Raw genomic sequence first — 55,837 nt, 5'->3', positions numbered from 1 at the left:
CAGCCGCAGGGCCTCGGTGGGGTTGAGCCGTTCCACGGCGCGGCCGTAACCGCCGTCGCCCTCGCCCGAGGCCGCGGCGGGCACCGGAGCCGGCAGCGGTCCCGTCCCCGGCACCGCGGGGAGCGTACGGGCCCCGGCCGGCGGGGCCGCCCGGTTCCAGAACTCGCGGGCCGCAGCCGGGTCCCGGGCGGCCAGCCAGCGCAGGTGGTCGGGCAGTGCCGGGCGGCGCTCGCCGCCCGCCGGACGGCCTTCGGCCGCGTAGGCCCGCAGGAAGGACCGCAGCAGCAGCTGCGCGCTCGGGGCGTCGAGCAGGGCCTGGTGGTACGTCAGGACGATCCGGGCGTCGGGGCCGTGGGCTCCGGACTCCCCGTCGACGCGGCGGACCCGCAACGGGCCGGGCCGGCCGAGGTCGAAGGGCTGCTCGCGCTCGCTGCGGAGCACGGCGGCCCAGGCGGCCGCACCCGCGCTCGCGCCGCCGGCCGCGCCGGCGCCCGCGCCCTCCGGCTCGTACGGATCGTGGCGCACCCCGATCTCCGCCCGCTCGGCCACGGTGACGACGGGCCCGCTGCCGCCCCGGCCGGGACCGGGGGCGAACGCGGCGCGCAGCACGGCCTCGCGGTCGCAGACCGCCTGCCAGGCCGCGTCGAACCGGGTCCGGTCCAGCGGTCCGTACCAGCGGAGGTGCAGCTGGCCGAGGTGGAGCTGTGCTCCGGGCGGGGCGGTCATGGCGTCGAGCAGCACCTCGCGCTGGCGGGCGGAGGCGGGCAGCCCGGCGGCGGCCCCGGCCGGGTGCTCCGCCCGGCCGGGGGGCGGCTGCTGCGGCAGGGCGGCGAGCACGCCGGACCACCAGCCGGGGTGACCGTCGGCTGCCGCCGGGTCGGTGAGCAGGTCGGCGAGGCGGCCGGCCAGGCCGGGGCGGCCGGCGGGGCGTTCACCGGGGCGGCAGGTCAGCTGGAGCGTGTGGTGGGTGGCGGTGTGCCGGCGCAGGGTCGGGCCGCATGGGGCGGCCATGGCGAGGGCATTGGCCAGGAGCGGGGCGTCGAGGGGGCCGAGCAGGTCGAGCGCGAGCGGCGAGCCGGGCGCGATCACCACCGTCATGGCGCCGTCCATCCGCTCCCTCCCCCGTCGCATGCCGCAGAAACGCCTCCGATAAAGACGAGTCAAGTCGCAGTCAATTCTAAGGTAAAAGCTGGTCAAACAACATGCCTAAGGCATCGGACTGTCTGATTCCACATGGAAGTTGGCAAGTTCCATGTGGAACTTGCCCAGTTTTCGGGGTGATTCAGGCCAGCCGACCCGTTCAAGCCGCACTGATCAAGCCGCCCGCCCAAGCAGCCCCGCCCAAGCCGGGCCGATCAAGCCGGGCCGATCAAGCCGCCCCGATCAAGCCGGGCCGAGGAGCGAGGACACCATCCCGACGAAACCCTCGTCGAGCATCGTGGCCACGGCGCTGTCGCGGGACGTGCCCAGCCCGGCGTCGTGACAGGCGACGCTGAGCAGGTAGCGCCCGGCCACCGGGTAGGTCCCGAAGGCCCACTCCCCGTGGGTGGCGGGCGAGCCGTCGGGGGTGAGCAGCCCGGTCTCGCCGCCGGTCGCCGTCGCGAAGCCGAACTCGGCGAAGCCCATCCGCAGCCCCAGTCCGAGCGCCTTCGTGTACGCCTCCTTCAGCGTCCACAGCCGCAGCATGCCGGCGCTCCGCCCGCGCTCCCCGAGCGCCGCGAGCTCGGCGCGCTCGGCCGGCGTGCAGACCTGGTCCTGGAGCAGGTCGAAGGACAGCCTGCGGTCGGCGGGTTCGGTGTCGACGCCGATGCGCCCGTTGCGGCTGATGCCGACCGCGATCAGGTCGTCGGTGTGCGTCAGGCTGAGGTCGATCTGGTCGAAGCCGCGCAGGTACGGGCGGCCCCCCGGCTTGTACGAGAGGTCCAGCTCGGCCGGCCCGCAGCCGAGCGCGGCGGCGGCCGTGTACCGGATCGCCAGCCGGGAAGCGACGAAGCGGTGCCGGGCGGTGGCGTCGGCCGTGTCCCGGTAGCGGGCCCAGTCGCGGCCCAGCAGGCCGCGCAGCACCGCCGGGGAACCCGGCTCGGCCGGCCACTCGTTCCAGGTGGTGTGGACGCAGGCGTTGCCGCGGCGGGTCATGTCCGCGGCCACCTGCGACCAGGGCGCTTCGGGCCCCGGGGCGTGCACGGGCACGCTGAGCAGCGGCGAGTTGTGCCAGGCGGTCATCGCGTCTCCCCCGCGGTCACTGGGCCAGTTCGGTGGCGTCGAGGTCGCAGCTGCGGCCCGCCCGGTAGCGGCGTACGAGCTCTTCCAGCACCTGCCCGAGGCAGTCGTCCGGCAGCTCGGGCACCGGAATGCCGAGGCGGCCGCCGATCCGGGTCAGCGCGAGCACGGCCCAGGCGGGCGAGGCGAGGAAGGGCTCGCTGCCGTCCTGGCCCTCCCATGTGCCCAGGACCGCGGCGGCCGCGAGCACCAGCGCGTAGCGGTCGCTGAGCACGCACCAAGCGGGTCGGCCAGGGCTGCCGCGCCCTGCGGGATCGCCCGGCACTGCTCGCGCAGCGCCCGCAGTTCGGTGACGAACGCCTCGGCCAGGTCGGCGAGGACGGCCAGTTGACCGCCGACCCCCCGGACCTCGGCGAGGCGGGCGGCCGATCCGACGAGGGAGGCGGCGAGGAAGTCCCCGCCGTCGGCTATGCCCAGGAGCCGGTAGTCGAGGTGCGGCAGGCTCGCGCCGGAGCGGAACAGCTCGGACGGCGGCTCCTCCTCCTTGAACCAGGCCCGCTCGGCCAGCGCCCGCAGCTGCGGCACGATCACCGCCTGGCAGGCGGCGGTCCCGGCGTGCCCGAGCCCGGCGACCGGCAGATCGCGCGAGAGCTTGTCCAGCGCCCCGTACTCGGGCGTGCCGTGCTGGTAGCCGCGCGAGCCGAGTACGGCCGCCAGCTCCTCCAGGCTCTCGCGCAGCAGGTCGGGGACCACGTACTTGACGGCCGCCGCGAGCACATGGGTGCGGTCGGGCAGCAGGCTCAGGGAGCGCAGCGCGACGCCGGCCATGGAGTCGCAGGCCAGCAGATCGGCGAAGACCCCGGCCAGCGGCTTGTGGAAGCGGCGGGCGACGGGCCGGCTGCGACCGGTGGTGGCGGCCCGTACGGCGGAGTGCAGGACGGTGCCGGCCGCGGCGACGGCGGTCGCGGCGATCACGCAGCGGTTGACCTGGTACGTGCGCAGCGCCAGCGCCACGCCCTCGCCGACGCGGCCGACGAGCGCGGAGCCGGGGACCTCGCAGTCGGTGAACCGGAGCCCGGAGAAGAGGGATCCGCGCATGCCGGCGGTGGGAACGCGGGGCAGCCGGGCCAGGCCCCCGGCGGCGGTGAGCTCCTCCGGGTCGAGGAGGAGGACGGAGTGGCTGAGCGGACTGCGGGCGCGGTCGGTCCGGGCGTAGACCACGTACGCCTGCGCCCGGGCGGCGTTGATGATGACGTCCTTGCGGCCGCTGAGCGAGAAGCCGCCGCCGGCCAGCGGGGCGGCGGTGAACTCGTCGCGCAGGATGGCGTTCGCGTGGGCCAGCTCGTGGTGGACGATCGAGGCGCGCCCGCCCGCGAGCAGGACGTCGGCGGTGGCCCGGCGCTGGGCCGTGCTGCCGGCCGCCCAGACGGCGGAGGTCGCGAACAGGGAGGTGATCCCGGAGCCGAAGCCGAGGGCGAGATCACGGCGGAAGACCGGGCGCAGCACCTTGACGAGCAGGTCGGCGCGGGTGAGCCGGCCGCCGAACTCGGCGGGCACGAACTCCGCGCCCAGGCCCGCGCCGACGAGCAGCCGCTCGGTGGCGGCCGGCGGCTCGCGCCGCTCGTCGGCGGCGAACAGGGCGCCGAGCCCGTGCGGGTTGGCGCCGTCGTACGGGTCGCCGAGCAGGGCTTCCAGGCGCGCGGCCCGGCGCAGCGCGTCGGTCTCCTCGGCGGCGCGGGCGGCGCTCCGGCCCGCGGCCCCGCTCTCGGTACGCGTGGGGGTCTCGGTGGTGGTGGCCATGGCGGCGGAGATCAGCTCCTTCGTCCGGGACTCCCGGCCTGCTGCGCGCAGTCCGCGGGGCTGGTCCGTCTTCTGTTGCGGGTATCGCGGTGGCGCGGGTCCTGCGGTGTGGCGGATGGCGGATGGCGCGGGTCCTGCGGTGTCACGACGGGTCCTGCGAGGTGACGGGTGGCGCGGTTCCTGCGGTGGCCCGGGTGGCGCGGGTCCGGCGCCGTGTGTGCGGCGGGTCCCGCGCGTCCTGCCGCTCTTCAGCGTGCGGGGATCCGCTCGACAGCCGCTCGAGGCTTCGTGCAGCGGCGGCCGGAGCCGGCCGGAGACCGGCCACCGGGATCACCGGTGGTGGCCTGCGGCCCGCCCCTCGGTTCGTTCGGGCCCCTCGATGTGCGGCAGCACGGCCCGGGCGGCGCGCAGTTCACAGCCGGGCAGGGTGTCCTCGGGGTCGGGCCCGCAGGGGTGGGGGCGGGTGAACCCGGCCGCCTCGAGGGTGCGGACGGCGTCCGCGGTACGGATGACCTGGTGTGTCTGGAGCAGCAGCCGTTCGGGCCGCAGCGGGCGTTCGTCGCGGCCGGAGCCGATGGGCCGGCCGGTCGCGGTGCAGACGAGGTGGACGGAGCGCGGCGCGGTGGCGCTCTCGCGGGCCGCCTTCAGGAACTCGGCCTCGGCGGCCCGCGCGGCGCCGGGTGCGGGCCGGGGCGGGACGAGGCGGCCGAGCGCGGCGACGAGCCGGGCCGCGTCGGCGAGCGTGAGCACCCCCGCCACGTGCGCGGCGGAGAGTTCGCCGGCGCCCTGGCCGGCGACGGCGTCGGCGCACAGCCCCCAGCTCTGCCAGAGCCGGTACACGGCGACCTGGAAGGCGAACAGCGCCGGCTGGGCGAACTCGGCCCGGCGGATCAGCCCCGAGTCCACCCCGCCTTCGGGGGCGAAGACCACGGCGGCCAGCGGCATCCGCAGCCACGGGTCGAGTGCCTCGCGTACCGCGTCGTACGCGGACCGGAACGCGGGGACGGCGCAGTACAGCTCCCGGCCGAGGCCGAGGCGGCGGCCCGCGTGACCGGTGAACAGGACGGTCAGGGGCGGGGCCGGCGGACGGCGGGGCGGGCGCCGGCGGCCGGGTCGGCGGGCGAGGAGCGCGGCCGCGTCATCGGACACCGGGCGCCGCCTCCACGGTCTCGTACAGACCGGGTTCGGGGGTGGCCAGCGGGCCGAGGTCCTTGACGAGGGCCTGGAACTCCTCGCTGCGGACGGCGTCGGCATGGGCCTGGGCGTCCTCCCACACGGCGAGTTCGAGGAAGACCCGCTCGTCGCCGAGGTGGCGCAGGGCCTCGTGCCCGATGTAGCCGGGCCGGCTGCTCATATAGGCGGTCAGCCGGTCCTTCACGGCCAGGAACCGGTCGATGTCACCGTGGACGGTCAGCTTGTTGACGAAGGTCACCATGGGGGCTCCTCGGGTGTGCGGGTCTGGGGGGTGCCCGGGTGTGGGTCCGGTAGCCACGCTCGACGGCGCGGCTCGAAGAGCCCTGGAAGACGGCTCGACCACTCCTCCAGCCCGCTTTGACGGATCCTTCCCCGGGCCCGGCCGCCCACCCCCCTAACTCCGTGAATCAGCCGTACAGGGGGTGTGCGCGGGGGAACCCCAGAAACCGCGAACCCCCATGGATCCTGCCGGATTTCCGTAATAGCTTGAGGGTTCCTCGACCGCCGGCCCTGGAGGTGCCCGTGCGCATCCGACCGATGCCGGGGGTGCGCGTCGCCTCCGTGGACGGCGACGGCCGCCTGGTGCTGATGGCCGCATCGACCGCCGGCCCGGAGAGCTACCGCTGCGGCCCCGTGGGCACGGCGATGTGGATCGCCCTGCGCCAGCACGACGGCGACACGGCGGCCGCCGCCGATCTCCTCGCCCGCCTCTGGGACACGGTCCCCGAGAACGCCCGCGCCGACCTGGACCTCTGGGTGGAGGAGATGCGCGACGCGGGCCTCCTCCACGCCGTCGCCTGACCCCGTGGGCCCGTAGCACCCGCAGGTCCCGTACGCCCCGTCGGCCGACGCCGGCCGGCGCCCCCGGGCGCGGCTCAGCGCAGCGCGGCCGCCAGCGCGCGGGAGAGGGACCCGGAGTCCGCGGCCACGGCCACCACGGGCTCGGGCCATCCGAAGGCCGCCACCCGGCGGGCGATCCGGAGGGCGAGCTCGGCGCCGGGCTCGTGGCAGCCCAGCACCAGCGGCTCGCCCGCCGCCAGCACCGGCCGCAGCGCCGCCACGCACCCCTCGGCGTCCGAGGGGCCGTCGAGTGCGGCCAGTTGACCGTCCCACCCGTGGACGCGGGCCGGCGCGGCGATGCGGCCGGCGGCCCCGCCGGGCGGCGGGACGAGCACGACGGTCCCGGCTCCGGGCCGGGCGGCCCGCCACAGGACGACGAGGCCCGCGGGCACGGCTGCCGTCCCGGGCGGTGGCTGCCGGGGCGGCGGCCAGGGGCCCAGGAGGCGCAGGGTCTCGGCCACCGTCGTCAACCGGCGGTCGGTGGTGGGGAACCGGCGGAGCAGACCCGCCGTACGGTGGACGGCCCCGCGCGCGTCCGCCCGCATGGTCCGGTCCTGCACCCCGGTCAGCACCAGGCCGCCGTCGAGGTCGTGGTGCGCGGTCAGCGAGAGAGCGTGGCCGCCGGACGTGTTCACCGTCTCGGGTCCGGTCAGGCGTACGCCCTGGGCAGCCAGGTCCTCGTCCAGGGGGTCCGTGTCGGCGGGGGGCGGGGGGTCGAAGGACAGGAGCGTCTCGGCCGCGGGCCCTGCCGGGGTGCGGCCGCTCCACGCCCGGACCTGGCCCGTAGAGACCCATTCGTACGCCGAGAGGTCGAAGGCCCGGTCGGCGAGATCGGCCAGCAGCCCCGCGAACAGCCCCTCGGGGTCGACCTCCACCGACATCGGCAGCGTGGTGCGCAGCGGGCCCGGCAGGCGGGAGGCCCCGTCCAGGGGGATGCCGCGGCCGGAGACGGCCGTCTCGAACGCAACCGGGACGGGGCCGCCCTCCGGCACGGCCCGGCGCAGCTGGAGGGCCCAGGCCGCCTGGAGGGCGGTGCTCTCGGTGATGCCCTGCGCGGCCGTCCAGTCCCGCAGGAGGCAGGCCTCGTGGGGGGCCAGCCGGGCCGTCGTACGGAGCCCGGCCACGCCGCCCCCCTGCGGCAGCGTGGCCGAGCCCGCCGGCGGCGCGGCCCGCGACCAGAACGCGCGGGCCGGACCGCAGTCCTGAGCCGCCAGCCAGCGCAGGTGGTCCCGCACATCGGGACGCCGTTCGCCGCCGAGGGACGCCCCCTCGGCGAGGTAGGCCCGGACGAACGCGCGCATCAGCAGCCGTACGCTGCGCCCGTCGAGCATCGCGTGGTGGTACGTCAGGATCACGCGTTTCGGGCCGGCCGGGCCGGGCTGCTCGTCCAGCAGCGCGATCCGCAGCAACCCCGGACGCGTGGGGTCGAAGCCGCGCCGCCGCTCCCCCGCCAGCAGGGTCTGCCGGTCGGCGGATCCGTACGGATGGCGCACCAGCTGCGGTACGACCCGCCGGTGCACGACGACCCGGGGCCCGCCGCGGGCCCCGTACGGGGCGAACGCGGCCCGCAGCACCGCCTCCCGGTCGTACACGGACTGCCACGCGGCCAGGAACCGCCGGGTGTCCAGCGGCCCGTACCAGCGCCAGTGCAGCTGCTCGACGTGCGGTGCGGAGCCGGGCCGGGCGGCCATGGCGTCGAGCAGCACCTCGCGCTGGCGGGCGGACGCGGGCAGTCCGGGCCCGGAACGTGCGGGTCCGGGGTGTGCGGGCCGGCCTGCCTGCTCGGAACCGACGCTCATCCTCTCCCCCTCGTCTCGGCCTCGGACTTCAAAGGGGTCGAGTATGCGCGGGGAACCCACATATCGCTGACGCGTGCCTGACATGCCGACGGAGCCCCGGCGGAGCCGGCCTCACAGGGTCCGGATGGCCGTCTCCGCGTGCCGTTTCGCGAGGGCCAGCGTCGCCGCGCTGCTCAGTCCCAGTGCCTCGCGCACGTACGTCCTGGCCTCGGCCAGGCCGGCGCCCGGGCCCAGGACCCGCTCGATCGCCTCCTCGCGCAGCAGCACGCTGTGCTGCGAGACGGCGGTCACGCCGCTCTCGTCGGGGATCAGCGACCATTCGCCGGTGTGCGCCGCCATCAGCGCCGGGGTCTCGGTCTGCTTGTAGACGATCCGGCCGGCCGCAGGGAAGCACACCCGCACCGACTCCGTCGTGTGCGCGGAGCCGTCCGCGGTCACGGTGTCCATGCTCAGCAGCTGCACGCCCGGCGCCTCCTCCGTCACGGCGACGCGCGAGACGTGCGGGACGCGGTCGGGCCAGTCGGCGGCCTCGTAGAGGAACTGGTAGGCCAGATCGGCCGGCCCGGTGATCCGTACGGAGTCCTCGAAGGACAGCAGCAGGCCGTCGAGCCGGGTCCAGTTCTCCGCGGCCTCCTTCAGCGTGGCCAGCTGGGCCCGGCTGTTGGTGTCGGTGGCCTCCTTCGTCCACTCGACGTCGGCGGGCCGGTCCCCGGCGACCGCGAAGTCGTGGAGCAGGACCAGCCGCGAGCGCCCGGTGCCCCGGGGCTCAACGATCCAGCTGCCGCCCATCGAGACCACCGGGGCGGCGGGCACCTCCTGGCGGAAGTCGATCCGCAGCCGGGTCGCGTCCAGCGTCCGGCGCGAGAGCCAGGACCGGACGCTCCCGTTCGCGGTCACCCACATGTGGAACCGGTCGCGCGAGCCGTCGAAGTCGAGCCGCTCGACGTGGATGGCCGACGGGAAGTACAGCGGCCACTGGGTCGTGTCCGCGATCAGTCCGTAGACCACGCCCGCGGGAGCGTCGACGTCCACGGAATAGGACGTGCGGTGCACCTGCTGGACCGACATCGCCACACCTTTCCGTCACCGTTGATCCAGAGTCTGTGCGTACCGGCCGGAGCTCCGGTCGAGACGGCCTGGAGCCCGGGCAGGAGCCGGACCGGGCCGCGCCCGGGCTCGCGGCCCCGGCCGCCGCGCCTCAGCGGGCGAGCGCCGACTCCGCGTACCGCTTCGCGTACGTCATCGTCGCGGTGCTGTTGCGGCCGAGCGCCTCGCGCACGTACCGGCGGGCCGCGGCGAGGTCGGCCGAGGCGCCCAGCACCCCGGCGACCGCCTCCTCCCGGAGCACCACCCCGTGCCGCGAGGTGACCGTCGAGCCGTACGCGCCGCCCGTGACCGTCCACACACCGGTGTGCGCGGACATCAGGGCGGGGGTGCGGGTCTGCTTGTAGACGATGCGGCCGGCCGCCGGGAAGCACACCCGCACGGACTCCGTCGTGTGCGCCGATCCGTCGGCCGTCAGCGTGTCCATGGCCATCACCTGTACGCCGGGCAGCTCCTCGGGCTCGGTGAGATCCAGCCGCGATACGTGCGGCAACAGCTCCGGCCACCGCTCGGCCCGCTCCAGGAACGCGTAGACCAGCTCCGGCGGGGCGTCCACGCGCACCGTGTCCTCGAAGGACATCACGAGCTCGTCGAGGCCGCCCCAGCGCTCACCCAGGCGGGCCAGGTTCCCCAGCTCCGCCCGGCTGTTGGTGTCGGTGGCGCGCTCGACCCACTCCACGTCCTCGGCCCGGTCGCCCGCGACCGAGAAGTCGTGCAGCAGGACCAGCCGCGAACGCTCGGCTCCCAGCGGCTCCACGATCCACGTGCCGGTCATCGCCGACAGCGGGGCCGCGGGGACCTCCTGGCGGAACCCGATGCGGCGCGCGGCCGCGTCGAGCACCCGGCGCGAGGTCCAGGACGTGACCCGGCCGTTCGCCGTCGCCCACATCCGCAGCCGCTCGTTGACGCCGTCGAACTCCAGCCGCTCCACGTACACGTTGGGCGGGAAGTACAGCGGCCACCGCTCGGGGTCCGCGATCAGTCCGTAGACCACGCCGGCGGGGGCGGCCACCTCGGTCTCGTGCACGGTGCGGTGCACCCGCTCGGCCGCCATCAGAAGTTCCCCAGCCCGCCGCAGACGTTCAGCGCCTGTGCGGTGACGGACGCGGCGAGGTCCGTGGTGAGGTAGCCGACCATGGCCGCCACCTCCTGCGGGGTCGCGTACCGGCCCAGCGGGATCTTCGCCTCGAACTGCTCCTGCACGTCCTCGGCCGTGGTGTCCCAGGCCGCCGCGTAGCCCGCCCGCACGCGCTGCGCCATCGGGGTCTCCACGTAGCCCGGGCACACCGCGTTGACGGTGATCCCGGCCGGGGCCAGCTCCTTGCCGAGGGCCTTGGTGAAGCCGACGACGGCGTGCTTGGACGCCGAGTAGGGGGCGCCCAGCAGGACGCCCTGCTTGCCCGCCGTGGAGGCGATGTTGATGATCCGGCCCCACGGGGCGCCGCCGAGGCCGCCCCGCACCAGGACCTCCCGGGTCAGCAGGAAGACGCTGTTCAGGTTGGTGTCGATGACGTCGTACCAGAGCTCGTCGCTGATGCCGGCGGTCGGACCGCCGCCGCTGCGCCCGGCGTTGTTGACCAGGACGGACACCGGGGCGTCCCACTCCGCGACGGTGGCGGCGACCAGCTCGGCGACCGCCTCGCGGGAGCGGACGTCGGCGGCGGCGCCGGCCACGTCCAGGCCCTCGGCGCGCAGTTCCTCGACGGTCCGCTTGACGTCCTGCGCGGTCCGCGCGCACAGGAACACCCGGTGCCCGCGCGCTGCCAGGTCCCGTACGACCGCCAGGCCGATGCCGCTCGTGCCGCCGGTGACGAGGGCGACCGGCCGGTGCGGCGCCGCCGGCGCCGGCCGTGCTGTCGTCGTGGACGTCGTGGTCGTCGTGGTCATCCCTGAGCCTCCAGTACCCGTGGCGGAACTCCGACCGTGTCGTGGAGTTCTGGAGGTGCGGTGGAAGCCGGATCGAGGCCGGGTGCCGGTGCTGCCGCGGCCGGCGCCCCGCCGGGCCCGGCCGGAGGCAGGGCGGCGCGCGGCCCCAGCGGTGCCAGGGCACGGGCGAGGGCGTTGCGGGTCAGGGCGGCGCCGCCCGCGGCGACGTATCCGTCGGGCCGGATCAGCAGCCAGCCACCGGGCCGCAGCCCGAGCGCCCCCCGCAGCACCCCGCCGGGATCGGCCAGCGGCCGGGGCCCGCCGGGGCCGCCGACACCGGGACCGGCACCGGCCCCGGCACCGGCGGAACCGGCGGGGCCGCCGACCGCCGCCCCGTCCCCCACCGTCCGGACCGACAGCCAGTCGCCGTGCGCGCGCGCCGCCGCCTCCGCCACGGCCCGCAGGGTCGCGCCCGGACCGCCCGCCTCCCACACCAGGGTCCAGCGGGTGTCGCGCAGTTCGGTCCGCAGCGCCTCGGAGCCCGGGTCCCCGCGCCGCGCCGCCGCCGCGGCGGCACGCGAGCCCGCGGGCAGCCCCATCAGCGGGTCGGCGGTGGTGAGCGGGCTCTGCCCGTACGAGAGGCGCAGCCCGGACATGCCGCCGAGGACCTTGCGCTGGATGGCCCGGCGCAGGGGCCCGAGGGTGCGTACGAGGGTGAAGACGACGGGCAGCGCCACCCCGGCCAGGGCGTTCTTGAACTGGACGAGGAAAGTGGCCCTGCGGGTCGATCCGATCAGCGCCTCGCCGACCGGCACCCGCTCCTGTCCGTACGTGGCCAGCAGTTCGGGCCCCGCCTGTCCGCGGGCGGCCATCGCCAGTTTCCACGCCAGGTTGTACGCCTCCTGGACGCCGGTGTTCATGCCCTGCCCGGAGGCCGGGCTGTGCACGTGGGCCGCGTCGCCCGCCACGAAGCAGCGGCCGTCGTGCATGCGCGGCACCATGCGCTGCTGGAAGGTGAAGACGGAGGTCCACTCGGGTTCGCCGACCCGCACCGTGCGGCCGAGCCCGGCGCTGAGCTTCCGCGAGAAGCGCCGTGCCGGATCGTCCCCCGGCCGGGCCCCGGGGGCGGTGTCGAGCAGCCGCCAGTACCCCTCCCGCTGGTACGGGACCATCATCAGGGCCTGGCTGCCGGTGTGGACCCAGTAGATGGTGTCGGGCGGCAGGTCGGTGGAGACGGGGGCGTCGGCCAGTGCCCAGGTCTCGCTGGACTCGCCGAGCAGCGGCAGCCCGAGCTGTTTGCGTACGGTGCTGTGGCCGCCGTCGCACCCCACCAGCCAGGGCACCTCGTACTCCTCCGCGCTGCCGTCCGGATGCTCCAGCCGGGCCCGTACGCCGTCCCCGTCCTGTTCGAGCGAGGTCAGCCGCACCCCCCATTCGACGGTGACGCCGAGCCGGGCGACGGCCTCGCGCAGCACGGCCTCCGTCTCGGTCTGGGCGATGATCAGGCTGTACGGGAAGCGGGTGGGCATCGTCGCGTAGTCCGCGTCGAGGCGGACGAGCCGGCTGCCCCGCGCGTACATCGTGAAGGCCCGGTTCTTGCGGCCCCGGGCGAGGACCGCGTCCACGAGGCCCATCTGGTCGAAGGTCTCCAGGGTGCGCGGGTGGACGGCCACGGCGCGGCTCTCGCGGGCCGGTCCCGGGGCCCCGTCGACGAGGCGTACGCGCAGCCCCCGCCGGGCCAGTTCATGGGCCGCGGTCAGGCCCACCGGGCCCGCCCCCACCACGAGGACCCGGGCGGACCCGGCCGCCCCGGACGGTGTGCCGGTACTGCTCGCCACGTGGTTGCTCCTCTGCTGTTCGTACGTACGGGAAGGGCGGGCCCGGGCCGGGCGCGGACCCGGGGTCACACGGCCGCGGCCGCGGCCTCGGCGGCGGCCCGGCTGCGCAGGCCCAGCCGCAGCGGGCGCCGGTCGGGCTTGCCGACGGGGCTGCGCGGCACGGCGTCGAGCACCTCGACGCGGCGGATCTGCTCGAAGTCGTTCAGGCGGGCGTTGGCGCGCTCCACGATCGAGTCGAGGACGTCGAGCAGACCGGGGGCGGTGGGATCGCGCAGCACGATGCCGGTCCACACGAGCGCGCCGTGCACCGGATCGGGCCAGCCCGCCACGATGCATTCGGCGACGCGCGGGTCGGCGCCGATGACGTCCTCGACCGCGCTGGGCGAGACGATTTCGTTGTCGTACTTGAAGACGTCGTCGAGCCGGTCCACCAGGAACAGCACGCCGTCCTCGTTGCGGTATCCGACGTCCCCGGTGGAGAACCAGCCGTCGGCGTCGACCGGAGAGGGCGCGTCGTCGTCGAGGTAGCCGGCCATCACCTGCGGCCCGCGGACCTGGACCTCGCCCGTGGCGTAGACGTCGAGCGGGGTGCTCGTCTCCAAGGCGACGATGCGGCATTCGGTGCCGGGCACGGCGGGTCCCACCGAGCCGCTCTTGGGGGTGCGCGGGTCCTGGCAGTGGGAGAGCGGGGAGAGTTCGGCCAGCCCGTACCCCTGGATGACGGGGACGCCGAGGCGGGCGCGGAGGGTGCGGGCGGCGGTGGGGGACAGGGCGGTGCCGCCGGAGAGGACGGCGGTCAGGCGGCGCCCGCCCGGGAAGTCGTGGGTGAGCCGTTCGTCCTGGGCGAGGCGGTGCAGGCGGGCGGGGAGCCCGTAGTAGTGGGTGGCCCCGGCACGGGCGGATGCGGCGAGCGAGGCGAGGGGCTCGGGGTCGGTGCACAGCACCTGGCAGGCGCCCGCGTACACGCCCGAGTTGAGGTGCATGGTGTGGTAGAGCGGCAGGTGGTTGAGGGTGACCGAGTCGCTGCCCAGGTCGTGGGCGGCGGCGGTCTGGGCGGCGTTCGCCACCAGGTTGCGGTGGGTGAGCCGGACGCCCTTGGGGCGGCCCGTGGTACCGGAGGTGAACTGGATGCAGGCGTCGGCGTCCAGGTCGACGGTCCCGGGCAGGTCCGTGCGCTCGGGCGCGCGGGCCAGGGCCTCGGCCAGCGGGAGGGCGTCGCCCGGGACCACGCCGTCGGACGCGTCGGTCACGACGACGCAGCCCAGGTCCGGCAGCCGGTCGGCAGCCTTGACCAGCAGTTCGGCGGTGGCGGTCGGTACGAAGGCCACCTCGGCCCGGGCCGTCCGCAGGACGTGGACCAGGCCCGCTTCCTTGATCAGCGGGTTGACCAGGACGGCGGTGTTCCCGCTGCGCACGGTCCCGTAGTAGGCGGCGGCGAAGACAGGGTCGAGGACGTTGGCGACGCCGACCCGGGCCCCGCGGCGGCCGAGGGTGTGCTCCAGACAGGCGGCGAAGCGGTCGGCCCGGGAGTCCAGTTCGGCGAAGGTCACCGTCTTCGTGAAGCCGGTGCCCGTCGCGGTACGGATCGCCAGGCCGGCGGGGTCGCGGACCGCCGCCCGGCGCAGCAGGCCGTCCAGCGGGAGTTCCGGGTACACGAATCTCGGCATGGTGCTCTCCTCCTGGCTCCCGAAGGGGCGGCCGCGGCTGCGTCGGCGCCCCTGAGACCTGTCCGGCCTTGGACGCTGTCGGCCCAGCCTGGGCAGCGGCGCTTGAGGAGTCTTCGAAGGGCGCTCGATCCGCGGTGCGGATGCTGTCGGGAACCGATGGAACGGAGTCCCCGATGACAGTGACGACGACGGCGGCAGAGGTGGAGTTCGGCCTGCTGTACGCCGAGGTGCAGCAGTTCTACTCCCGCCAGATGCAGCTCTTCGACTCCTTCGAGGCGGAGCCGTGGGCGCAGACGTTCACCGAGGACGCCGTCTTCGACGTGCCGACGCTGCCCGCGCCGGTGGTCGGGCGCGCCGCCCTCGCCTCGAACGTCCGGCGCAACGCGGAGGTCCACGCCGGCAGCGGCGAGCTGCTGCGGCACTGGCTGGGCATGCTGGACGCGCGGCAGCAGTCCGACGGGACGGTGCACACCCGCAGCTACGCGCTGGTGTACCTGACCCCGCGGGGAGGTGAGCCGAGGGTGCACCGGGTCTGCGTGATGGAGGACGTACTGGTCCCCGCGCCGGGCGGCTGGCAGGTCGCCCACCGCCTGGTGACGCGCGACGACCTGCCCTGAGCCGCCGGGCCCGCCGGGCCCGATGGACCCGATGGACCCGGCCCGCAGACCCGCAGACCCGCAGACCCGGCCTACAGCGACCGGTTGACGTGCAGCACGGGGAACAGGTCGGTGCGCACGCCCGCCGGGTCGTGGCCGTGCGCGACCTTCCGGGTGATCTTCGCGCCGATCGGGGTACGGGTGACGACCGCCGCGGCCCGCGCCCGCAGGAACGCGGCGGCCGGCCCTCCCCCGCCGAACAGCGAGCGGGCCTGCATGACCTGCATGCGGTGCACGGCCGCGGCCGCCGGGGCGCGCCGGTCCTGGTAGGGCGCGAGGCGCCGCGCCGTCGGCTCCCCGTCGGCCAGCGCGCCGACGAGTACGGGGTGCAGCGCGGCGGCGTCCTGGAGGGCCAGGTTGATGCCCTGGGCGCCGATCGGCCCGTGGGTGTGGGCGCTGTCGCCGAGAAGGACGAGCCCGTCGCGCACCCATTCCCCGGCGTGCGAGGCGAACACGTCGAGCAGGGTCAGGTCGGCCATCGACGTGATCTGCTCGTGCACGAGGTCGGCGTACTGCGGCAGCACCTCGGCCAGTTCCCAGCGGATGTCCTCGATGCCGCGGCGCACGGCTCCGCGCCAGCCCCCGTGCGGCAGGGTCCAGCCGATCCGCAGCCGGTCGGGGTGGGTGTCGTGGACGAGTACGGCGCTGCCCTCCCCGCGGTGCACCCGTACCTGCCCGGTGGCCTGTCCGGGAGCGTGCACCGAGAACCACACCACGTCGTGGGCGAAGGAATCGCGGCGCCCGGCGTCGATGCCGGCGAGCGCGCGGGTCTTGGAGAAGCGGCCGTCGGCGCCGACGACCACCTGGGCCCGCACGGTGACGGGCACCCGGTCGGGGCCGTTGACCACCGCTCCCGTGCAGGGGCTGTCCGGGCGCTTCTGAAGGAGCGCGGCGATCCGGTGCCCTTCGAGCAGGGTGAATCCCGGCAGTTCCCGGCAGGCGGCGAGGAGTTCCTCCAGCAGGTGGGGCTGCGGGAGGGCCAGCAGGTGGTCGTACGGGGCGCGCAGCCGCCCGTAGTCGATGTCGAGCAGCACCCGCTCCCGCTCCAGCACCTGGAACCCGCGCAGGCGGGCCGCGCCGCGGGCCGTCGCTCCGGCCAGGACGCCGAGCTCGTCGAGGATCCGCTGGCCGCCCGGCTGGAGGATCTCGCCGTGGAACTCGCGGCGCAATGCGGTGGAGCGTTCGACCAGGGTGACGCGGAGGCCGGAGCGCAGCAGCATGAGCGTGAGCGCCAGCCCGGCGGGGCCGGCGCCGATGACGCAGACGTCGGTGTCGAGGGTGGCGCCGGTGTCGCCGGTGGGGGTCTGTCGGATCACGGAATCAGACCGCTGCCCGTGCGGAGAGCACCTCGTTGACCATGGCGAGGTAGCGGCGGGGGGTGTCGGCGTCGTCGAGGGCCTCCTCGTCGAGGAGCACGTCGTACTCGCGCTCGATGTGGCCGGTGGTCTGGAGGACGGCGAGCGAGTCGTAGCCCAGTTCGAACCAGTTCAGGTCGAGGACGTCGCCGTCGAGGTCGACGCCCTCCTCCTCGCCCGCGCACTCGCGCAGGATGCGCTTCAGGTCGTCGAGTTCCAGCCGCTCCATGGTCTCCCTCTGTTTCTGGTGGGTGGCGTGTTCCGGGTACGGGTTGGGCGTCAGGCGCCGGCCGTCAGGCCTCAGGCGTCGGCGGCGCGTATGACCACGGCGGAGTTGAAGCCGCCGCGACCGCGGGCCAGGACGAGCGCGGTCCGCAGCGGCAGCCCCGTCGCCGGGGCGGGCGCGCCGGTGACCAGGTCCAGCCGGTACTCCTCGGCCGGGAGCTCGGTCCCGGTGGTCGGCGGGATCAGCTGGTCGCGCAGGGTGAGCAGGGCCGCGGCCACGTCGAGCGCGGCGCCCCCGGCGGCGAGGCGCCCGGTCATCGACTTGGGCGCGGTGACGGGCACCCCGTACGGGCCGAACAGCGCGGCGAGGGCCTCGGCTTCGGCGCGGTCGGCGCCGCGTTCGCCCGCCGCGTCGGCGAAGACGACGTCGATCTCGTCGGGGTGGACGCCCGCGTCGGCCAGCGCCAGTTCCGCGGCCGCGCCGAGCCGGGAGGCCCCGTCGGCGTCGAAGGTGGCGGCGTGCCCGGCGAGGACGCCGTGGACGCGGGCGCCGCGCCGGCGGGCCTCCTCGGCGCCCTCCAGGACCAGCAGCGCGCCGCCCTCGCCGGCGACGTGGCCGCTCGCGTCCTCGGCGAACGGCAGGTAGGCGCGGGCCGGGTCCTCGCCGTCGGTGAGCCCGCCGCCGGCCAGGTAGGCGGCCCAGCCCCAGGGGCACAGGGCGGAGTCGATGCCGCCGGTGACGACGAGCTCGGCACCCTTGCGGATCTGGCGGCGGGCGTGGGCCATCGCGTCGAGCCCGCCGGCCTGCTCGGAGACGAGCACTCCGGAGGCCCCGCGCAGGCCGTGTTTGATGGAGATCTGACCGCTGTTGACGGCGTAGAACCAGGCGAAGGACTGGTACGCGGAGACGTGCTGGCCGCCCTTGCTCCACAGCGCCTGGAGCTCCTGCTGGCCGAACTCGAAGCCGCCGAAGGAGTTGGCGGTGACCACGCCGGCGGCGTGCTCGGGCAGCTGCGCGGGATCGGCCCCGGCGTCGTCGAGGGCCTCCTTCGCGGCGGCCAGCGAGAGCCGGGTGACGCGGTCGGTCTGCGGCATGAGCCGGCTGGAGACGTGCTCGGCGTCGACGAATCCGGGCACCTCCCCGGCCAGCTTCACCGGGTAGCCGCTCGCGTCGAACCGGCTGACCGGCCGGATGCCGGAGCGGCCGCGCAGGACGGCGGACCACCAGGCCTCGGTGCCGAGCCCGTTGGGCGCGGCGACCCCGATGCCGGTGACGACGGGGGCGGCGGTACGGGAGGCGCCCGGGGAGGGGGCTGCGGTCGGGGCGGCGAGAACGGTGGTCATCGGTCCGCCTTCAGGGGCGGGCTGGTCAGGATCATGGCGCTCTGGAACCCGCCGAAGCCGCTGCCGACGGTCAGGACGGCGTCGGTGCGCTGGCGGCGGGCGGTCAGCGGGGTGTAGTCGAGGTCGCACGCCGGGTCGGGCTCGTGCAGGTTCGCCGTCGGGGGGACGGTGTCGTGTTCGATGGCGAGGGCGCAGGCGGCCACTTCGAGGGCCCCGATCGCGCCGAGCGAGTGCCCGATCATCGACTTGATCGAGCTGACGGGGACCTCGTACGCCCGCTGCCCCAGGCTCCGTTTGAACGCCTCGGTCTCGTGCTTGTCGTTCTGCTTCGTGCCGGATCCGTGCGCGTTGACGTAGTCGATGTCCCCGGGCTCCAGTTCCGCCTCGGCGAGCGCGGCCGTGATGGCGGCGGCCATCTCGATGCCGTCGGGCCGCAGGCCGGTCATGTGGTACGCGTTGCTGCGCGAGGCGAAACCCGAGATCTCGGCGTAGAGGTGGGCGCCGCGCGCGCGGGCGTGCTCGTACTCCTCGATGACGAGGACCGCCGAGCCCTCTCCCAGGACGAACCCGTTGCGGGTGCGGTCGAAGGGCCGCGAGGCGGTCTCCGGCTCGTCGTTGCGGGTGGAGGTGGCGCGGATGGCGTCGAAGCAGGCGGCGGTGATCGGCGTGATGGGCGCCTCGGCCGCGCCGGTGACCATCACGTCGGCGCTGCCCTCGCGGACGAGGTCGACGGCGTGCCCGACCGCGTCGAGGCCGGAGGTGCAGCCGGTGGACACGAGCGCCACGGGCCCCTGGGCCCCGACGGTACGGGCCACCTCGGCCGCCATGGAGCTGGGGACGAAGTAGTCGTACAGGTGGGGCACGGCCTTGGTGTGGTCGACGAGCGTACGGGTGCCCTGTTCGCTGACCACCCCGTACTGGGCGTCGAGGCCGGTGGTGCAGCCGAGCGCGCTGCCGAGGGTGACCCCGGTGCGCGTGGCGTCGTACGAGCCGGCCAGGCCGCTGTCCGCGAGGGCCTCGCGGGCGCTGACGACGGCGAACTGGGCGGCGCGGTCCAGGCGGCCGGCCTGCTCGGCGGTGAGCCCGGACTCCTGCGGGTCGAAGTCGGCCTCGGCGGCGATCCGGGAGCGGAAGCCGGAGGCGTCGAAGAGGGTGATGGCGCGGGTGGCCGTACGGCCGTCGGTCAGCAGCGACCAGAACTCCTTGGTGCCCGGGCGGCCCGGGGCCACGACCCCGATGCCCGTGATGACGACGCGTCTCATGATCGGTCCCCGTCTTCTGTGTGGTGGTGGCGCAGCACGATGCGGGCGGCCCGGCCGAGCATCCGGGGCAGTTCGGAGCCCCGGACGAAGAAGTGGCCGCCGGGCACGGTCCGCCGTACGAGCCGGCCGGTGGTCCAGCGCTGCCAGCCCGCGGCGGCCTCGAGGCCCACGAGGGGGTCCTCGGCGCCGGTGACCGCGAGCACCGGTACGGGCACGGGGCCGGGCGCGGCCGGCGCGACGGCGGCGGCCCGCAGGTTGCGGGCGAGGCGCAGGTCGGCGCGGAGCACGGGGAAGACGGAGCGGAACCACACGTCTCCCGGCTGGACGCCGGGCGGCAGCGCGTCGAAGCGGTCCAGGACGCGCAGCAGGTCCTCGTCCGGCAGCCCGGCGGAGTTCGCGAGGGCGGCCGGCAGGTCCGGCGGCGGGCTGGCGCCGACGGCCAGCAGTGCGGGCGCAGGCAGCCCGTACTCCAGGGCGGCGTGGGCGACCGTGAGGGCGACCGTCGCGCCGAGGCTGTGCCCGTAGAGGACGTAGGGGGCGCCGGGGTCGTCGGCGATCTGCTCGAAGAGCGGCTTGAGGTCGGACAGGAGCTCGTCGCGGGTGGTCAGCCGGACCTCGCGGCGCCGTTCGTCGCGCCCGGGCAGCAGCCAGGGCGTGGTCCTCACGCCGCTCCCGGCGAGCTTGTCCCACCGGTAGAACGAGGACACTCCGGCCCCCGCGTGTGCGAAACAGTGCAGCCGTACGGCCCGTCCGTCGCCCATCGCCACCTCCCAGGAACCCCGCCGCGTAGGCCTCGACACTCACCGACCGCGCTTGAGACCGGCTCGAATCGGTGTGTACGACCGCCGTGGAAGGCACTGGGAGGGACTGGAGGGACCAGAGGGACTGGCGGGACGGGACTGGTGGGGACTCAGGCGGCGTAGAGGTCGAAGGTGGACCCCCTGCGCGGTCCCGCCACCACGTCCAGCGCCGGATCCACCGTCAGCATCGCCTGGTGCAGGCGCTGCAGCTGCGGGGACGGCTCCACTCCGAGTTCGTCGATCAGGCGGTTGCGCAGCCTGCGGTAGACGTCCAGGGCGGTGGCCTGGCGGCCGGACCGGTACAGCGCGACCATGGCCTGCGAGTGCAGGCCCTCGTGCTGGGGGTGCCGGGCGATCAGCTCGGTCAGTTCGGCGATGACCTCGACGTGGCGGCCGAGCCGCAGGTCGGCGTCGATGCGCCGCTCGACCGTCACGAGCCGGCTCTCCTCCAGGCGCATGACCTCGATCTCCAGGATCGGTCCCACGCGTACGTCGACCAGCGCCGGGCCGTTCCACAGTCCGAGCGCCTTGCGCAGCATCTCGGCCGCGCGCTCGTCGTCCCCGTCCTCGTACGCGTGCTGTCCGCCGACCACGAGGGTCTCGTAGGCGTGGACGTCCACGGCGTCCGGCGGTATCTGCAGCAGGTAGCCGCCGTGCCGGGTCGCGAGCACGTCCTTCGCGCTGCCCGGGACGCCCGGCCCCATGGCCGTGCCGAGTCTGCGGCGCAGCTGCAGGATGTACGTCTGCAGCGTGGTGAGCGCGCTCTGCGGGAGGTCGGTGCCCCAGATCTCCTCCATGAGGGTCTGCACGGGCATCACCCGCCCCGGATAGAGCGCGAGCAGCGCCAGGATCTGGCGCGGCTTGCCCGCCGTCGGAACAATCGAGCCCCCGTTGACCTCGGCACTCAACGGACCCAGAACCTGAATCTTCACGGTGTCCTCCGTATTTCGTCGAGTTCCCATCGATTTTCAGCCTTCGACTCCGGCACGGTAGCGGTGTCCAGTGTGCCGTCCCGGAATTCTTGAGCCGGTGTCGAGCCGCCCTCCGCTTCCGACGGTTGCAGGCTGAAAAGCAGCTGCTAGATTCCGTTCGGGGGATGGAATCCGGCACCCATTTCATTTCAGCCGGAAAGGGGGCGCGAGGCCCGTGGACGACACCGTGGACGGCATCGTTGACGGCACCGGGGAAATGGACTTCCGCGTCCTGGGCCCGGTGGAGGTGCTCGACCGCCGTACGGGAACGTACGCCGCCCCGTCCGGCGCCAAACAGCGGGCGCTGCTCGGCGCCCTGGTGGTGCGGGCGGGCCAGGTGCTGCCCGCCGAGCGGCTGATCCACGAACTGTGGGGCGACCGCCCGCCGCCGGGCGCGGCCAACGCGCTGCACGCCCACGTGGCCCGCCTGCGCCGGCTGCTCCGGCGAGCGGCCGGCGAGGACTGGATCTCCACCCGCGCGACGGGCTACACGCTGGGCCGTCCGGCGGCGCGCACGGACGCCCACCGCTTCCAGGACCTCTCCTCGAAGGGCCGTGGAACGCTGGCCGCCGATCCGGTCCGGGGTGCCCAACTCCTCGGAGACGCCCTCGCCCTGTGGCGGGGCCCGGCCCTCGCGGGCAGCGGGCAGGGCCCTCTGTGCGCGAGGGAGGCCGAGCGGCTGGAGGAACTGCGGCTGACCACGCTGGAGACCCTGTACGAGGCCCGCCTGCGCAGCGGCCGCCACGCCGAGGCCGCCCGGGAGCTGGAACGGCTGACGGCCCGCCACCCGGTGCGCGAGCGGCTCTACGACCTCCTGATGCTGGCCCTGTACCGCTGCGGCCGCCAGGCCGAGGCGCTCGGCGTGTACGAGCGCGCCCGCCGCCGCCTGGTGGACGAACTCGGCGTGGAGCCGGGCCCGGCGCTGCGCGGGCGCATGGAGGCGATCCTCCACCACGCCCCGTCCCTGTCCGCACCGGACCCGGACGCCACGCTGCACGAACTGGGCGGCGCCATAGCCCGCCTGGGATTGCGGATCGAGACCCTGGCGCGGGAGCAGCAGGAGCTGATCCGGCGTCTGGAGGGCCTGACCTCAGGCGTGACAGGCCAGGGGCCGCCCGTGGAAGGCGGTCATCTCCTCGAACAGGGCGCCGACGTCGAGGGGTGACCCCTCGGGCAGCCGGCCCTCCGCCTCCACGTAGCCGCGGTGGAGGTTGGGCAGCAGCCGCTCGGGGTCGAGCAGTTCGCCGTACGGCCCGAGGTCGGTGCCGCGGGCCAGCTCCAGCGGGCTCACCCCGGCCGCGAGGCCCTCCCGGGCCAGCTGCCGCACCCAGCGCAGGTAGCCCTCGTTGACGTCGAACACCTCGGGCCCCGCGACGGGCCCGTGACCGGGGACGACGGTGGTGGCGCCCAGCCCCCGCAGTCGCTCCAGGGCCCGCAGGCTCCCGGCGACCGACCCCATGACGCAGAACGGGGTGACCCCGTTCATGACGAGGTCGCCGGTGAACAGCACCCCCTGATCGGGCAGCCAGACGACGGTGTCGTCGGTGGTGTGGGCGGCCGGCCCGATGTGGATGAGCTCGGCGCGGACCTCCCCCACGTGGAGCGTCGTCCGGTCCCGGAACGTCAGCTCGGGCGGCCGGACCTCGATGTCCCCCCAGCACACGTCGGGCCACAGCCCGGCCATGTGCAGGCCGGCCGCCCGGACCATGGCCCGGGTCCGCTCGTGCCCGATGGTGAGCGCCTCGGGAAAGATGAAGTTCCCGTAGGTGTGGTCCCCGTGGAAATGCGTGTTGACGAGGGCCCGGGGCGCCCGCCCCGCCACCCGCACCGCGGCCTCGCGCAGCCGGCGGGCCCGCTCCTCGGTGGCGGCGGTGTCGACGAGCGCGCTGGACCCGCGATGGCTGATGATCCCCGCATTGTTCAGGCACCACCCGCCTTCGGGCTGCACATAGGCATGGACCCCGTCGGCCACCTCGACAACGCCCGGCTCCCCGCCCATGCCCACCTCTCCCGTTCCGTCGAAGACCAAGGCGAAATCCTCTCCCGCCCGCCTCGATTCCCGCTTGATTTCCGACTTCCCCGCCGCCCGGTCCGCCCGGAAATCCCCGCCCCTCAATCCCTCGTCAAGCAGATTTCCGACCTTTCTGTTTTCCCCGTCGACTGCGGAGGTGAAAATCGCGGGCAGGACGCAGGTGAACGGGTGGGGCACATGCCGAGCACAGGACGGTGCCGGGGCACGATGTCGCGTTCGCGGTGCCAGTGGGGGCCGTGGCACGGGATACTGGCCGCATGGCTCAGCTGTCGTCGTCTGTCTCACCGGTCTCCGCAGGCGAGGTCCTGCGCGAGCGGTACACCGGCCGCCTGCCCGCCTCCCTCGACGAGCTGGCCGGCCCGTCCCACGGAGTGGTGGAGCTGCCCCTGCACGTGGCGTGGTCCGGGCTGCGCGCGTACGACCTGGACCGGCCCCGGCAGCGGATGAGCCTGTACCGCACCGTCCTGGCGGAGGGGCAGCGCGACGACCTGGTCGCGCTCCTGGACAGCGGCCTTCTGACCGAGCAGTGGCCCGTCCTGCGCACCCTGGTCAGCCGCCACATCCGCCAGGTCTGGGAAGAACGCTTCCCCCGGCTGACGGCCCGGACGCGGACGACGCCCGCCGCGTGAACCTCAGCGCACTGCACCGCCGGCTCCTGGCCGACGTGATCGCCATCGGCACGCCCTATCCCCTCGTGATCACCGGCGGATACGCGGTGCAGGCCCACGGCCTCGTCGACCGCCTCAGCCAGGACCTCGACGTCGCCACCGAGAACCCCGCCCCCATGACCGACATCACCACCGACCTCGCCCACGAGCTGGCCAAACGCGGCTGGCAGGTCGCCGTCATCGCCGTCGACCCGCTGTCCGCCCGCCTGATGGTCACCGACCCCGCGGACGGCGCCGAATGCGAGGTCGACATCCTCAAAGAGAACCTCTGGAGCGCCCCGGCCCACACCGAGTACGGCCCGGTCCTCGCCCTCGACGACGTCATCGGCACCAAGGTCCGCGCCCTTGCCGACCGCGGCGCCGTCCGCGACGTCATCGACGTCCACGCTGCTTCCCGCATGCGCACGCCCACCGAACTCGAGCACCTCGGCCGGCGCCATGGTCGCGAAGAGTTCCGTCTTGAAGACCTCCACGACCGCCTCGCCGGCACCGACTGGTACGACGACGAGGAATTCCACGTCTACGGCCTCGACCGGCCGGCCATCGCCGTGCTGAGGCACTGGGCCCGGTCCTGGGCCACCGACCTCGAACAACGCCTCGCCTCCCACGACACGGAGGAAGAGACCTTCTGACGCGGAGAACAGGACCCGGTCACCGGGTCACCGGGGCACCGGTCCGGGCCGGGCAGTCGGCAGCGCGGCGGGCGGGCTCATACCCCCGCGGGCGCCGGGAGGACCAGGCGGCGGGGCGCCGCGCGGCCCCAGGGGAAGCCGTGGTGGAGGTGGACCGCCGGCGGGCGCTCGGAGTCGACTTCGACCGCCACCGCCGCCAGTACCTCCGGCACCGGCTCCACCTCCAGGAACCGCCACCGCCGCGCCGAGTCGTCGGCAGGCGGCCGGAACGACAGCACCCCCCGGTCCTCGGCCAGAGTGAACGCGAAGGAGTCGAACGGCAGCCCCAGGCCCAGACCCCGCGCCTTCGAGTACGCCTCCTTCAGCGTCCACAGCCGCAGCGCCCGCCGGTCCCGCGGCCGCCCCGGCGCGGCGCCGGCGATCCAGTCCTGCTCCTCCCCGGCGAACGTCGCGATGATGTTGTCCAGGCCGCGCTCGCCCCGGTCCAGCCGCTCCACGTCCACGCCGATCCGCAGCCCCCGCGCCACCCCCAGCAGGTTGTAGGCGTTGGCGTGCGAGAGGTTGAAGTCCAGGGCGTCGGCCCCCCGCGGCAGCCCTCCGGCCGGAGTCTGCAGGAACGGCCGCCCGCGCGAGGAGCGCCAGATGACCGCCTCCGCCTCCGGGATGCCGGTCTCCAGCGCGAGCACCCGCCGCACCAGCGCGTGCGCGACGAGGTACTGCCGGCGGTCGCGCTCGAAGAGGAACCGGCCCGCCACCTCCTGCTCGTTCTCGTCCAGCCAGTACGAGGCCAGGGTCGCGGCGATCCCGGGCGCCAGGTCCTCGTTGGGGCAGAACCACAGGTTGACCGGGGCCGGCTCGGTCTCCCCCGACCCCGCCGGGTCGGGCGGCAGCGTCGTCATGCCGGGCCCTCCTCGCCGCTCAGCCAAAGCGGTACGCGCAGGAACGCGGACGGGGGCAGCGGCACGCCGGCCGCCCCGCCCCCCGCCGGCTCCAGCGCGGCCCAGTCCACGTCCAGTCCCGACAGCCACAGCCCGCGCAGCTGGTGCAGATGCCCGGCCTGCCACAGCGCGGCGAGGTACCCGTCCGTCTCCGGTACGGCCCCCAGCCCCAGCGGGTCGGCTCCGCCGCCCCGCAGATCGGCGCAGGGCGCCCCGTCCCGTACGAACTCCTCCAGGACCCGCAGCAGTTCGCCGGTGTCCGCGACGACGGCCGCGAACCGGCAGTCCATGGCGGCCCGCCCCGTCCGCAGGCCGCGCGCGAGCCGGTCGAGCTCCGGCACGGGCCCGGCCCCGCCCAGCAGAGCGGCGAACCGCCGGGCGGTGGCCGCCAAGTGGGCGGGGGTCGGGGCGGACAGCAGGAACAGCTCGGGGCCCACCGGGGCCCGCTGCGCGACGGCGGACGGCTCGGCGGCCTCTGGCAGGTACTCCTCCAACACCACCTCGGCGTCCGTACCCCCGGCCCCGCGCACCCCGACGCAGATCCGCCGCGGCCCGGGCCCCTCGTTCTCCCAGACCCGCGCCCCGGCGCGCTCCGCCCCGGCAGACTCCGCCCCCGGCGCCAGGACCCGGTGCCCCAGCTGGAAAACGGCCCGTGTCACGGCGGCCACGCCGGTGGCGGCCCCCGCCTCGCCCACGAGCGCGCGCACGGCCCCGGCGTCCTCACGGACGACTCCGTCCGCGCCGCCCACACCGGCGGCCCGCAGCGCCTCCCGCGAGACCCGGCCCGCCGGGGCCCTTCCCGGCGTACGCGCGGACGCACCCCGCGTACGAGCGCCCGCGGGCCGGGACCCGCGGCCCGGGCCGGGGGCCGTGGGGTCGGGTGCGGTGTGGCCGACCGCACTGCCGCGCACCAGGCAGTGGATGCCGTCCCCGTCGGCCAGGGCCCGCGCCAGCGGCTTCAGCAGCAGCGCGCCGACGCCCTCGCCCGCGCCGGGGTGCCGGCTGGACGGGTGCAGCAGCAGCCGTACGCCACCGACGAGCGCGGCGGCGCACTCTCCGCGGTGCAGGGCGGCCGCCGCGAGATGGAGGGCGACGAGCACCGAGGACTCGGCGGTGTCCACCGACTGGCTGGGGCCGGTGAGGCCGAGCAGGGCGGAAAGCCGGTTGGGCAGGCTCCACTGACCGCCCCGGGGCATCGGGCGGGGCCGCTCGCGGCTCCACGTCCGGACGGCGAGCAGCGCGTAGTCGCCGGACCCGGCGCCGGTGAACACCCCGACGCTGCGCGGGGTGCCGTCGGCGGCGGTCAGGGCGTCGAGTCGGCCGCCGGTGCAGCCGGCGTCCTCCAGGGCCTCCCACGCGGTTTCGAGGAACAGCCTCTCCTGGGGGTCCATCAGGGCGGCTTCGTGCGCGTCGATCCCGAAGAACTCCGGGTCGAAGTCCTGTACGCGCTCCAGGTAGTGGCCGGGCTCCTCGCCGGGCCGGCCGGGCGGCGGGGTCGAGGCGCTGTCGTACCCCTCGCGCGCCCGGCGCCAGAACGCGGCCAGGTCCGGCGCCCCCGGGTAGCGGCCGGCCATCCCGACGATGGCGATGGCCCCGGTGGCCGGCGGCTCCGGTGGTGTGAGGACGACGGGTCCCGTCCCGGTGCCGGCGCCGGTCAGCAGCGCGGCGACCTGGGCCCGGTCCAGATGGCCGTTCTTGAACCGGGTCAGGACTTCCTTCTCGTCCATCTGGACGTGCTCCTTACGGGATTCGGCTTCAGCCGCGACGGCCGAGCAGTACGAGGGCCTCGTCCACGGTGAGCCGGTCGTCGCGGATCGCGTCGAGCAGGACGTCGAGGTCGCCCGCGGGAAGCGGCCGCGCGGCCGGCCCCGGACCGGCGACCGCGGGAACGGCGGAGACCGCGGCGAGCGCGGTGACCGGGCCCGCGGCGGCGGGCCGGTACGCCGGTTCCGGCGTCCGCGGGGCCGGGGCGAAGTCCTGCGCGGGGCGAGCGGTGTGCGCGGTGTGCGCGGCCTGCGCCACCTGCGCTTCCTGGACCGCCTGCGCCGCCGCCCCCGACCGCGTCGCGATGTACGCGGCCATGGCGGCCAGGTTCGGGTGCTCGTACAACAGGACGGACCGCTCCCGCAGACCGAAGCTCCGGTTGACGACCGCGATGAACTCGGCGCCCACCATGGAGTCCACCCCGAGCACGTTGAACGCCGCCGTGGTGTCGATGTCCCACGGGTCGCAGCACAGGATCCCGGCGAGCTGCTCGCGCAGCACCTCCGCGATCCGGGTCGCCGCGGCGGCCGCCGGCGCCTGCCGGGCGGCGGGGGCGGGGGCGGCGGAGGCCGCCGTCGGCGCTTCGTACGCCATGCCCGCGGCCGGCGCCGCGACGGGGACCGGCGCAGCCGCGGGAACCGGCGCAGCCGGGCCCGCACCGCTCGCCGCCCGCGCGACCTCGCGCGCGAAGGACACCGGCGTCGGGAAGTCGTACAGGTCGGTCGCGCGCACGCGCAGCCCGTACCGGGTGTTGACGACGGCGACGAACTCCACGACCAGCAGGGAGTCGAGCCCCATGGACTGGAAGGTCTGCTCGGGGTCGATCTTCTCCGGCTTGACCCGCAGGACGTCGCCGAGCACCCCGATGAGGTCGGTCAGTACGTCCGCGGGATGTTCCATCGTCATCGCAGGCTCCTCCAAGCCGTCGGCCGACACACGGTCACGGGTCACGGGTCACGAATCACACGTCACGGGGCACCGATCACGGGAACGGTCACGCCCGCGGTCACGTGCTGCTGCCGGAGAACACCGGAGGGGACAGGTGGTCCACGCCCCCGTCCGGGGCGTCGTCCTCGCGTACGTCCCCCACCCGCCCGGGCGCCGTGTCGGGATCCGGCATCCCGACCCGGAACTCCCGCTGCGCGCCCTCCGGAACCAGACTCGGCAGCAGCAGCGACCACAGCCCCGCCACCCGGCGCTGCAGTTCGGCGTACGGCATGCCCGTCGCCGCCAGCGTCTCGATGCCGCAGGCCGCCGCGGCGACCAGGGATTCGATGCTCTCCCAGCGGCCCCCGGTGCGCAGTTCGCCCGCGTCCCGGGCCGCGCGCAGCAGCCCGCAGACCTCCGCGAGCCAGATCCGGTGGAAGTCGGTGGCGAGCGAGGGCAGTCCGGCGCACTCCCTGGTGATGCGGAAGCTGGCCGGGATCGCCGGTTCCTCGCGCAGGCCCAGCGCGAGCCAGTGCGTCAGATCGACCAGGGTCTGGAGCGGGGAGCCGCCGCAGGCGCGCAGTGCGCGCACGGATTCGCGCAGCAGCTCGCAGCCGCGCAGCCGGACCGCCTCCGCCAGTTCGTCCTTGGAGGCGAAATGGAAGTACAGCGCCCCCTTGGTCACTCCGGCGAACGCGGCGATCTCCAGGAGCGTCGCGTTCGCGTAGCCGTTGCGGTGGAACATCTCGGCGCCCGCGTGCACCAGTTTCCTGCGGGTCCGCTCCGACCTCTCCTGCACGGCGCCGCCCCCTCCGCCGGCGGTCCGGACGCGCCTCCGGCTCCGTGCTCCGGTCCCGGTCGCCGTCCCGGTCCCGGCCGTCTTTCCGGTCCCGGTTCGGGTGTCGCGTGCGGCGGCCATCTCAGCCCACGCGCGCGAGTCGCTCGCTGTTGTTGGTCTCCGCCGCCACCGGGGTCTCGGGGCTGGCCATGAGGATCGAGCGCTGCAGCCTGCGCAGGGCGGCCGAAGGCTCCAGCCCGAGTTCGCGCACGAGCGTGGCGCGCAGCCGCTGGTAGACGTCGAGGGCCTCGCCGCGGCGGCCGGAGCGGTGCAGGGCCAGCATGAACTGGCCGTGCAGGTTCTCGTGGGTGCGGTACCGGCTGGCCAGCACGGTGAGTTCGGCCAGCAGCTCGCGGTGCCGCCCGATCCGCAGATCCGCCTCGATGCGCTGGTCGAGCGCGCAGAGCCGGGTCTCCTCCAGCCGCCGCGTCTCCATGTCCAGCTGGATTCCGCCGTGCACGTCGGCGAAGGCCGGTCCGGACCACAGCGACAGCGCCTCGCGCAGCAGCCGGGCCGCGCCCGGGAAGTCGCCCGCGTCCATCGCCCGGTAGCCCATGCCGGCGAGCCGGTCGAACTCGCGGACGTCGCTGGTGCCGCCCCCGCTGTTGAGCAGGTAGCCGCCGGGGAGGGTGACGAGCACGTCCTTGGCGGTGCGCCGCCCCGCGGGGGCGGCTTCGCCCTCGTCATCGCCCTGTTCCAGGGCCGTGGCGATGAGGGCCCGCAGCTGCAGGACGTAGGTCTGGAGCGTGGTCCGCGCGCTGCGCGGCGGCGCCCCCTGCCACAGTTCCTCTATCAGAGCCGACACCGGGACGACCTGGTCGGCATGGAGCGCCAGCAGTGCCAGCACCTGTCGCGGCTTCGGGGCGGTCGGCGTAACGGAGACTCCGCGTTCCCGCACCGCCAGTGTGCCCAGTACTTCGATGTCCACGCCGTACTCCCCTGTCCGTGGATGAGCCTTCGCCAGTAAAAAACAGGACCGGCGGTTTGTCAATACGAAACCGACCGCGCTGTTTTGTTTCGGGTTGCAGCCAGTTGGCCCTCAAAAACCCTTCTGAACTGGGCTTTTGTCGAGGCCTCAGGATCGGAGGACCGCTGCAGCCCCGCTCCTCACCTTCTCCAGAACACCCCCAGGCGGGGCAAAACAAACCGCAAAGTCTACGTACGGACAGGGTGAACAAACGCATCCGGCCCTCCGCGCCCGGTCCGCGAAGGGGCCTGGCCGGGGGCCGGACGGGAGGCACCACGAAGACCGGTACCGGGACCGCGTACGGCTACCCGGGCCGCCGGTCCGTGCCGGCGGCCTCGAAACCCGCGAGCCGGTCCGCCGGTATGAGCGTCGGCAGCAGCAGCCGCCAGAACCGGGTCACCGTCGCCGCCGACAGCCACGCCTCGTCCCGTACGGCGAGCACCTCGAAGCCCACGGTCGCCGCCACCACGGCGGTCACCACGTCCCCCGCCGCCGCCTCGGGGCGCAACTCCCCCTCCAGCTCGGCCAGCCTCAGCGTGTCCTCGACCCAGTGGCGCCAGCGTTCGCGCAGATCGCCCGGGCCCGGGCGGGAGAGCTCACCGCTCAGCGCGAACCCCGCCCGCAGCACCGGATCCCCGCGCAGCGCACCCGCGATCGCGTGGGTGACGTCGACGAGGAGCTGCACGCGGCTGGCCCCGGCCGGGAGCTCGTCCCCCTCCGCCTCCCCCGTGAGGGCCAGCAGCCGGGTCAGCGCTGATTCCTCCACCGCATGGGCCAGCGCGGCCTTGCTGGGGAAGTGGAAGTGCAGTGCCCCGTTGCTCACGCCGGCCAGCGAACTGATCGCGGTCAGCGAGGCCACCGAGAAGCCGTCCCGGTCGAAGGTCTCGGCTGCGGACCGGATCAGGGTTTCGCGCGTACGCGCCGCGCGTTCCTGTTTGACCATCGACTGCTCCGTCACTGCGAGGGGTGCCACGCGCGCGAGGGCGGGCGGGCTGCTTGCTCCGGAGCACCGCGAGGCGGCCGCCGCTCCGGCTCCCACTATAACAAACCGTCTGTGCGGTTTTTGAAAAGAGGGGTCACCCGGCATAACGTCAGCCGGAATAGACCGAGGATCACGCCGAGTGACCGGAGACATTCGGACACGGTTGATCAGCGGACTTGAGGATCACTCAGACCGGACTCGACCCACCGGGGTCCCCGAAGGGGCCCACGTGGTGCAACCGGAGCGGGACAGAGGTCAGGAGACCCGCCCTGACCAGCGGATACGTTTTATTCGGAAGGAAATCATCCGCAGTTTGCACGAGCGGATGGTCAGATACCGCTAGAAATTAAACCGGTTGGTATGTATCTTTCCCGCCAGAGGCAACAAGCCCTTCTCGCCAGCGGAGCCCAGGGGGAGCAATGTCTGCGAGCACCTTTGAAGTTGAACTGACCGGGTTCGACAGAGAAATGACGAGACGGGCCCCTTGGGCCTCTGTCAACCGGCCCTCGATCCCCTCCACGTGGACCACGACGGTCCCCAAGGAATTAGTGCACCGGGCCGCCGTCGCCGAGGTCATGCTCACCGACTGGGAGCGCCAGGACGACACCCACTTCACCGTCACCGCCCAATGGCCGCGCAGCCACAGCTTCTTCATCCCCGTGCACGGCACCCACCATGACCCCCTCATGGCCGTGGAGACCTTTCGCCAGGTCGGCGCCCTCCTCGGCCACGCCGAATTCGGAGTCCCGTTCGGGCACCAGTTCCTGATGCGCGACCTCAGCATCGCGGTGCGGCCCGAACAGCTCGTCGTGGGCAGCGCCCCGGCCTCCATCGACATCGAGGTCACCTGCACCGACGTACGGCGGCGCGGCAGCCGGCTCGCCGGACTGCGCTACGAGGCGGTCCTGCGCCGCGACGGCGAACTGGCGGCGACCGCAGCCGCCTCGTACACCTGCATCGCGCCCACCGTCTACGAGCGGCTGCGCGGCGACCGCACCCTGAGCGGCGAGCAGCGCCGCCTGCCGCTCACGGCGCCCGCGGCCCCGCAGAGCGTGGGACGCGTGTCGCCCATGGACGTCGTCCTCTCCCCCACCGACCGGCCGGACCGCTGGTTCCTGCGGGCGGACACCCGCCATCCGGTGCTCTTCGACCACCCCGTCGACCACGTACCGGGGATGGTGCTCCTCGAAGCCGCCCGGCAGGCGGCCAGCGCCGTGCTGGGAGATTCCGCCTTCCTCCCGGTCGGCATGGACAGCACCTTCGAGCGCTACGCGGAACTGGACGCCCCCTGCGTCATCGAGGCGCGCACGCTGCCCTGCGACGCCCTGCCGGAGGGCACGACGGCCGTGGTGGTCACCGGCCACCAGAACGGCAGTCCCGTCTTCAGCTCCACCGTGTCCGCGGCGCCCCACGCCGTCTGACGGGTCGGGAGCCGGCTCCGCCGGCACCGCCCGGTTCCCTCACACGAAGGCACTCAGGTGATCCCTCGCCCACGCGCGGAAGGAACCGGCGGGACGGCCGAGCAACACCGGCACCGTCCCGTCCACCTGGGCCTTGGCCCCCGCACGCTGCCGCTGCGCGCTCTCCAGCAGCGCCTCGACGAGGGCGTGCGGGTACTTCCCCCGCAACGCCGTGCGCGCCTGCTCCGGGCCCAGCTCCTCGAAGCGCAGCGGGCGTCCGAGCAACTGCGCGAGCTGCGCGGTCTGCTCGGCCGCGGTGATCGCCTCCGGCCCGGTCAGCGTGTACGAACGACCGGCGTGCCCGTCGCCGGTCAGGGCCCGTACCGCCACCTCCGCGATGTCGCGCGGATCCACGCACGCGTTGCCCGACGCCCCGCACAGCCCCCGTACCACCCGCTCCGCCCGCACCGTCGCGGCCCAGGACAGGCTGTTGGACATGAACGACCGCGGGCGCAGCAGCGTCCATTCCATCCCCGAGCCGCGCAGCAGCTCCTCGTTCCCCCGCTGCCACCGGGTGATCAGGTCCTCGGCCCCGGGGTCCTCCACGGCCGCGGCGGACAGTTTCACGACGTGTCGTACGCCCGCCGAGCGCGCGGCCCGCAGGAAACGCGCGTCCTGGTCGCCGCCGATCTCCGCGGTCACCAGGAAGGCCGCGCTCACCCCGCGCAGGGCCCGTGCGAGCGAGGGCCGGTCCCGGTAGTCCCCGTGGACGGCCTCGGCCTGTGCGCGGAGGCCCGCAAACCCTTCGGGATTTCTGCACATCACGCGAAACCGCAGGTCAGGTGGGATTCTCCGGACCACCTCGCGGCCGACCGTCCCCGTGGCCCCCGTGACCAGAATCATGACCTTCCCTCCCTGACCTGACATTTTCTCGCCTCCCGACACCAGCCGGGACACCTCACCCGCTGTAAGATACGAACTGGGCGGTTTTTTTACAGCCCCCATCAACAGAGGAGGGAGGAGGCAACGTGGCTGAGCAGGTCCGGGCCATCCGCACACGGCAGGCGATCCTTTCGGCGGCGGCCAAGGTCTTCGAGGAGCACGGCTACCAAGCCGCCACGATCTCCCAGATCCTCACCGAGGCCGGGGTGACCAAGGGCGCCCTGTACTTCCATTTCCAGTCCAAGGACGACCTGGCCCAAGGGGTCCTCGGCGAACAGGACCAGCGCATCCTCGTCCCCGAGCGGGCGACGAAGGTGCAGGAGATCGTGGACATGGTGATGCTCCACGCCTACCGCCTGCAGACCGACCCCATGGTCCGCGCCGGCGTACGGCTGACCATGGACCAGCTGGCACAGGGCCTCGACCGCAGCGGCCCGTTCGTGCGCTGGGCCGAGGTCGTCACCGTCACGCTCCGGAAGGCGCAGGAGCAGGGCGAGCTGCTGCCCCACGTCGTGCCCGAGGAGACGGCCGACGTGATCGTGGGAACGTTCGCGGGCATCCAGTCCATGTCCCAGGCAGTCTGCGACTACCGCGACCTGGCGGCCCGGACCTCCGCGCTGGTGCGCCACCTGCTGCCCAGCATCGCCGTCTCCTCCGTCCTCGCCTCGCTCGACCTCGCCGAGCCCCGCGGAGCCGCGGTCTACGCCGAGGCCCTGAAGGCGGCGGACGCGCTGGAGCTCGCGGCCGCCGGCTGAGCCCGGCCGGAGTACCCCGGCCGGGGCCGAGCCGGTACGGCGCCCCGCGCTCCGGCCGGGGACGCCGTACGGGCACGGCCCCGCCCCCGGCCGTCCCGCGTTCCCCCGGCTCCCCGCGCTCCCCGGGCTCTCCGCGTCACGCGCACCCCGTGCGGGCGCTCCCGGCGAAGTACACCGACAGCGCGGCGCCCAGGCCAGCGCCCCCCGGCGCCCACGCGATGTACCCGTCGGGGCGCACCAGCAGGGCCTCGTACGGCACTTCGGGCGTGGGCCGGGCGTGCACCACGCGCACGATCCCCTCCCAGCCCCGCGCCTCCTCGCGGTGGACGGCGCCCTTGTCCCCGAGGAGCAGCAGCAGCGGGCGGCCGCCCCGGAGCAGCCGGATGACGTCCGTCTCGCCGGTCGAGGTGGTCAGCACGGCGTTGTGCAGAAACGTTCCTGCGCTCGGGCAGGAAGGCCCGGGCCGCGTCGGCAGCACCGCCGGGAGCACGGTGTCCTGCGCACTGATGAGACCCCCGAGATGCCCCTGGGCGCCCTCCTGCGCCAGCAGCCCCGAGAACACCCCGCGCAGGGCGTCGAGTTCGGGCCCCGGCCGCATCAGCGCGAGCTGGGCCCGGGTGTTCTCGATGACCCGCCGGGCGACCGGCCTGCGCTCGGCGTCGTACGTGCCGAGCAGTTCCGGGCCCGCCTCCCCGCGCACCGCGAGCGCCAGCTTCCAGGCCAGGTTGAGGGCGTCGAGGACCCCGGTGCTCAGGCCCTGCCCGCCGATCGGGAAGTGCACGTGCGCCGCGTCCCCCACCAGGAAGACCCGCCCCTCGCGGAAGGTCCGGGCCAGCCGGGCGAAATCGCTGAACCGGCCGAGCCAGCGCGGCTCGTCCATCGCGATCTCCCGTCCGGCGATCCAGGAGACCTCCGCGCGCAGTTCCTCCAGCGTGGGCGGCAGGTGCCGGTCGGCGAACGCCCCGGCGCAGTTGAGCGTCCGTACGTGCGTCCTGCCCTCGGCGTCGGCCTTGGCCACGATCCAGCCGCGCGGGGTCCGGTGCCAGCCCGCGGGCAGTGCGTCCGGTTCGGCGAGGCGGACCGCGCCCATCAGCGCGGAGACGGTCGCCGGATGGGTCTCGGAGCCGATGCCCGCGTGCTCGCGGACCGTACTGCGCGCACCGTCCGCCCCCACCACGTACCCCACCTCGTACGCGACCGGCCCGTGCGGCCCCTCGGCCTCGATCCGCACGCCGTCCGCCTCCCGGACCAGCCCGGTGACCCGGTGCTCGCGCAGGATCCGCGCGCCCGCCGCCCGGGCCCGCTCCTCGAACTCCCGCTCCAGCCGCGCCTGGGGACACTTGAGGATCGGCTCCGGCTCGGTCTCGGGAGCGGTGATGAACAGGCCGGGCAGCCCGGCGAAGTGGAAGGGGCTCGCGGCCCGGCCGCCCCGGGCGGCGGCGTACGGGGCGGCCGGCGCGGGCAGATGGCCGCGCCGGGCCAGGCACTGCACGGCCCGGGCGTGCAGCGTGGTCGCCTTGGGCCGGTCGGACACGCCGGAGCGGGATTCGAGCAGCACCGTGTCGACCCCGAACGCGGCCAACTCGGCCGCCACGAGCATCCCTACGGGCCCACCACCCACCACCGCGACCTGCGCCCGCGCCCCACGTTCCCCCTGCACAGCGGCTGCCTCCCCGTCGACGACCCCTCAGACGCAAAAATATACCGGGTGTCCTGTTTCTTTTCCAGGAGGAACGGGACCAGGGATCACGAGGTGTCCGACGCACCGGCTACGGAAGCAGGCCGCGCACCGCCGAGGACATCGGGCCGCCCTCCGATCGCTCCGTCTTGCGCCCCTTCCTGCCCGGCGCCAGCGTCCGCGCGTCCACGGCCTCCGCCGGCGCCCCGGTCGCGTACAGCCCCTCCGGGGCGGTGTCCCGGTCGTGCGGCAGCAGCCAGAACACCCGCCGCCGGAACGTGCCGGAGGAGCGGGAGGGCTTGGCCTTCGGCCCCAGCAGCGCGTACCCGACCATCCGCCCGTCGCGGTGGTAGGCGGGCCGCCCGCGCCGCGTCGGCAGCCGGTCCAGGCTCTGCCGGACGTAGTCGAGCCGGCTGATGTCCTCCAGCCAGACGAGCTCCACCTCGTGGACGAGCTCGTCTTCTGCGATGAGGGCGCTCACACTGTCTCCTCGTCCGCGAGCAGGCCGATGCCCGGGTAGTACTTGCGCTGGTTGGACAGGATCATTTCCTTCGGCGAGGCCAGTCCCACCGATTCGCGCACCCGCGCCGCGAAGGCCCGGGACGAGACCGCCGGAGCGCCCTCAGTCTGGCACCAGCGCCTGTAGGCCGCGTAGAGCTGTGCCTGTTCCGCCCGCAGGTCGGCTTCCAGCCGGCAGGTCTCGCCGATGAAGCGCCCGGTGTGGTCCTCGGTCTCCGCGTACGCCGTCGTCGCGATGCGCACCCGCTCCGGCCCCGTGAGGTCGCGGTCGCCGCCGAGGTAGCGTCGGGCGCCGTCGATCAGCCAGTTGAGGATGCCCGGGCCCTCCTGGGTGACGAGCACGTCCGCCAGGTTGTCGATCTTGCGGTCGTCCGAGACGACCCGCTCGAACGGGATCAGCCGCATGCGCCGCCAGAACGCGAACCCGCCGGTGCCGACCTCGGGCCGGTGGTTGCCCAGCAGCCACATCTTGTGCGTCGGCTCGAAGCTGAAGAAGTCCTGCCGCATCCGGCGCGCCTTGATGCGGTCGCCGCCGGTGAGCAGTTTGACCCGTGCCTCGTCGAAGCGGTCGCCCGGCTTGACCTCGCTGCACACGATGACGCGGCGGCCGTGGAGTTCGGCGAGGTCGGTCGGGTGCCCCTCGTACGGGCGCGACATGAGGAACCCGGGGGGCGCGGCGTCCGCGTAGTCCCCGAGCAGCTTCATCAGGACGTCCAGCAGGACGGACTTGCCGTTCTTGCCGGAGCCGAACAGGAACGGCATGACCTGGGCGCCGACGTCCCCGGTGACGGAGTAGCCGAGCAGCAGCTGGAGGAAGTCGATCATCTCCGCGCCCTCGGGCCCCTCGCCGAAGGTGTCGGTCAGGAAGCGGTTCCAGCGGGGCGTGGGCATCTGCCGCGGGGCCGCCGACGTGGAGCGGGAGTGGAAGTCCTTCGTGGGTTCGGCGGGCCGGACGCGGCCGGTCCGCAGGTCCACGACGCCGGCCGGGGTGCACAGCGCGTACGGATCGGCGTCCAGGCGGGCGGCGTTGAGCACCATCCCCGGGGCGGACTTCGCCTGGGTGAGCATGGCGTTCATCCCGCTGGTGCTGAGCGCGCGGCGGCGGTGCTGCTGGAGCGCGGTCGCGGGATGGACGCCGCGCGGGTCGGTGGTCGCCATGGACTCGGCCAGGTCGTCCGCGGACCACATGACGGTGTCGTCCTCGTCGATCTGCCAGCGCGTGCCGTCCCAGCGGTACCAGCCGATGCCCGGGACGTGCCGGTAGTCGTTGCGGTAGAGCTTGACGAACAGTTTGGCGTTGCCGCGGTCGGTGAGCGTGTCGGGCAGCAGTCCCTGGGCCGTCGCCTCGCCGCACGCCGCGCCCACCGCCAGGGCGCCCAGGGGCTCCAGGGGCTCTGGGGGGCCGCCGTCGGCCGTCTCCCGGCCGGGCGCGTACGCGGAGGGCTCCAGGCACTCCTGAGGGGCGCGGGGGGCCGGTACGGGCTGTGCGAGGATCTGCGCCGCGACGGCCTGTACGTCGAAGCCGGGCTGTTCGTCGAAGCCGGGCTGCTCGTCGAAACCGGTCAGCATGCTCTCGTTGTCCGGCCTCGCACGCGGCCTCACGCGCGGCCCCGGAGGGCCAGCGGGCGCGCCAGGCCCGCACTGAGCCCGCCGCGGATGATGGCGCGGCAGCGGCCCTCCTGCCCGGGGCGGGCCAGCTCGGCCGCGTTCTCCAGGGCCCGCAGGGCCTCGGCCTCGGCGAGGTGCCCGGCGGCGACGAGTCCCCCGGCGGTGTAGGCCGCGCGGTTCAACTTCTCCGAGAACGCCGCCCCTTCGCGTACCGCCGCGCAGCCGGCCACCTCGGCCAGCACTCCCGCGAGCACCCGGGCCGACGCCGCTCGTCCCCCGCCCGCCGCGATGACGGCCTGCCGGGCCCGGGGCGGCACGGGCCGCGGCCCGGGAAGGGCCTCGGCGGGCAGGTGCCCGGTGCGCTCCAGTTCTCCCGCGAGCCAGCCCGGCAGCGGCGCGGGCCCGCGTACGGCTCCCAGCGGCCGGTAGACCCCGGCGGGGGTCACGGTCCCCGGAGCCACGATGTACCCGCCGTTGGCGCGTACGTCGACCTGCCAGGCCAGCGCCCGGCCGCTGCCCGACCCGGCGGAGCACTGCCAGCGAAGGCCGCCCTCGTTGCGGTACCAGACGTGCAGGCCGCCCGACGGGGTCCGTACGCGCAGGGTGGTCTCGTCGTCCGCCGGGCTCGTGGCTCCGCGTAACGCGGCCAGCACGCCCAGGGTGTGGAACCCGTTGGCCAGCCCGGTCAGGTCGACGGTGTCGGCGATGGGGATGCCCGGCAGCAGCCGCTCACGCCCGGGGAGTTCACGGGTGTGCGCGTCGACGTCGATGACGACGAGCCCCGCCGGACCGGTGGCGACGCCGACGCCGAGGTCGGGGCGCGCGCCCCACCACTGGCGGATCCGGTCGCAGTCGAGGGTGGCGGCGTGGAACCCGTGGCACCAGCGGCCCGCCCGCAGGCACGCGCAGGCTCCGCGGTCGTGGCCCGGAACGCGGCACGCCGAGCAGTTGCCCACGGGCGTCTTGCGGCCCGGCGCAAGGGGGTGAACCGGCCACCCCTGGCGCGCGCACCACATGGCGGTCGTCAGAGGCTGCGACACGACCGCGGCAGCTCTCGTGAACTGCCGTGGGTCGCTGCGCGAAACCCGCAGCTCAGCTGCCATTCACTTCCCCCATCAGCGACTGAAGCGACTCAACGCCCGACAAACAGATTAGCGAAACCACCGGGAGGCGAGAGGCATATGAGTCAGAACAGGTGTACGCCTCCACGAGGAGCCCCAGCGACCGAGCGACCGAACGCACAGCGACTCAGCCTCGTTCGGTCGCTCGTCGAGTCGCTCACAGAACACCAGGTCACAGCCTTAGGCAAGGCAAAACAGCGACTGAAGCGACTCAAGTCCCCTATATATGACGCGCACACGCGCATGCGCACGCGCACGCCAATGTCTCCATATACCCGGACCTTGAGTCGCTTCAGTCGCTGTTTCCCCTGGCCACACCATCTGACCTGGGCTTTCTTCTTCGTTCTGAGAGCGACCGAAGAGTCGCTCAGTCGCTTTTCCTCAGTCGCTGCCCCCCGCCCGGCTTTCTCCGGGCCGTCTTGAGCGTGTCTGGAGGCCCGCTCCGGCGAGAAACGAGCAGCGACTGAAACGGGCGACGGGAACGGGCGACCGGAACGGCGCGCAGGGACGACGCGCAGGGGCGGCGCACCCCGACGTGGTGTCGGAGTACGCCGCCCGGGGGCGGACCTGTGGGGCCGGGCCGGGTTCCCGGCTACTTCGGGTCCCGGTCGAAGACCGACTTCGACCAGAAGTAGCCGAGCAGGGTGAGGGCGAGGCACCAGCCGAGCGCCAGCCACCCGTTGACGCCGATCTCGGTGCCGAGCAGCAGCCCGCGCAGGGTCTCGATGGCCGGGGTGAACGGCTGGTACTCGGCGACCGGCCGGAACCAGCCCGGCATCGCGTCCACCGGGACGAACGCGCTGGAGATGAGCGGGAGGAAGATCAGCGGCATCGCGTTGTTGCTGGCCGCCTCGGCGTTCGGGCTGACCATGCCCATCCCGACCGCGATCCAGGTGAGGGCCAGGGCGAACATCGTCAGGAGCCCGAACGCCGCGAGCCATTCCAGGGCCGTGGCGTCGACGGAGCGGAAGCCGATGGCCACGCCCACGCCCCCCACCAGGACCACGCTGACGACCGACTGCAGCACGCTGCCGACGACGTGCCCGACGAGCACCGAGCCGCGGTGGATCGCCATGGTGCGGAAGCGGGCGATGATGCCCTCGGTCATGTCGTTGGAGACGGACACGGCGGTGCCGATGGTGGTGGAGCCGACGGTCATCAGCAGGAGGCCCGGCACCAGGTAGGCGATGTACGCGGAGCGGTCGGCGCCGCCGCCCATGCCGGCGCTCATCACGTCGCCGAAGACGTAGACGAAGAGCAGCAGCAGCATGATCGGCGTCAGCAGGAGGTTCAGCGTCAGGGACGGATAGCGCCGTGCGTGCAGGAGGTTGCGGCGCAGCATCGTGGACGAGTCGCGGACGGCGAGGGCGAGCGAGCTCATCGGGAAGTCTCCTTGGTCTGGTTGCTCGGGTTGCTCGGGTTGCTCGTATTGCTCCGGCCGGCCTTGTCGCCGCCACCGGTCAGGGCGAAGAACACGTCGTCGAGGTCGGGGGTGTGCACGGTCAGCTCGTCCGCCTCGATGCCCGCGGCGTCGAGCCCGTCGAGGAGGGAGCGCAGCTCGCGCTGGCTGCCGTCGCTGGGGATCTGCAGCGCCAGCGCCTCGTCGTCCCGGGTGACCTCCCGCAGCGCGAGACAGGCGTTGCGGTAGGCGGCCGGGTCGGAGAAGCGGAGCCGGACGTGCCCGCCGGGGATCAGCCGCTTGAGCTCTTCCGCCGTGCCCTCGGCCGCGATCCTGCCGTCGTTGAGCACGGCGATGCGGTCGGCGAGCTGGTCCGCCTCCTCCAGGTACTGCGTGGTGAGGAAGACGGTGACGCCGCCCGTGACCAGCTCGCGGATGATCTGCCACATGTTGTGGCGGCTGCGCGGGTCGAGGCCGGTGGTCGGCTCGTCGAGGAAGATGATCCGCGGGTCGCCCACCAGCGTCATGGCGATGTCGAGGCGGCGCTTCATGCCGCCCGAGTACGTGGACGCCGGCTTCTTCGCCGCCGCCACCAGGTCGAAGCGCTCCAGCAGCTCGGACGCCACGCGCCGCCCCTCGCTGCGGGGGAGGTGGTGCAGGTCCGCCATGAGCAGCATGTTCTCCTCGCCGGTGATCAGCCCGTCGACGGCGGAGAACTGCCCGGTGACGCCGATCGCGGCGCGCACCGCGTCCGGTGCCGCGGCGATGTCGTGGCCCGCGACCCGGGCCTGCCCGCCGTCGGCGGAGATGAGCGTCGAGAGGATCTTCACGACGGTGGTCTTGCCGGCTCCGTTGGGCCCCAGCAGCGCGAACACGGACCCGGCCGGGATGTGCAGGTCGACTCCGTCGAGGACGGTCTTGTCACCGTACGACTTGCGCAGACCGGTGGTGGAGACGGCGGCGGACGAGGTGTGGCCGCCGGCCTCCCTTGGCGTGGGCATGACAGAAGAAGGCATGAGGCCCTCCCTTTCGAAGGCTCGGGAAGATGGACCGAAGAGGGGGTGGGTGTCCGGTGCTCAGGCCCGGGCGCGGCGGACGTCGATGTTGCCGTGCCGGGTACGGGCGCGGACCTGGACGGTCTCCTCGCCGCCCTCGGGGCTCTCGGACGGGGTCAGCCCGTTGCGCACCTGGCCGGAGGTGGAGGTGACGTCGAGCCAGGCGGCCGTGCCCTCGCGGACGCCGACCTCGATGGCCCCGTACGAGGTCTCCAACTGGACGGTCCCGCGCACCACTTCGCCGACGCGCAGCGTGCCGTGGGCGGTGGTGGCGGTGACCGAGTCCTCGGCCCGCCGGATCTCGATGTCGCCGTTGGCGCCGCTCACCCGCAACTCGCCGATCGCAGCGCCGACGGTCGTGGTGCCGTGCGAGTTCTTCAGGACGGCCGGCCCGTCGACGAGGCCGACCCGCAGGCTGCCGGAGCTGGTGGTGATCTCGGCCGGCCCCTCGACCCGGTCGACGGTGATGGACCCGTGCGAGGCCTTCAGGTGCAGCGGGCCGGTGGTGTCGAGGCGTACGTCCCCGGACGAGGTCTTCACGCGGACCTCGCCGAGCCGGCCCTCGCCGAACACCTGGGTCCAGGAGCCGGTCATGTCGATGCGCGAGCCCGCGGGCAGTTCGACGGTCACGTCGACGACTCCGGTGCGGCCGAACATGTTGGACTTGGGCGTCCTGAGGGTCAGTTCGCCCCCCGAGCAGGCGACCTCGGTCTGCTGGGCCGTCCGCACGTCCAGGTCCTTCTTCGGGTCGCGGGGGCGCACCTCGACGACGGTGTCGGCGCGCTCACCGGCGACGAACTGGATGGAACCGGCCTCCACGCGCGCCGTGGCCGAGATCGGTTCGGGAGTGTCGAAAGAAGGCATGGCTGTCCCGTCCTCTTGGGTCAGTGGGATGAAGTGGTGGCTTGTGCGTGCGTACGTGCGCGGGCGGGGCTTTGAGCTACCGCACCCAGCCGGTGATGCTCTGTCCGACGCTCTTGGCCTTCTCCGCCGGGCGCGGCCGGGCGCCGCCGTCGACCGCGGCCGACACGGCCCGCACCAGCCAGGCGTTGACGGACAGGCCCTCGCGATTGGCGGCCTCCTCGGCGCGCGCCTTGAGGTGGGCCGGCAGGCGCAGGTTGACCCGGGCGGTGCTGCCCTCGTCCCCGTCGGGCACGACCGGGGCCGGCGCCGGGAGCGGCTCGAAGGGCGCGGGAGGCCCGGCGGGGGCGCCGCCCTCCGCGGGCGGCAGCGTGACCACGAAGTCCGGGTCCAGCCCGCGCAGCCGTACGTCGACCGAACCGGGCGCGAGCTCGCGGGTGATCTCGTCCATCGCGGCGGACAGCACGTTGAGCATGGTCAGCCGGGTCGCCGACTCCAGCGGAGCCGTGAGGCGATCGGCCAGTGCGCGCGCTTCCTCCCCACCGGCTTCGGCGGCCACCGCGAGCTCGCGGCGAAGGTTGTCGACATAGGGCGTGAGGTCCATGGCTCAATGATGGCACCACGATGGCGCCACTTGCAAGCCTCCATGGCGCCATCGGTGGCGCCAGACTCCGGAAACCGGCTCCCACCTGCGCAAACACCGGGTAAATTCCTCAGATCACAAGGATCCGGCACCGGCGGACGCACTCCCGAAGGCACCGTGTGGCACCGCTTGGCGTCACGTGGCGCCACTTGGCGCCCCCCTGGCACCACATGACGCCACCCGCCCCCCTCAGCCCGCCTGCGGTCCGTACTCCCCCGTCAGCAGCAGCTTCTTCTGCGGCTTGCCCATCGCGTTGCGCGGCACCGCCGCCACGAACCGCACCTCCCGCGGCCGCTTGTGCACGGACAGGTGCGCGGCGACGAAGTCCGTGAGCTCCTCCCCCGTCACCCCCTGCGCCACCACGAACGCCACGATCCGCTGCCCCAGGTCCGCGTCCGGGACCCCCACCACCGCCGCCTCGCTCACCGCGGGATGGTCCAGCAGCGCGTTCTCGATCTCCCCGGCACCGACCCGGTACCCACCTGTCTTGATCATGTCGATCGAGGCCCGTCCCACGATCCGGTGCACCCCGTCCGCCTCGTCCACGGCCGCGATGTCGCCCGTACGGAACCACCCGTCCTCGGTGTACGCGGCCGCCGTGGCCTCCGGCCGGCCCAGGTACCCCGCGAACAGCGTCGGCCCGGTCAGCTGGAGTTCCCCGATCCCGGCACCCGGCTCGGCAGCGATGCGCGTACGGATCCCCGGCAGCGGGGTGCCGACCGTACCGGGCCGTACCTCGCCACCCGCCCGCCCGCTGATCGTGATCAGCGTCTCCGTCATCCCGTACCGCTCCACCGGCCGCAGCCCGGTCAGCCGCTCCAGGTCCCGGAACACGGGCGCCGGCAGCGCCGCGCTGCCCGACACCAGCAGCCGCGCCCCCGACAGGGCGCCCGCGGCCTCCGGCTCCGCCGCGATGCGGGACCACACCGTCGGCACCCCGAAGTACAGGCTCCCGTGCGCCTGCGAGTACGCCTGCGGCGTCGGCCGCCCGGTGTGCACGAGGCGGCTGCCGGTGCGCAGCGGCCCGAGCACGCCGAGGACGAGCCCGTGTACGTGGAACAGCGGCAGCCCGTGCACGAGGGTGTCCTCGGCGCTCCACTGCCAGGCGCCGGCCAGCGCGTCGAGGTCGGCGGCGAGGGCCGCGCCGGTCAGGACCACGCCCTTGGGCGCGCCCGTGGTCCCGGAGGTGTACAGCACCAGGGCCGGGTCCTCGGGCGCGGCGGGCGGGCCGGTCCGGTCGGAACGCCGGGCGAAGTCCACCTCCACGACCTCGGCCCCGGAGTCCCGCAGGATGTGCTCCCGTTCGGCGGGCCCGGCGTCGGGCGGCAGCGGTACGAACGGCACCCCGGCCAGCAGCCCGCCGACGGCCGCCGCCACGGTCTCCAGGGAGGCCGTCGCCGTCATCGCGAAGGCCTTCGCCCCGGCCACGTCGGCGGCCACCGCCCGCGCCGCGCCGAGCAGTTCCTCGTACGAGGCGCTGCGCCCCGCGACGCGGACCGCGTCCGCCCTGTCCCCGTAGACCCCGTCCAACGCCGTCAGCACGCTCGTGTCCCCCTCGGTGTTCACTCCGTCGGCTCGGCCCCAGGCTACGGGCCCGCCCCCTCCCCGGGCCCCGGCGACGGGCCCGGGGGCGGCCGGAGCCCCGGACCCCGTACCGCGTGTCCCGCAGTCGCTCAGATGACGCCCTGGGCGAGCATCGCGTCGGCGACCCGCTCGAAGCCGGCGATGTTGGCGCCCGTCACGTAGTCGCCCGGCGCCCCGTACCGCTCGGCGGTCTCGTACGCGACCGCGTGGATCGCGCCCATGATGCGCGCGAGCTCCTCCTCCACGCGCTCCGCGCTCCACGCGATGCGCGCCGCGTTCTGGCTCATCTCCAGCGCGCTGACGGCGACTCCGCCCGCGTTGGCGGCCTTGCCGGGCCCGAACGCGACCCCGGCCTGCTGCAACAGCCGCACGGCCTGCGGTGTGGTCGGCATGTTGGCGCCCTCGGAGACGGCCTTGACCCCGCTCGCGATGAGCGTACGGGCGTCCTGGCCGTCCAGTTCGTTCTGCGTGGCGGACGGGAAGGCCACGTCCGCCGGGACATCCCAGACCCGGCCGCCCTGCACGTATCGCGCCGAGGTTCCGCGCCGCTGCGCGTACTCGCTCACCCGCCCGCGCTCGACCTCCTTGACCTGCTTCAGCAGCGCGAGGTCGATGCCCTTGTCGTCGACGACGTAGCCGTGGGAGTCCGAGCAGGTCAGCGGGTTGGCGCCGAGCTGCTGGAGCTTCTCGATCGTGTACAGGGCGACGTTGCCCGAGCCGGAGACCACCGCGGAGAGGCCGTCCAGGGACTCGCCCCGGACCTTCAGCATCTCCGCGGCGAACAGGACGCTGCCGTAGCCGGTGGCCTGCGGCCGGATCGCGGAGCCGCCCCAGCCGGCGCCCTTGCCGGTCAGCACCCCCGCCTCCCAGCGGTTGGTGATGCGCCGGTACTGGCCGAACAGGTAGCCGATCTCGCGGCCGCCGACCCCGATGTCACCCGCGGGCACGTCGGTGTGCTCGCCGATGTGCCGGTGCAGCTCGGTCATGAACGACTGGCAGAACCGCATGACCTCGGCGTCCGAGCGCCCGCGCGGATCGAAGTCGCTGCCGCCCTTGCCGCCGCCGATGCCGAGGCCCGTCAGCGCGTTCTTGAAGATCTGCTCGAAGCCCAGGAACTTGACCACGCCGATGTCCACGGAGGGGTGGAAGCGCAGGCCGCCCTTGTACGGGCCCAGCGCGCTGTTGAACTCGACGCGGAAGCCGCGGTTGACGTGGACCCGGCCGCGGTCGTCCTGCCACGGCACCCGGAACACGATCTGCCGCTCCGGCTCCGTCAGCCGCTCCACCAGCGCCACCGCCGGATCCGCGTACTCGGGCCGCGCGGCGAAGACGGGGGCGAGGGTCTCCAGCACCTCCCGCACCGCCTGGTGGAACTCCGGCTGCGCGGGGTTGCGCCGCTCTATCTCGGCCCGCAGTGCTTCCAGCGTGTCCTTCGAGTCCTTCACGTATGTCCTCCGGGGGGGTGCGGGTGCGTAGACGACGGCACGTGCATGGTGCCATCAGCTCCGCGAACACCGGTCGCTTCCGGGCAGAGTCTGTACGCACACGCGCACTTTTCCCAAGCCACCTCCACCCCCGGGCACCCCAGGTGCCCCTACGACCGGCCGACCCGTGAACGAGCGGGCGCTGCCGATCCGATCAGCAGGGGGGTCGCAGGCTCGGTTAGGGTGCGGCCATGAACACCCCCGCACTCCGCCTGGAGCCGGTCACCGCAGCCAACTTCGACGCGGTGTGCGCGGTCCGGGTACGGCCCGACCAGGCCCATCTCGTCTCCCCCGTGGTCAAGTCCCTCGCCGAGGCCTACGTCCACGGGGACACCGCCTGGCCGCGCGCGATCGTCGACGGCGACGAGGTCGTCGGTTTCGTCATGGCGTTCGTCGACTTCGCCTGGGATCCGGAGCGGGACCCCGCCGACATCCGCTCGGGCATCTGGCGCCTGAACGTCTCCGCCGACCACCAGGCCAAGGGGTACGGCCGCTTCGCGGTCCGGGCCGTCACCGCCGAACTCCGCCGCCGCGGCTCAGGGCGCGCGTACGTCACGTGGGAGCCCGGCCCCGGCACGCCCGAGCCGTTCTACCTGGGCCTCGGCTTCCGCCTCACGGGCGAACTGAGCGGCGGCCAGACCGTAGCCGTACTGGACCTCTCGGCCTAGCCGACCGGCAGGACCACCGTCCGCGCGGGTCCGGCGGCCGGCGGCCGGGGCGTCGGCGCGGCCCCCGGCCCCGTGCGGAACTCCTGCGGGCTCACGCCCCGTACCCGCTTGAAGGCCGTCGACAGCGCGAACGCCGACCCGTACCCGACGCGCCGGGCCACCGTCGCCACCGTGGCGTCCGGCTCCCGCAGCAGATCGGCCGCCAGCGCCAGCCGCCACCCCGTCAGGTAGGCCATCGGCGGCTCCCCCACCAGCTCCGTGAACCGCCGCGCCAGCGAGGCCCGCGAGACCCCGGCCTTGTGCGCGAGCTCCTCCACCGTCCAGCCGTGGGCCGGGTTCTCGTGCAGCAGCCGCAGTGCCCGCCCGACCACCGGATCACCCTGCGCCCGGTACCAGCCCGGTGCCCCCGAGCCGGGATCCGCGAGCCAAGTGCGCAGCACGCCGATCAGCAGGAGGTCCAACAACCGGTCCAGGACCAGCTCCTGCCCTGGCTCGGCCCGGGAGATCTCCGAGCCCAGCAGCCCGATCAGCGTGGTGTCCGCGGCCGCCGCCGGCCGGACCACGATCGTCGGCAGTGCGGCCAGCAGCCGGCGGCTGATCTCACTCGGCGCCTGGTAGGTGCCGCTCAGCATCACCGCCGACCCCGCCGCCTGGTGCTCCGCTCCCCAGGTGCGCACCCCCAGCGCCATGCTGTCGGTGACGTCCTCGCCGTCCGCGGTGCTGCACCGCTGCTCCGGGTCGACGGTGACCTGCACCGGAGTGTCCGGGGAGTCGGCGATCGTGTAGGGCTCGGGCCCGCGTACGACGGCCACGTCCCCGGGCCCGATCAGCACCGGCTCGCCGCCATCGGGGAGCAGCCAGCTCGTACCGCGGACCATCGTGGCGACCGACAGCGGGGCCCGGTCCTCGATCCGTACCGCCCAGGGCGGGTTGTAGACGGCCTTGAGCAGGAATGCGCCCCGGGCCTTGGGGCCTTCGAGGAGGCCGGTCAGCGTGTCCATGGCCCCATCCTCTCCCCGCCCCCGCGTCAGACGCTCACACCTCCCAGACACCGCTCGCCGCCGCCTCCCGGGCGTAGTCGGCGAAGTCCTTGGGCTCCCGGCCGAGCACCTCCCGCACCCCGTGCACCAGGTAGGCGTTCCGCCCGTCGAGGATCTGCGTGAACAGGTCGGCGAACTCCTGCGGCAGGCCGATCTCGCGGAGCACGCCCCGGTACGCCTCGTCCGAGACGGGTACGTACGCGATCTCGCGTCCCGTCGCCTTCGACAGCTCGGCGGCGACGTCGGCGAAGCTCATCAGCCGCGGCCCCGACAGCTCGTACGTCCGGCCGCTGTGCCGGTCGTCGGTCAGCGCGGCCACCACCACCTCGGCGATGTCGTCCGCGTCGACGAAGGCCTCCACGGCGTCGGCGGTCGGCAGGGCGAGCTCCCCGGCCCGTACGGGCTCCAGGAAGAAGTCCTCGTCGAAGTTCTGGTTGAACCAGCCGGCCCGGACGACCGTCCAGTCGGCCCCCGACGCCTTCAGGCACTCCTCGGCGTGCTGGGCGGCCGCCTCGCCCCGCCCGGACAGCAGGACCAGCCGGCGCGCCCCGGCGGCCACGGCCACCTTAGCGAACGCCCCGACCTGCTCGGCGGCCCCGGGCATGCCGAGGTCGGGGTAGTAGGTGACGTACACCCGGTCGACGCCCGCCAGCGCCGGCCCCCAGGTCCCGGGGGCGTTCCAGTCGAAGGCGGGCGTCCCGGTACGCGAACCGATGCGCACGGGACGCCCCAGGGCACGAAGCTTCTGCGCCACGCGCCGACCTGTCTTGCCGTTCCCGCCGAGGAGGAGGGCGGCGGGCGAGTTGTCGTTCGTCGTCTGTGTCATGGCTCAAGTCAAGCCCGCCCGGACGAGGCGCGACATCGCCGAGGAGCTCAACTCCATACGCGAGCGTCCACGCGCGGCTCAGGCCGACCCCGCGTCCTCCTTCAGGGTGTGGGCGACGAGGGCGTTGGCGTGCCCGTGACCCAGTCCGTGCTCAGCCTTGAGCCAGGAGACCAGTTCCATGTGCTTGGTCAGCGGCGAGGACCGGATCAGGTCCTTCCACTCCGTGACGGGGCGCCCGTACTTCTTCTCGATCGAAGGGAAGTAACTGGCGGGGCCCTTCACCGGCTCGCTCATCTCCGCGTTCTCCTGTCGTACCGACTGCCGTCCTCTGTCGAAAGGTAGACGCCGCCCGCACCCGAAACTCATCGGCTCCCTCGCCAAGTCGACAGGAAACGGGGCAGGCTTCGTCCGAAGTGGCCGATCGCCCTCCCTCAACTAGGGACGAGATCAAGCAATGTGATCACATGTCGGTATGACCCCCACGAGGACTCTCTACCTGCTCTGCTCCGCCGCCCCGCCCGTTTTCGACGTGGCCCACGTGATCGAGGACGCCCAGTCCCGCGGCTGGGACGTCTGCCTCGGCCTCACACCCACCGCCGCGCACTGGGTCGCCGGAAGCCTCGACGGCCTGGCAGCCCTGACCGGGCACCCGGTGCGCTGGCAGTACAAACTCCCCGGGGAGCCGGACGTGTGGCCGCCCGCCGACGCCCTGCTCTTCGCCCCGGCTACCTTCAACTCCCTCAACGCCTGGGCCCTCGGCCTCACCGATCGCTTCGCCGTGGGCGTCGCCGCCGAGGCGATCGGCAAGGGCACCCCCGTCGTCACCATGCCCTGCACGAACGCCGCCCTCGCCGCCCACCCGCAGTTCGACCAGTCCCTGGCCACCCTGCGCGCCGCCGGAGTCTCCGTCCTCCACGGCGAGGGGGGCTTCGTCCCCGGGCCGGTCGGCCCCGACTCCCCGCCCCACTTCCCCTGGCCGGCAGCCCTCAACGCCCTGGACGGCGCGAGCGCCCCGCACCTCCCGTGAGACGCGGCGGCGGCTACTCCCCGGTCGCCCCGTCGATCGCCTCGCGCAGCAGGTCCGCGTGCCCGTTGTGCCGGGCGTACTCCTCGATCATGTGGGCCAGGATGTAGTGCAGCGAGTACTCCTCCTCGCCGTACCGCCCCGTCACGTCGAGCGACTCGGCGGCGTCCACGATCGCCCGGGACCGCGCACACGTGTCCTCCCAGATCCTGAACGCCTCCGCCGGGTCGGCGTCCTCGACGTGAAACGCCGTCCACTCCCCGGCCGGATTCTGCGGGAAATAGCCGCGTACGTCCTCGTCGTTCAGGACGTTGCGGAACCACCCCCGCTCCACCTCCGCCAGGTGGCGCACCAGCCCGATGAGACTCAGCCCGGACGGCGCGACCGCCTTGCGCCGCAGCTGCTCGTCGGTCAGCCCCGCGCACTTCATCATCAAGGTGTCCCGCTGCCGCTGGAGCATGCTGGTCAGGGTGGCCCGCTCATCGCCCACCAGCACGGGCCGGGTCCGCTGTTCATCGATCATCACCCGATGATCACAGCCGCCCGCCTCCCCCGCCGCCCATTCCACATCCCGGACCGTTAACGCCGTTAACGCCGTTAACGCCGGACCGCCCCGTCCGGCGGCGGACCACGGCGCCGCCCACGCGGGATCCATCCCAGTGGATCATTAACGGCGTTAACGCCCGGCGGCTCCAGAGGCGCTGACCGTTAACGCCGTTAACGCCGTTGGCGCCCTATGCCACCCGGAGCCAGTGACCATTAACGGCGTTAACGCCCGACACCCCAAGAAGCCGTGACCATTAACGGCGTTAACGCCCCGGGCCGACCGGAGCGGCCGTACCGCCCCCGGCCCCCTCCCGTGCCCGCCCCCGCAGGGCTCGTACGACGGGGCCCGTCACCGCCGTCGTCACCAAGGCCATCAGCACCAGCGCCGTGAACAGTTCCGGCCCGATCACCCCGAGCCCGAGCCCCACGTTCAGCACCACCAGCTCCGTCACCCCGCGGCAGTTCATCAGCGCCCCCAGCGTCACCGCGTCCCGTACCGGCTGCCCCGCCAGCAGCGCGGCCCCGGCACCGCCGCCCCACTTCCCGGCGACCGCGACGGCCAGCACCGCCGCCGCCCACATCCACGCGGCGCCGCCCCCCAGCAGCCCCACGTCCGTCTTGAGCCCGCTCCCGACGAAGAACAACGGCAGCAGCACCGGCACCGCGAACGCCCGCAGCCGCTCCGCCGCCGCCTCGACCCCCTCCGTCCTCGGCACCACCGCCCCGAACACGAAGGCTCCGAACAGCGCGTGGACCCCCATCGCGTCGGTCGCGTACGCCGACAGGCAGAGCCCGCTGCACAGACCGACCACCATCCCGGCACCCGGTTCCCCCTCGGAAGCCCACCGCTTCACCCCCCACGCGAGCACGGGCCGCACCCCCCACCACATCCCCGCCAGGAACACCGCGGCCAAGGCCCCCATCCCGGCGATCCCCCACCCGGCCCCTTCCCCTACCCCTCCCCCGCCCGCGCCCCCGCTCCCCCGCGGCTGCGCCAGGGCCACCACCAACGCCAGCAGGCACCACGCCACCACGTCCGCCACCGCCGCGCACGCCATCGCCAGAGCCCCCACAGGCGTCCCGTACAGCCCCTGGTCCTTCAGGATCCGCGCCAGCACGGGGAAGGCGGTCACGCTCATCGCGACGGCGACGAACAGCACGAACTCGGCGCGTCCCACCCCCTCCGGCGCCAGCCTCCCGTACATCGCCAGCGCCAACAGGCTCCCGAGCCCCAGCGGGATCCACACGCTCGCCTGACTCACCACCGCCACGGCCCGCCCCCGCCCCCGCAGCAGCCCGGGGTCGAGCTCCAGGCCGATCAGGAACATGAAGACCAGCAGCCCCAGGTTCCCCAGAACCCCCAGGTACGGCAGGACCTCGCCCGGCAGCAGCCACCGGCTCACCGCGGGCCAGAGCCACCCGAGCAACGAGGGCCCGAGCAGGATCCCCACCAGGATCTCCCCGACCACGGCCGTCTGCCCGAGCCTGCGCATCAGGGCTGCGGCCACGCCGCAGGCGAGGACGACGACGGGTACGGCCACCAGCACGGCTTCGAGCGGATCGCGCGACGCTCCCACCATCACAGGCTTCCGCCGAAGCCCCGCTCCGGCAAACAACCGCCCCACACTTCCCGGGGTCCGACCGTTAACGGCGTTAACGCCGTTAACGTCCTCGGCCCCCACACACCGTCAGTCGCCCGTCAGTTAAAAGTACTTGTCGGCTGGTTTTCTTCGGCACCACCCGACTAGATTGAACCTTGTACGAGTCTTGGCCGCCGCCGCAGAGCCGCCGCAGCAGCAGTAGGTCCGGGACCCACACACCGCCGACGGCAACCGGCAAGCGGCGAGCGCCAACGCACCAGGAGATCCCCACATGGCAAGGGCCCGGCAGGAACGTGCCGAGATCACCAGGCAATCGATCCTCGACGGGGCGGCCATCGCCTTCGACCGCTTCGGCTTCGGCGCCGCCAGCCTCAGTGACGTGGTCAAGCACGCCGGAGTCACCAAGGGCGCCCTCTACTTCCACTTCCAGTCCAAGGAAGCGCTCGCCCGCACCCTGATGGACGAGCAGTTCCAGGTCTCCGAAGGCGTCCCCGCGATCGAGGAGCCCGGCCTCCAGACGGTCATCGACCTGACGCACCAGATGGCACACGGACTGCGCTCCAGCGTCCGCATCCGGGCCGCCATCCGGCTCGTCCTCGAGTTCGGCTCCTTCACCAACCCGGACCCCACCCCGTACAACACCTGGATCGACACCGCCTTCGGCTGCCTGAAGCCGGCCCAGGACCGCGGCGACGTCCTCCCGTCGCTCGACCTGTACGACCTCTCGACGTTCCTCGTCGGCTCGTTCACCGGGATCCAGGTCACCTCGCACGTCCGCACCGGCCGTGGCGACCTGCACACGCGGATCGTCGACCTGTGGAACTTCCTCCTCCCGGGCATCGTCCCCGCCGACCGTCTCCCCCGCTTCGACCCGGCCGGCTCGCCCGCCTGCCGGGCCGAACTCGGGCTGACCACCACCCCCGACTCCGTGGCGGTGGCGGTCGGCTGACTGCGCGTACAGGGCGGCCTCGCACACGCCGTGGTGAACCACGGGGGTGCTCGCTACGGCGTGTGCGAGGCCGCCCTGCGGCGTTCCCGGAGTCCCTCATGCCGCCTCTGGAGCCATTTCGTTAGCAAAACCCAAGCGTGGCGCGCACATCGGCCCGCGAACGTTAGTAAAGTCCCTCTCATGACTTCGCCCTCGTCTCAGAGCGACCGAGAGAAGGTCGTCTCCAAGCTCCCCCCGTGGCTCCGCCAGGAGTTGAAAATCCGCACCGCCCAACTGCGGGTCGACATCCAGGACGCCGTCCACCAGGGAATCTCCCACTGGAGCGCCCTCGCCTCCGCCCCCTCCCCCGTCGACACCTCGGGTGCCGAATCGTTCTCCACCTGGCTCCCCGCCGGCCAGTGGGAGTCCTTCCGCGCCGACTCCAAGGACCGCGGCGTCTCCCTCATCCAGGGGCTCGCCCAGGCCGTCCGCCTCTGGCTCGAGATGAACCCGGCGCCCACCGTCAAGCGGCCCTCCGTCGTCCGCCGCATCGTCGTGTGCAACCAGAAGGGCGGCGTCGGCAAGACCGCCATCACCGCCGGCACCGCCGAGGCCCTCGCCGAGGACCCGGACAGCCTCCACCCGGTCCGCATCGCCCGCCAGCTGGCCCGCGCCGCGTCCGAGGAGGGCACCGCCGACGGGGAGCCTGAAACGTCCTCCCCCCTGGACCTCGAAGACCTGCCGGGCCTCGGCATGCGCGTCCTGCTCATCGACTTCGACCCCCAGGGCCACCTCACCAAGCAGCTCGGCCAGCAGCCGCTGCCCATCGGCGGCGACAGCCTCACCTGCCACATGGCGGGCGAGGCCAAGGGCCCGCTCGCCGACCTGATCGTCCCCGTCCCGGACCAGCGTTTCGGCAACCGCCTCCACCTCCTGCCCGCCTGCACGGACGCCTTCCTCCTCGACGTCCGCCTCTCCACGGTCCGCGCCCGCGAGGCCGCCCTGGAACGGGCGCTGTCCCCCGTCGAGTCCGAGTACGACGTCATCCTCATCGACTGCCCGCCCAGCCTGGGCCTCAGCATGGACGCCGCCATCTACTACGGGCGCCGCCGCGACACCGAGCAGCCGGGCGCCTCCGGCGCGCTGATCGTCGTACAGGCCGAGGACTCGTCGGCCGACGCGTACGACCTCCTCACCTCGCAGATCAACGACCTGCGCGACGACCTCAGCCTCGACATCGACTACCTGGGTCTCGTCGTCAACCTCTACGACGGCCGCCGCGGCTACATCGCGACCTCGTCGCTCCAGGCATGGATGGACATAAAGGATCCGCGCGTCGTCGCCGTCGTACCCGACCTCAAGGAACAGCGCGAGGCCGTCCGCGTGAAGCAGCCCCTGTTCGTCTACTCACCCAAGGGCGACCAGGCCATCGCGCTGCGCGCCCTCGCCAGGGAGATCTCATGAGCAAGGCCGACAAACTCGGAGTCTCCGCCTCCTTCGCACGGGCCCAGCCCGTGGGGGTGAGCCCCCGCCGCGCGGCGATCGCGGAGGCCACCGGAGCCCCCACCTCCGGCATGGCCGCGCCGTCCGAGGTCCCCATCGAGGCCCTCGCCCACAACCCGTTCAACCTCCGCGAGGACCTCACCGAGCTCGACGAGCTGGCCCAGTCCCTCATCTCCCGCGGCCAGCTCCAGCCCCTCGCGGTCGCCACCCGCATGGCCTTCATGGAGGCCCACCCGGGCCAGACCGACGGCCTGGGCCGGGCTCCGTACGTGGTCATCGACGGCAACCGCCGCCTGGCGGCGGCCCAGCTGGCCGGCCTCAAGACCATGCACATCCACGTGAACGACGCCCTCTCCGCCTCCGCGGCGGACATCCTGGAGTCGGCCCTGATCGCGAACGTCCACCGCGTGGACGTCGCCCCCATGGACCAGGCCCGCGCCCTCCAGGAGCTCGTCGACGTCCACGGCTCGCAGGCCCAGGTCGCGAAGCGGCTGGGCAAGACTGCGGCCTGGGTCTCCCAGCGCCTGACCCTCCTGAACCTCACCCCGGCCCTCCAGGAGAAGGTCGACACGGGAGAGCTCAAGGTCGAGCCGGCCCGCCGGATCGGGCGGCTGCCGCAGGAGCAGCAGGAGGAGGCGGCCGAGGACACCCTGCACTCCCCCAACCCGCCGCGCCAGCGCACGCACACTCCCCCGCCGACCGTTAACGCCGTTAACACCCCGGCCCCTGCTCCCGCCCCTGCCCCGGCAGCGGCGCCGGCCCGTCCGACCGTTAACGCCGTTAACGCCCCCGCTCCCGGGGCCGCCCCCCGGATCACGATCGCGACGGACTCCCCGGAAACGATCGCGGACTCCCTGACGGCCCACCTCACTCCGGACGACCTCAAGGCCGTCACGGAACTCCTGATGCAGCGCCTCTGAGCGCGCATCCGATGCGGCACCCCACGCCGGGGGCGTTAACGCCGTCAACGCCGTCAACGCCCCCACGTGCGCTTCATGTGCGTTCAACGGTGCGGTTCACCTAGGCTGCACCCGGAGGTAAGCACCAATGCCCGACGAACAAGAGAGCCTCTTCGCGGCGGTCGACGCGCTGCTGGAAGAAGCCGCCCAGGACCCGCTCCCGCACCCGGACGAGCGCAAGCGCCTGCGCGAGGCCGCGGGCCTGAGCCAGGACCAGATCGCCAAGGCCCTGTCCGTCCGCCGCGAAACGATCACGTCCTGGGAGACCGGCCGTACGGCCCCCCGTGCCCCGAAGCGCGCCGCCTACGCCCGCCTCCTGGAAGGCCTCTCCACCCTCCACCCCGTTAACGCCGTTAACGCCCCGCCCCCGACCGAGCCGACCGTTAACGGCGTTAACGGCGTTAACGCTCCCGCGCCGAACCAGCCCACCGCGCCGACGCCCGCAGCCCCGGCGAAAGCCCGGACCCTTAACGCCGTTAACGCTCCCACCCCGGACCCGGCCGCCGCAGCTCAGCTCGCAGCCCCCACCCCGGCGGAGACCCAGACCGTTAACGCCGTTAACGCCCCGACCCCCGCGCGCGCCGCAGGCCCCCCGCGCCGCACCCCCTCGGGGTCCGGGGCGCAGCCCCGGTTCCGGGAAGGGACGGGCAGGGGGACGGCCCCGCAGGGACCCCACCCCACCCCTCTGGAAGGGAACGGCCCCCTCGTCGTCCTCGACGGCACCGACAAGGCCCACGCCGCCCAGGGCCTCCTCCTCCCCCTCCCCCCCAAGGCCCGCACCGACCTCCCCACCCTGATCGCCTGGGCCCTCGGCCCCGAGGCCAACCTCCGCTCCCCCCGCCTCCACCGCAACGGCAAGGACGGCGACCCCCTCCTCGTCCTCACCGCCGCCGCCGCCGAGGCCCTCGGCCTCCCCCCCACCCTCGAAGACCGCCGCACCCTCCGCCTCCCCGACGACCACCCCACCCTCAAGCTCCTCGCCAAGGCCAAGTGGCAGCTCACCC

54 protein-coding genes (1 of these 54 cut by a window edge) are annotated in these 55,837 nt (G+C 73.8%); 13 read left to right on the top strand and 41 right to left on the bottom strand.

Annotated features, from left to right (window positions below; all coding sequences use genetic code 11):
• The 6 genes from ACS04_RS30695 to ACS04_RS30675 all read right to left on the bottom strand — a co-directional run.
• Positions 1–1,110, bottom strand: partial view of a condensation domain-containing protein gene (locus ACS04_RS30695; protein ID WP_048480096.1) — the 5' end (the start) only. It extends 1,164 nt beyond the left edge of the window; only the first 1,110 of its 2,274 coding nucleotides appear in the window; its start codon is at positions 1,108–1,110; its stop codon lies beyond the left edge, outside the window.
• A gap of 273 nt (positions 1,111–1,383) precedes the next feature.
• Entirely contained in the window at positions 1,384–2,223 is an 840-nt protein-coding gene (locus tag ACS04_RS30690; protein WP_048480095.1) for a 4'-phosphopantetheinyl transferase family protein, read from the bottom strand.
• Positions 2,224–2,239: 16 nt separating this feature from the next.
• Positions 2,240–2,389, bottom strand: coding sequence for a hypothetical protein (locus tag ACS04_RS39770; protein ID WP_245236622.1), 150 nt, complete (start codon positions 2,387–2,389; stop codon positions 2,240–2,242).
• On the bottom strand, positions 2,377–4,020 hold the full coding sequence (locus ACS04_RS37820; RefSeq protein WP_053081042.1) for an acyl-CoA dehydrogenase family protein: 1,644 nt from the start codon (positions 4,018–4,020) through the stop codon (positions 2,377–2,379). Before ACS04_RS37820 ends, ACS04_RS39770 begins: the two co-directional genes overlap by 13 nt.
• Before the next feature lie 330 nt (positions 4,021–4,350).
• Entirely contained in the window at positions 4,351–5,169 is an 819-nt protein-coding gene (locus ACS04_RS30680; RefSeq protein ID WP_048480094.1) for an acyltransferase domain-containing protein, read from the bottom strand.
• Positions 5,159–5,455, bottom strand: coding sequence for an antibiotic biosynthesis monooxygenase family protein (locus tag ACS04_RS30675; protein WP_048480093.1), 297 nt, complete (start codon positions 5,453–5,455; stop codon positions 5,159–5,161). The genes ACS04_RS30680 and ACS04_RS30675 overlap by 11 nt, the downstream gene beginning before the upstream one ends.
• A 281-nt stretch (positions 5,456–5,736) precedes the next feature.
• Between ACS04_RS30675 and ACS04_RS30670 the strand changes: the two genes are divergently transcribed.
• On the top strand, positions 5,737–6,015 hold the full coding sequence (locus ACS04_RS30670; protein ID WP_048480092.1) for a PqqD family peptide modification chaperone: 279 nt from the start codon (positions 5,737–5,739) through the stop codon (positions 6,013–6,015).
• Positions 6,016–6,089: 74 nt separating this feature from the next.
• Here ACS04_RS30670 and ACS04_RS30665 read toward each other — a convergent pair whose 3' ends face one another.
• The 6 genes from ACS04_RS30665 to ACS04_RS30640 form a co-directional block, all read right to left on the bottom strand.
• Complete coding sequence (locus ACS04_RS30665) at positions 6,090–7,853, bottom strand: condensation domain-containing protein (RefSeq protein WP_053081041.1); 1,764 nt, start codon at positions 7,851–7,853, stop codon at positions 6,090–6,092.
• A gap of 111 nt (positions 7,854–7,964) precedes the next feature.
• Entirely contained in the window at positions 7,965–8,921 is a 957-nt protein-coding gene (locus ACS04_RS30660) for an aromatase/cyclase (protein WP_048480091.1), read from the bottom strand.
• A 130-nt stretch (positions 8,922–9,051) separates the two neighbouring features.
• On the bottom strand, positions 9,052–10,011 hold the full coding sequence (locus ACS04_RS30655) for an aromatase/cyclase (RefSeq protein WP_048480090.1): 960 nt from the start codon (positions 10,009–10,011) through the stop codon (positions 9,052–9,054).
• Positions 10,011–10,844, bottom strand: a complete 834-nt coding sequence (locus tag ACS04_RS30650) for an SDR family NAD(P)-dependent oxidoreductase (protein WP_048480089.1) — start codon at positions 10,842–10,844, stop codon at positions 10,011–10,013. Before ACS04_RS30650 ends, ACS04_RS30655 begins: the two co-directional genes overlap by 1 nt.
• The gene (locus tag ACS04_RS30645; RefSeq protein WP_063839328.1) at positions 10,841–12,661 is read right to left on the bottom strand and encodes an FAD-dependent oxidoreductase; all 1,821 of its coding nucleotides are present in this window, start codon (positions 12,659–12,661) and stop codon (positions 10,841–10,843) included. The genes ACS04_RS30650 and ACS04_RS30645 overlap by 4 nt, the downstream gene beginning before the upstream one ends.
• Positions 12,662–12,726: 65 nt before the next feature.
• Positions 12,727–14,328, bottom strand: a complete 1,602-nt coding sequence (locus ACS04_RS30640) for a class I adenylate-forming enzyme family protein (RefSeq protein WP_048480088.1) — start codon at positions 14,326–14,328, stop codon at positions 12,727–12,729.
• A gap of 173 nt (positions 14,329–14,501) precedes the next feature.
• Between ACS04_RS30640 and ACS04_RS30635 the strand changes: the two genes are divergently transcribed.
• Entirely contained in the window at positions 14,502–14,945 is a 444-nt protein-coding gene (locus ACS04_RS30635) for a nuclear transport factor 2 family protein (protein WP_048480087.1), read from the top strand.
• Between the two features lie 71 nt (positions 14,946–15,016).
• Here the strand turns inward: ACS04_RS30635 and ACS04_RS30630 are convergent, their stop codons facing one another.
• The 6 genes from ACS04_RS30630 to ACS04_RS30605 all read right to left on the bottom strand — a co-directional run bounded on the left by ACS04_RS30630 (position 15,017) and on the right by ACS04_RS30605 (position 20,902).
• A complete protein-coding gene (locus ACS04_RS30630) occupies positions 15,017–16,300 on the bottom strand; it encodes an FAD-dependent monooxygenase (RefSeq protein WP_245236621.1) in 1,284 nt (427 codons plus the stop codon).
• A gap of 4 nt (positions 16,301–16,304) precedes the next feature.
• Positions 16,305–16,568 carry an acyl carrier protein gene (locus tag ACS04_RS30625; protein ID WP_048480086.1) on the bottom strand — a complete coding sequence of 88 codons (264 nt, stop codon included), beginning with the start codon at positions 16,566–16,568 and terminating at the stop codon, positions 16,305–16,307.
• A gap of 71 nt (positions 16,569–16,639) precedes the next feature.
• Complete coding sequence (locus ACS04_RS30620) at positions 16,640–17,908, bottom strand: ketosynthase chain-length factor (protein WP_048480085.1); 1,269 nt, start codon at positions 17,906–17,908, stop codon at positions 16,640–16,642.
• On the bottom strand, positions 17,905–19,170 hold the full coding sequence (locus tag ACS04_RS30615) for a beta-ketoacyl-[acyl-carrier-protein] synthase family protein (RefSeq protein ID WP_048480084.1): 1,266 nt from the start codon (positions 19,168–19,170) through the stop codon (positions 17,905–17,907). Before ACS04_RS30615 ends, ACS04_RS30620 begins: the two co-directional genes overlap by 4 nt.
• Positions 19,167–19,931, bottom strand: coding sequence for a thioesterase II family protein (locus tag ACS04_RS30610; RefSeq protein ID WP_048480083.1), 765 nt, complete (start codon positions 19,929–19,931; stop codon positions 19,167–19,169). Before ACS04_RS30610 ends, ACS04_RS30615 begins: the two co-directional genes overlap by 4 nt.
• Before the next feature lie 149 nt (positions 19,932–20,080).
• A complete protein-coding gene (locus tag ACS04_RS30605; protein ID WP_048480082.1) occupies positions 20,081–20,902 on the bottom strand; it encodes an AfsR/SARP family transcriptional regulator in 822 nt (273 codons plus the stop codon).
• A gap of 214 nt (positions 20,903–21,116) precedes the next feature.
• Here ACS04_RS30605 and ACS04_RS30600 point away from each other — a divergent pair, with 214 nt between their 5' ends.
• Positions 21,117–22,106 carry an AfsR/SARP family transcriptional regulator gene (locus ACS04_RS30600; RefSeq protein WP_245236620.1) on the top strand — a complete coding sequence of 330 codons (990 nt, stop codon included), beginning with the start codon at positions 21,117–21,119 and terminating at the stop codon, positions 22,104–22,106.
• Here the strand turns inward: ACS04_RS30600 and ACS04_RS30595 are convergent.
• A complete protein-coding gene (locus ACS04_RS30595) occupies positions 22,032–22,940 on the bottom strand; it encodes an MBL fold metallo-hydrolase (RefSeq protein ID WP_048480157.1) in 909 nt (302 codons plus the stop codon). The genes ACS04_RS30600 and ACS04_RS30595 overlap by 75 nt on opposite strands.
• 290 nt (positions 22,941–23,230) lie before the next feature.
• Here ACS04_RS30595 and ACS04_RS30590 point away from each other — a divergent pair, with 290 nt between their 5' ends.
• Both ACS04_RS30590 and ACS04_RS30585 read left to right on the top strand, forming a co-directional pair.
• A complete protein-coding gene (locus ACS04_RS30590; protein ID WP_048480081.1) occupies positions 23,231–23,602 on the top strand; it encodes a hypothetical protein in 372 nt (123 codons plus the stop codon).
• Positions 23,599–24,273, top strand: coding sequence for a nucleotidyl transferase AbiEii/AbiGii toxin family protein (locus ACS04_RS30585; protein WP_048480080.1), 675 nt, complete (start codon positions 23,599–23,601; stop codon positions 24,271–24,273). The genes ACS04_RS30590 and ACS04_RS30585 overlap by 4 nt, the downstream gene beginning before the upstream one ends.
• 77 nt (positions 24,274–24,350) lie before the next feature.
• Here ACS04_RS30585 and ACS04_RS30580 read toward each other — a convergent pair whose 3' ends face one another.
• The 6 genes from ACS04_RS30580 to ACS04_RS30555 form a co-directional block, all read right to left on the bottom strand.
• Positions 24,351–25,172, bottom strand: coding sequence for a 4'-phosphopantetheinyl transferase family protein (locus tag ACS04_RS30580; RefSeq protein ID WP_048480079.1), 822 nt, complete (start codon positions 25,170–25,172; stop codon positions 24,351–24,353).
• Complete coding sequence (locus ACS04_RS30575) at positions 25,169–26,938, bottom strand: beta-ketoacyl synthase N-terminal-like domain-containing protein (protein ID WP_048480078.1); 1,770 nt, start codon at positions 26,936–26,938, stop codon at positions 25,169–25,171. Before ACS04_RS30575 ends, ACS04_RS30580 begins: the two co-directional genes overlap by 4 nt.
• 28 nt (positions 26,939–26,966) lie before the next feature.
• Positions 26,967–27,881 carry a phosphopantetheine-binding protein gene (locus ACS04_RS30570; RefSeq protein ID WP_053081040.1) on the bottom strand — a complete coding sequence of 305 codons (915 nt, stop codon included), beginning with the start codon at positions 27,879–27,881 and terminating at the stop codon, positions 26,967–26,969.
• A 100-nt stretch (positions 27,882–27,981) separates the two neighbouring features.
• Positions 27,982–28,701, bottom strand: a complete 720-nt coding sequence (locus ACS04_RS30565; RefSeq protein ID WP_158977694.1) for a ScbR family autoregulator-binding transcription factor — start codon at positions 28,699–28,701, stop codon at positions 27,982–27,984.
• Positions 28,702–28,822: 121 nt separating this feature from the next.
• Positions 28,823–29,668 carry an AfsR/SARP family transcriptional regulator gene (locus ACS04_RS30560; RefSeq protein ID WP_048480077.1) on the bottom strand — a complete coding sequence of 282 codons (846 nt, stop codon included), beginning with the start codon at positions 29,666–29,668 and terminating at the stop codon, positions 28,823–28,825.
• A gap of 343 nt (positions 29,669–30,011) precedes the next feature.
• The gene (locus ACS04_RS30555) at positions 30,012–30,680 is read right to left on the bottom strand and encodes a ScbR family autoregulator-binding transcription factor (RefSeq protein WP_245236619.1); all 669 of its coding nucleotides are present in this window, start codon (positions 30,678–30,680) and stop codon (positions 30,012–30,014) included.
• 428 nt (positions 30,681–31,108) lie between these two features.
• Between ACS04_RS30555 and ACS04_RS30550 the strand changes: the two genes are divergently transcribed.
• Positions 31,109–32,110 carry a ScbA/BarX family gamma-butyrolactone biosynthesis protein gene (locus ACS04_RS30550; protein WP_053081038.1) on the top strand — a complete coding sequence of 334 codons (1,002 nt, stop codon included), beginning with the start codon at positions 31,109–31,111 and terminating at the stop codon, positions 32,108–32,110.
• Positions 32,111–32,149: 39 nt separating this feature from the next.
• Here the strand turns inward: ACS04_RS30550 and ACS04_RS30545 are convergent, their stop codons facing one another.
• Positions 32,150–32,992, bottom strand: a complete 843-nt coding sequence (locus tag ACS04_RS30545) for an NAD(P)H-binding protein (protein WP_048480074.1) — start codon at positions 32,990–32,992, stop codon at positions 32,150–32,152.
• Positions 32,993–33,117: 125 nt separating this feature from the next.
• On the opposite strand from ACS04_RS30545, the gene ACS04_RS30540 reads away from it, so the two are divergent.
• A complete protein-coding gene (locus ACS04_RS30540; RefSeq protein ID WP_048480073.1) occupies positions 33,118–33,786 on the top strand; it encodes a ScbR family autoregulator-binding transcription factor in 669 nt (222 codons plus the stop codon).
• A 136-nt stretch (positions 33,787–33,922) separates the two neighbouring features.
• Here ACS04_RS30540 and ACS04_RS30535 read toward each other — a convergent pair whose 3' ends face one another.
• From ACS04_RS30535 to gdhA, 10 genes are all read right to left on the bottom strand, one after another.
• Positions 33,923–35,446, bottom strand: a complete 1,524-nt coding sequence (locus tag ACS04_RS30535; protein WP_048480072.1) for an FAD-dependent monooxygenase — start codon at positions 35,444–35,446, stop codon at positions 33,923–33,925.
• 109 nt (positions 35,447–35,555) lie between these two features.
• Positions 35,556–35,945, bottom strand: coding sequence for a DUF6009 family protein (locus ACS04_RS30530; protein WP_048480071.1), 390 nt, complete (start codon positions 35,943–35,945; stop codon positions 35,556–35,558).
• Positions 35,942–37,552 (bottom strand): DNA primase family protein, encoded by a 1,611-nt coding sequence (locus tag ACS04_RS30525; RefSeq protein ID WP_078865524.1) that lies wholly within the window; start codon positions 37,550–37,552, stop codon positions 35,942–35,944. The genes ACS04_RS30530 and ACS04_RS30525 overlap by 4 nt, the downstream gene beginning before the upstream one ends.
• A gap of 29 nt (positions 37,553–37,581) precedes the next feature.
• A complete protein-coding gene (locus ACS04_RS30520) occupies positions 37,582–38,607 on the bottom strand; it encodes a bifunctional DNA primase/polymerase (protein WP_048480153.1) in 1,026 nt (341 codons plus the stop codon).
• Between the two features lie 697 nt (positions 38,608–39,304).
• Positions 39,305–40,093 (bottom strand): ABC transporter permease, encoded by a 789-nt coding sequence (locus ACS04_RS30515; RefSeq protein WP_048480070.1) that lies wholly within the window; start codon positions 40,091–40,093, stop codon positions 39,305–39,307.
• Positions 40,090–41,127, bottom strand: a complete 1,038-nt coding sequence (locus ACS04_RS30510; RefSeq protein WP_107438748.1) for an ATP-binding cassette domain-containing protein — start codon at positions 41,125–41,127, stop codon at positions 40,090–40,092. Before ACS04_RS30510 ends, ACS04_RS30515 begins: the two co-directional genes overlap by 4 nt.
• Before the next feature lie 60 nt (positions 41,128–41,187).
• Positions 41,188–42,030, bottom strand: a complete 843-nt coding sequence (locus ACS04_RS30505) for a DUF4097 family beta strand repeat-containing protein (protein WP_048480068.1) — start codon at positions 42,028–42,030, stop codon at positions 41,188–41,190.
• Positions 42,031–42,106: 76 nt separating this feature from the next.
• Positions 42,107–42,631, bottom strand: coding sequence for a toxin-antitoxin system HicB family antitoxin (locus ACS04_RS30500; protein ID WP_048480067.1), 525 nt, complete (start codon positions 42,629–42,631; stop codon positions 42,107–42,109).
• Between the two features lie 228 nt (positions 42,632–42,859).
• Positions 42,860–44,212 (bottom strand): AMP-binding protein, encoded by a 1,353-nt coding sequence (locus ACS04_RS30495; protein WP_048480152.1) that lies wholly within the window; start codon positions 44,210–44,212, stop codon positions 42,860–42,862.
• A gap of 131 nt (positions 44,213–44,343) precedes the next feature.
• Complete coding sequence (gdhA, locus tag ACS04_RS30490) at positions 44,344–45,699, bottom strand: NADP-specific glutamate dehydrogenase (RefSeq protein WP_048480066.1); 1,356 nt, start codon at positions 45,697–45,699, stop codon at positions 44,344–44,346.
• A 230-nt stretch (positions 45,700–45,929) separates the two neighbouring features.
• Between gdhA and ACS04_RS30485 the strand changes: the two genes are divergently transcribed.
• Positions 45,930–46,406, top strand: a complete 477-nt coding sequence (locus tag ACS04_RS30485; RefSeq protein WP_048480065.1) for a GNAT family N-acetyltransferase — start codon at positions 45,930–45,932, stop codon at positions 46,404–46,406.
• Here the strand turns inward: ACS04_RS30485 and ACS04_RS30480 are convergent.
• The 3 genes from ACS04_RS30480 to ACS04_RS30470 all read right to left on the bottom strand — a co-directional run bounded on the left by ACS04_RS30480 (position 46,403) and on the right by ACS04_RS30470 (position 48,566).
• Positions 46,403–47,407, bottom strand: coding sequence for an AraC family transcriptional regulator (locus ACS04_RS30480; protein ID WP_048480064.1), 1,005 nt, complete (start codon positions 47,405–47,407; stop codon positions 46,403–46,405). The two genes, ACS04_RS30485 and ACS04_RS30480, sit on opposite strands and share 4 nt — an antisense overlap.
• A gap of 34 nt (positions 47,408–47,441) precedes the next feature.
• Positions 47,442–48,272, bottom strand: a complete 831-nt coding sequence (locus tag ACS04_RS30475) for an NAD(P)H-binding protein (RefSeq protein WP_048480063.1) — start codon at positions 48,270–48,272, stop codon at positions 47,442–47,444.
• Between the two features lie 78 nt (positions 48,273–48,350).
• Positions 48,351–48,566 (bottom strand): DUF4287 domain-containing protein, encoded by a 216-nt coding sequence (locus ACS04_RS30470; RefSeq protein ID WP_048480062.1) that lies wholly within the window; start codon positions 48,564–48,566, stop codon positions 48,351–48,353.
• Between the two features lie 178 nt (positions 48,567–48,744).
• Here ACS04_RS30470 and ACS04_RS30465 point away from each other — a divergent pair, with 178 nt between their 5' ends.
• Positions 48,745–49,299 (top strand): flavoprotein, encoded by a 555-nt coding sequence (locus tag ACS04_RS30465; protein ID WP_048480061.1) that lies wholly within the window; start codon positions 48,745–48,747, stop codon positions 49,297–49,299.
• A gap of 13 nt (positions 49,300–49,312) precedes the next feature.
• Here ACS04_RS30465 and ACS04_RS30460 read toward each other — a convergent pair whose 3' ends face one another.
• Together ACS04_RS30460 and ACS04_RS30455 are read right to left on the bottom strand one after the other, a co-directional pair.
• Complete coding sequence (locus tag ACS04_RS30460) at positions 49,313–49,819, bottom strand: DinB family protein (RefSeq protein ID WP_048480060.1); 507 nt, start codon at positions 49,817–49,819, stop codon at positions 49,313–49,315.
• Positions 49,820–50,105: 286 nt separating this feature from the next.
• Complete coding sequence (locus ACS04_RS30455) at positions 50,106–51,422, bottom strand: cation:proton antiporter domain-containing protein (protein WP_048480059.1); 1,317 nt, start codon at positions 51,420–51,422, stop codon at positions 50,106–50,108.
• 292 nt (positions 51,423–51,714) lie between these two features.
• On the opposite strand from ACS04_RS30455, the gene ACS04_RS30450 reads away from it, so the two are divergent.
• From ACS04_RS30450 to ACS04_RS30435, 4 genes are all read left to right on the top strand, one after another.
• Complete coding sequence (locus ACS04_RS30450) at positions 51,715–52,392, top strand: ScbR family autoregulator-binding transcription factor (RefSeq protein ID WP_048480058.1); 678 nt, start codon at positions 51,715–51,717, stop codon at positions 52,390–52,392.
• Positions 52,393–52,572: 180 nt separating this feature from the next.
• The gene (locus ACS04_RS30445) at positions 52,573–53,835 is read left to right on the top strand and encodes a ParA family protein (protein ID WP_048480057.1); all 1,263 of its coding nucleotides are present in this window, start codon (positions 52,573–52,575) and stop codon (positions 53,833–53,835) included.
• On the top strand, positions 53,832–54,794 hold the full coding sequence (locus tag ACS04_RS30440; RefSeq protein WP_048480056.1) for a ParB/RepB/Spo0J family partition protein: 963 nt from the start codon (positions 53,832–53,834) through the stop codon (positions 54,792–54,794). Before ACS04_RS30445 ends, ACS04_RS30440 begins: the two co-directional genes overlap by 4 nt.
• 127 nt (positions 54,795–54,921) lie before the next feature.
• Positions 54,922–55,837 (top strand): helix-turn-helix transcriptional regulator (locus ACS04_RS30435; protein ID WP_048480055.1); only part of this gene is annotated, 916 nt, incomplete at its 3' end.

This window comes from Streptomyces roseus, from assembly GCF_001044425.1.
Classification (GTDB): domain Bacteria; phylum Actinomycetota; class Actinomycetes; order Streptomycetales; family Streptomycetaceae; genus Streptomyces; species Streptomyces roseus.
Note: the sequence above shows the minus strand (reverse complement) of the source record. Positions and strands in the feature narration are given on the sequence as shown.

Bases quoted from the DNA above. Each gene is read 5' to 3' on its own strand.
- ACS04_RS30690 (WP_048480095.1), bottom strand. From the start codon at position 2,223: ATGACCGCCTGGCACAACTCGCCGCTGCTCAGCGTGCCCGTGCACGCC.
- ACS04_RS37820 (WP_053081042.1), bottom strand. From the start codon at position 4,020: ATGGCCACCACCACCGAGACCCCCACGCGTACCGAGAGCGGGGCCGCG.
- ACS04_RS30675 (WP_048480093.1), bottom strand. From the start codon at position 5,455: ATGGTGACCTTCGTCAACAAGCTGACCGTCCACGGTGACATCGACCGG.
- ACS04_RS30665 (WP_053081041.1), bottom strand. From the start codon at position 7,853: ATGAGCGTCGGTTCCGAGCAGGCAGGCCGGCCCGCACACCCCGGACCC.
- ACS04_RS30660 (WP_048480091.1), bottom strand. From the start codon at position 8,921: ATGTCGGTCCAGCAGGTGCACCGCACGTCCTATTCCGTGGACGTCGAC.
- ACS04_RS30655 (WP_048480090.1), bottom strand. From the start codon at position 10,011: ATGGCGGCCGAGCGGGTGCACCGCACCGTGCACGAGACCGAGGTGGCC.
- ACS04_RS30650 (WP_048480089.1), bottom strand. From the start codon at position 10,844: ATGACCACGACGACCACGACGTCCACGACGACAGCACGGCCGGCGCCG.
- ACS04_RS30640 (WP_048480088.1), bottom strand. From the start codon at position 14,328: ATGCCGAGATTCGTGTACCCGGAACTCCCGCTGGACGGCCTGCTGCGC.
- ACS04_RS30635 (WP_048480087.1), top strand. From the start codon at position 14,502: ATGACAGTGACGACGACGGCGGCAGAGGTGGAGTTCGGCCTGCTGTAC.
- ACS04_RS30625 (WP_048480086.1), bottom strand. From the start codon at position 16,568: ATGGAGCGGCTGGAACTCGACGACCTGAAGCGCATCCTGCGCGAGTGC.
- ACS04_RS30620 (WP_048480085.1), bottom strand. From the start codon at position 17,908: ATGACCACCGTTCTCGCCGCCCCGACCGCAGCCCCCTCCCCGGGCGCC.
- ACS04_RS30615 (WP_048480084.1), bottom strand. From the start codon at position 19,170: ATGAGACGCGTCGTCATCACGGGCATCGGGGTCGTGGCCCCGGGCCGC.
- ACS04_RS30610 (WP_048480083.1), bottom strand. From the start codon at position 19,931: ATGGGCGACGGACGGGCCGTACGGCTGCACTGTTTCGCACACGCGGGG.
- ACS04_RS30595 (WP_048480157.1), bottom strand. From the start codon at position 22,940: ATGGGCGGGGAGCCGGGCGTTGTCGAGGTGGCCGACGGGGTCCATGCC.
- ACS04_RS30590 (WP_048480081.1), top strand. From the start codon at position 23,231: ATGGCTCAGCTGTCGTCGTCTGTCTCACCGGTCTCCGCAGGCGAGGTC.
- ACS04_RS30580 (WP_048480079.1), bottom strand. From the start codon at position 25,172: ATGACGACGCTGCCGCCCGACCCGGCGGGGTCGGGGGAGACCGAGCCG.
- ACS04_RS30575 (WP_048480078.1), bottom strand. From the start codon at position 26,938: ATGGACGAGAAGGAAGTCCTGACCCGGTTCAAGAACGGCCATCTGGAC.
- ACS04_RS30570 (WP_053081040.1), bottom strand. From the start codon at position 27,881: ATGACGATGGAACATCCCGCGGACGTACTGACCGACCTCATCGGGGTG.
- ACS04_RS30550 (WP_053081038.1), top strand. From the start codon at position 31,109: ATGTCTGCGAGCACCTTTGAAGTTGAACTGACCGGGTTCGACAGAGAA.
- ACS04_RS30545 (WP_048480074.1), bottom strand. From the start codon at position 32,992: ATGATTCTGGTCACGGGGGCCACGGGGACGGTCGGCCGCGAGGTGGTC.
- ACS04_RS30525 (WP_078865524.1), bottom strand. From the start codon at position 37,552: ATGCTGACCGGTTTCGACGAGCAGCCCGGCTTCGACGAACAGCCCGGC.
- ACS04_RS30520 (WP_048480153.1), bottom strand. From the start codon at position 38,607: ATGTGGTGCGCGCGCCAGGGGTGGCCGGTTCACCCCCTTGCGCCGGGC.
- ACS04_RS30515 (WP_048480070.1), bottom strand. From the start codon at position 40,093: ATGAGCTCGCTCGCCCTCGCCGTCCGCGACTCGTCCACGATGCTGCGC.
- ACS04_RS30510 (WP_107438748.1), bottom strand. From the start codon at position 41,127: ATGCCTTCTTCTGTCATGCCCACGCCAAGGGAGGCCGGCGGCCACACC.
- ACS04_RS30505 (WP_048480068.1), bottom strand. From the start codon at position 42,030: ATGCCTTCTTTCGACACTCCCGAACCGATCTCGGCCACGGCGCGCGTG.
- ACS04_RS30500 (WP_048480067.1), bottom strand. From the start codon at position 42,631: ATGGACCTCACGCCCTATGTCGACAACCTTCGCCGCGAGCTCGCGGTG.
- ACS04_RS30485 (WP_048480065.1), top strand. From the start codon at position 45,930: ATGAACACCCCCGCACTCCGCCTGGAGCCGGTCACCGCAGCCAACTTC.
- ACS04_RS30480 (WP_048480064.1), bottom strand. From the start codon at position 47,407: ATGGACACGCTGACCGGCCTCCTCGAAGGCCCCAAGGCCCGGGGCGCA.
- ACS04_RS30475 (WP_048480063.1), bottom strand. From the start codon at position 48,272: ATGACACAGACGACGAACGACAACTCGCCCGCCGCCCTCCTCCTCGGC.
- ACS04_RS30470 (WP_048480062.1), bottom strand. From the start codon at position 48,566: ATGAGCGAGCCGGTGAAGGGCCCCGCCAGTTACTTCCCTTCGATCGAG.
- ACS04_RS30465 (WP_048480061.1), top strand. From the start codon at position 48,745: ATGACCCCCACGAGGACTCTCTACCTGCTCTGCTCCGCCGCCCCGCCC.
- ACS04_RS30460 (WP_048480060.1), bottom strand. From the start codon at position 49,819: ATGATCGATGAACAGCGGACCCGGCCCGTGCTGGTGGGCGATGAGCGG.
- ACS04_RS30455 (WP_048480059.1), bottom strand. From the start codon at position 51,422: ATGGTGGGAGCGTCGCGCGATCCGCTCGAAGCCGTGCTGGTGGCCGTA.
- ACS04_RS30450 (WP_048480058.1), top strand. From the start codon at position 51,715: ATGGCAAGGGCCCGGCAGGAACGTGCCGAGATCACCAGGCAATCGATC.
- ACS04_RS30445 (WP_048480057.1), top strand. From the start codon at position 52,573: ATGACTTCGCCCTCGTCTCAGAGCGACCGAGAGAAGGTCGTCTCCAAG.
- ACS04_RS30440 (WP_048480056.1), top strand. From the start codon at position 53,832: ATGAGCAAGGCCGACAAACTCGGAGTCTCCGCCTCCTTCGCACGGGCC.